The following is a 54,172-nucleotide window of genomic DNA, read 5'->3' as shown; positions in this document are numbered from 1 at the left end:
GGGGGGGATCTCCCCCGGGGGAGGGGGGGATGGCTGCCCCGCCTCGGGGGCCACCCCCGCTCCCACCGAGGGAGTTGCTCCCACTGTGCCGCGCGATTCGGCCGATTCGCCACTTCCCTATAAATCCCCATTGGCTATGCTAGGTGCACAACAACACCAAGGATTGGCCATGCTCCGCCCATTTACCCTGCTCTGCCTGGCGCTGCTCGGCGCAGCTTTCTATATATATGCACTGGCCAGCCAGAATGCACTGCTTGGCCTTGCCGTCAAACCGATCCCGGTACTGGCCCTGATCGCCTGGCTAAAGACCGCCGAACCATCCCCTTACCGACGCTGGATCACCATTGGCCTGGGTTTCTCGGTACTGGGCGATATCCTTTTGGCTGTGCCTGGCGACCTGTTCGTATTTGGCCTGGCAGCGTTTCTTTGCGCCCATCTGGCCTACCTGCGCGGCTACCTGAGCGAGACACGTGAGCGGGCAACCTCGGCGTTGGTGATCTCGGCGCTTGTTGGTACCACACTGCTGGCCATTCTGATCAGCCATGGCCTGGGCGATCTATTGATCCCGGTGACGGTGTACGCCCTGGCCATCAGCGCCATGCTCTGGCGCGCCCTGGCCTGCGGTGGCGTTGCCGCGCTGGGCGCTATCGCCTTCGTGTTTTCCGACAGCCTGATCGGCATTGACCGCTTCGTCGCACACTTCCAGGCGGCCCCGTACCTGATCATCCTCGCCTACTGGCTAGGGCAGTGGGCGATTGCCGCTTCGGTCTACACCAGACGCTCAGCAAAAACCTTGATCCAGACCGCGGCACGGCAAAATAAATTCGGTTAAAACACGGGGTGTGGAAACTTGCAGGTGAAGCCCATGCCGCACAACTTTGTAGTTGACCTGAACAGTAGGACGAATTGCATAGCTTCAAATGATATTAATTATCATTTCGAAGTTTCGACTTCATTACCCTTTGCAAGAAACATAATTAACAAAACCCGAGACAATGCCCGCCCCATGCGGCCTGCAGCGCGTTATGAAAGTTTTTTGTTCTTAATCCTACGAATAAATTTGCTGCAGAAATTTTACTTGCACCGGGTTTACCCATAAAATCAGCACGATAGATTCCGCTGCGACATATCGTCACTGCTTTACTACTTTCCAAGCCGCAGAGACTGGTCTCTGTATAAGGATTTTCAGCATGCCCGATTCGACAGGACTCATCGCCCATAACTGGGGCTTTGCCATTTTCCTTTTGGGTGTCGTTGGCCTGTGTGCCTTCATGCTCGGCCTGTCCGCCCTCCTCGGTAGCAAGGCCTGGGGCCGCAGCAAGAACGAACCCTTCGAGTCCGGCATGCTGCCTACTGGCGGCGCCCGCTTGCGCCTGTCAGCCAAATTCTATCTGGTCGCGATGCTGTTCGTGATCTTCGATATCGAAGCCCTCTTTCTCTTTGCATGGTCTGTGTCCGTCCGCGAAAGCGGCTGGACCGGATTCGTCGAAGCTCTCGTTTTCATAGCAATTCTGTTGGCAGGTCTTGTCTACCTTTATCGAGTGGGGGCGCTTGATTGGGCTCCGGAATCTCGCCGTAAGCGGCAAGCGAAGCTGAAACAATGAGGCTTTGGCAATGCAATACAATCTCACCAGAATCGACCCGGATGCTCCCAACGAGCAATATCCAATCGGAGAGCGGGAAACCGTCTCCGATTCGCTGCTAGAGGACCAGGTCCACAAGAACATCTTCATGGGCAAACTTGAAGATGTGCTCAGTGGCGCGGTCAACTGGGGGCGTAAGAACTCCCTGTGGCCGTACAACTTCGGCCTCTCCTGCTGCTACGTGGAAATGACCACGGCCTTCACGGCGCCCCACGACATCGCCCGCTTCGGCGCCGAAGTCATCCGGGCATCGCCGCGTCAGGCCGACTTCATGGTTATCGCCGGCACCTGCTTCATCAAGATGGCGCCGATCATCCAGCGCCTGTACGAGCAGATGCTTGAACCCAAGTGGGTCATCTCCATGGGTTCGTGCGCCAACTCCGGCGGCATGTACGACATTTACTCGGTCGTTCAGGGGGTCGACAAGTTCCTCCCCGTGGATGTCTATGTACCCGGCTGCCCGCCTCGCCCTGAAGCCTTCCTGCAAGGCTTGATGCTGTTGCAGGAGTCGATTGGCCAGGAGCGTCGTCCTCTTTCCTGGGTTGTCGGTGATCAAGGCATTTACCGTGCCGAGATGCCGTCGCAGAAAGAGCAACGCCGTGAACAGCGCATCCAGGTCACCAACCTGCGCAGCCCCGACGAAGTCTGATCCAGCTATCTGTTGCCTGCGCGTGCGCGACAGGCAGCCTGGCTTCATTCTCTACGTTGACCGAAAGCGACCGAGACCATGACAGCGGACACCGCTATTTATATCCCGCCTTACAAGGCTGACGACCAGGATGTGGTTGTCGAACTGAACAACAAATTTGGCCCCGAGGCGTTCGTCGCCCAGGAAACCCGCACCGGCATGCCGGTGCTTTGGGTTACCCGCGCCAAACTCAAGGAAGTCCTGAGCTTCCTGCGCAATGTCGCCAAGCCGTACAGCATGCTCTACGACCTGCACGGTGTGGACGAGCGTCTGCGCACCCAGCGCCGTGGCCTGCCAAGTGCCGACTTCAGCGTGTTCTACCACCTGCTCTCGGTGGAACGGAACAGTGACGTGATGATCAAGGTGGCCTTGACCGAAGGCGACCTGAACCTGCCGACCGTGACCGGTATCTGGCCCAACGCCAACTGGTACGAGCGCGAAGTCTGGGACATGTTCGGCATCGACTTTGCCGGCCACCCGCACCTGACCCGGATCATGATGCCTCCCACCTGGGAAGGTCACCCGCTGCGCAAGGACTACCCGGCGCGCGCCACCGAGTTCGATCCGTACAGCCTGACCCTGGCCAAGCAACAGCTCGAGGAAGAAGCCGCGCGCTTCAACCCTGAGGCCTGGGGCATGAAACGCCAAGGCGCCAACGAGGACTACATGTTCCTCAACCTCGGCCCGAACCACCCTTCGGCTCACGGTGCCTTCCGTATCGTCCTGCAGCTGGACGGTGAAGAGATCGTCGACTGCGTCCCGGACATCGGTTACCACCACCGTGGCGCCGAGAAAATGGCCGAGCGTCAGTCCTGGCACAGCTTCATTCCTTACACCGACCGTATCGACTACCTCGGCGGGGTGATGAACAACCTGCCGTACGTGCTCGCGGTCGAGAAACTGGCCGGCATCCAGGTGCCACAGAAGGTCGACGTAATCCGCATCATGCTGGCCGAGTTCTTCCGGATCACCAGTCACCTGCTGTTCCTGGGTACCTATATCCAGGACGTCGGTGCCATGACCCCGGTATTCTTCACCTTTACCGACCGTCAGCGTGCCTACACCGTGATCGAAGCCATCACCGGCTTCCGTCTGCACCCGGCCTGGTACCGCATCGGTGGCGTCGCCCACGACCTGCCGCGCGGCTGGGACAAACTGGTGAAAGACTTCGTCGAATGGCTGCCAAAGCGCCTCGACGAGTACACCAAGGCCGCCCTGCAGAACAGCATCCTCAAGGGCCGGACCATCGGCGTTGCCCAGTACAACACCAAAGAGGCCCTGGAATGGGGCGTCACCGGTGCCGGCCTGCGTTCCACCGGCCTGGACTTCGACCTGCGCAAAGCCCGCCCTTACTCCGGCTACGAGAACTTCGAGTTCGAAGTACCGCTGGCCCACAACGGCGATGCCTACGATCGCTGCATGGTCCGCGTCGAAGAGATGCGCCAGAGTATCCGCATCATCGACCAGTGCCTGCGCAACATGCCGGAAGGCCCGTACAAAGCGGATCACCCGCTGACCACGCCGCCGCCGAAAGAGCGCACCCTGCAGCACATCGAAACCCTGATCACTCACTTCCTGCAAGTGTCGTGGGGCCCGGTCATGCCGGCCAACGAGTCCTTCCAGATGATCGAGGCGACCAAGGGCATCAACAGTTACTACCTGACGAGCGACGGCGGCACCATGAGCTACCGCACCCGGATTCGCACCCCGAGCTACCCGCACCTGCAGCAGATCCCTTCGGTGATCCGCGGCAGCATGGTCGCGGACCTCATTGCGTACCTGGGCAGTATCGACTTCGTTATGGCTGACGTGGACCGCTAAGCATGAACAGCACGCTTATCCAAACCGACCGTTTCGCCCTGAGCGAAACCGAGCGCTCGGCCATCGAGCACGAGATGCATCACTACGAGGACCCGCGCGCGGCGTCCATCGAAGCCCTGAAGATCGTTCAGAAGGAACGCGGCTGGGTGCCTGACGGCGCCATCTATGCCATCGGCGAAGTGCTCGGCATTCCTGCCAGCGATGTCGAAGGCGTGGCCACCTTCTATAGTCAGATCTTCCGTCAGCCGGTTGGCCGGCACATCATCCGCGTTTGCGACAGCATGGTCTGCTACATCGGCGGCCACGAGTCCGTGGTCAGCCAGATCCAGAGCGAGCTGGGTATTGGCCTGGGCCAGACCACCGCCGACGGCCGCTTCACCCTGCTGCCGGTGTGCTGCCTGGGTAACTGCGACAAGGCCCCGGCACTGATGATCGACGACGACACCTTTGGCGATGTCCAGCCTGCTGGCGTCTCCAAGTTGCTGGAGGGTTACGTATGACCATCACTTCCTTCGGTCCGGCCAACCGCATTGCTCGCAACGCCGAAACGCACCCGCTGACCTGGCGCCTGCGCGACGACGGCGAGCCGGTCTGGCTGGACGAGTACCAGGCCAAGGACGGCTACACCGCCGCCCGCAAGGCGCTGGCACAGATGTCCCAGGACGATATCGTCCAGACCGTGAAAGATTCCGGCCTCAAGGGCCGTGGCGGCGCGGGCTTCCCGACGGGCGTCAAATGGGGCCTGATGCCCAAAGACGAATCCATGAACATCCGCTACCTGCTGTGCAACGCGGATGAAATGGAGCCCAACACCTGGAAAGACCGCATGCTGATGGAGCAACAGCCCCATCTGCTGATCGAAGGCATGCTGATCAGCGCTCGTGCGCTGAAAGCCTACCGCGGCTACATCTTCCTGCGTGGCGAATACACCACCGCAGCACGCAACCTCAACCGTGCCGTTGAGGAAGCCAAGGCTGCAGGCCTGCTGGGCAAGAACATCCTCGGCAGCGGCTTCGACTTCGAGCTGTTCGTCCACACAGGTGCCGGTCGCTACATCTGCGGTGAAGAAACCGCCCTGATCAACTCCCTCGAAGGCCGTCGTGCCAACCCGCGCTCCAAGCCGCCCTTCCCTGCCGCCGTTGGCGTCTGGGGCAAGCCGACCTGCGTGAACAACGTCGAGACCCTGTGCAACGTACCGGCCATCGTCGGCAACGGCATCGACTGGTACAAGTCGCTGGCCCGCGAAGGTTCTGAAGACCACGGCACCAAGCTGATGGGCTTCTCCGGCAAGGTCAAGAACCCTGGCCTGTGGGAACTGCCGTTCGGCGTCAGCGCCCGCGAGCTGTTCGAAGACTACGCCGGCGGCATGCGCGACGGCTTCAAGCTCAAGTGCTGGCAGCCCGGTGGCGCCGGTACCGGCTTCCTGCTGCCCGAGCACCTGGACGCACAAATGTACGCCGGTGGCATCGCCAAGGTTGGCACCCGTATGGGTACCGGCCTGGCCATGGCCGTGGACGACAGCGTCAACATGGTGTCGCTGCTGCGCAACATGGAAGAGTTCTTTGCCCGCGAATCCTGTGGCTTCTGCACCCCGTGCCGCGACGGCCTGCCATGGAGCGTCAAGCTCCTGCGCGCCCTCGAGAAAGGCCAGGGCCAGCAGGGCGACATCGAGACGTTGCTGGGTCTGGTCGGTTTCCTCGGCCCAGGCAAGACCTTCTGTGCACACGCACCGGGCGCTGTTGAACCGCTGGGTAGCGCGATCAAGTACTTCCGTCCTGAGTTCGAGGCTGGCATCGCCAGCCAGGCACCGGCTAGCGCCGCTGCCGGCCTGCGCCCGGACCTGGCGAAGCCGATCGTAGTCGGCGCCTAACGAATAGAAATGCGGACGGTCCGTGCCGTCCGCTGCTTGCACAGCTCGCCCGGGGACACCTGTAGCGGGCTGCAGGCACACAGTTTTCCATTAGCCACGCCCGCAGACGCGGGCCAACGAAGAACTTTGAACCATGGCCACTATCCACGTAGACGGCAAAGAGCTCGAAGTCAACGGCGCAGACAACCTGTTACAGGCGTGTCTGTCGCTAGGCCTCGACATCCCCTATTTCTGCTGGCACCCGGCGCTCGGTAGCGTCGGTGCCTGCCGCCAGTGTGCGGTCAAGCAGTACACCGACGAAAACGACACCCGTGGTCGCATCGTCATGTCCTGCATGACCCCTGCCACCGATGGCAGCTGGATTTCCATCGAAGACGAAGAAGCCAAGGTATTCCGTGCCAGCGTCGTCGAATGGCTGATGACCAACCACCCGCACGACTGCCCGGTCTGTGAGGAAGGCGGTCACTGCCACCTGCAAGACATGACAGTGATGACCGGCCACAACGAGCGCCGCTATCGCTTCACCAAGCGTACCCACCAGAACCAGGAGCTCGGCCCGTTCATCGCCCACGAGATGAACCGCTGCATCGCCTGCTACCGTTGCGTGCGTTACTACAAAGATTACGCTGGCGGTACCGACCTGGGCGTCTTCGGTGCCCACGACAACGTGTACTTCGGTCGCGTTGAAGACGGCACCCTCGAAAGCGAGTTCTCCGGCAACCTCACCGAGGTCTGCCCGACTGGCGTATTCACCGACAAGACCCACTCCGAGCGCTACAACCGTAAATGGGACATGCAGTTTGCCCCGAGCATCTGCCATGGCTGCTCCAGCGGCTGCAACATCAGCCCGGGTGAGCGTTACGGCGAACTGCGCCGCATCGAAAACCGCTATAACGGTTCGGTCAACCAGTACTTCCTGTGTGACCGTGGCCGCTTCGGCTATGGCTACGTCAACCGCGAAGACCGTCCACGTCAGCCGCTGCTGGCCGATGGCAGCAAGCTGAGCCTGGACGCGGCGCTGGATAAAGCCGCCGACATGCTGCGCGGTCGCAACATCGTCGGTATCGGTTCGCCACGCGCCAGCCTGGAAAGCAACTACGGCCTGCGCGAGCTGGTCGGTGCCGAGCACTTCTACTCGGGTATGGAAGCCGGTGAACTGGCTCGCGTGCGTCTGGCTCTGCAGGTACTGAACGACAGCCCGCTGCCAGTGCCGACCCTGCGCGACATGGAAGACCATGACGCAGTGTTCGTGCTCGGCGAAGACCTGACCCAGACCGCTGCCCGTGTGGCCCTGGCCCTGCGCCAGTCGGTCAAGGGCAAGGCCGAAGCCATGGCCGATGCCATGCGCGTTCAACCATGGCTCGATGCCGCAGTGAAGAACATCGGCCAACACGCCATGTATCCGCTGTTCATCGCCAGCCTGGCTGAAACCAAGCTCGATGACGTCGCTGAAGAATGCGTACACGCAGCGCCGGACGACCTGGCCCGCATCGGTTTCGCCGTGGCCCACGCCATCGATCCGAGCGCCCCTGCCGTCGAAGGCCTGGACGCCGAAGCCCTGGCCCTGGCCAAGCGCATCGCCGACGCCCTGGTTGCCGCCAACCGTCCGTTGGTGGTTGCCGGTACCTCGCTGGCCTCAAGCGCGCTGATCGAAGCCGCTGCCAACATCGCCAAAGCCCTGAAGCTGCGCGAGAAGAACGGCTCGCTGAGCCTGGTGGTGCCTGAGGCCAACAGCCTGGGTATGGCCATGCTCGGTGGCGAGTCCATCGACGCCGCGCTGGACGCAGTGATTGCCGGCAAGGCCGACGCCATCGTCGTCCTCGAGAACGACCTGTACAGTCGCGTAGCAGCAGCCAAGGTCGACGCCGCCCTGGCCGCCGCCAAGGTAGTGATCGTCGCCGACCACCAGAAAACCCCGACCGTCGAGCGCGCTCACCTGGTCCTGCCAGCGGCAACCTTCGCCGAAGGCGACGGCACCCTGGTCAGCCAGGAAGGCCGTGCCCAGCGCTTCTTCCAGGTGTTCGATCCGACCTACCTGGACAGCAGCATCCTGGTTCACGAAGGCTGGCGCTGGATGCACGCACTGCGTGCAACCCTGCTCAACAAACCGGTGGACTGGACCCAGCTCGACCACGTCACCAGCGCCTGCGCCTCGGTCGCTCCGCAACTGAGCGGCATCGTCAACGCCGCGCCATCCGCTTCGTTCCGCATCAAGGGCATGAAGCTTGCGCGTGAGCCGCTGCGCTACTCCGGCCGTACCGCCATGCGCGCCAACATCAGCGTGCACGAGCCACGTACCCCGCAGGACAAAGACAGCGCCTTCGCCTTCTCCATGGAAGGCTACTCGGGCTCGGCCGAACCGCGTTCGCAAGTGCCGTTCGCCTGGTCCCCGGGCTGGAACTCGCCACAAGCCTGGAACAAGTTCCAGGACGAGGTCGGTGGTCACCTGCGCGCAGGCGACCCAGGCACCCGCCTGATCGAAACCCAGGGCGACAAGCTGAACTGGTTCGCCAGCGTACCGGCGGCCTTCTCCCCGGCGCGTGGCACCTGGCAGGTCGTGCCGTTCTACCACCTGTTCGGCAGCGAAGAGAACTCCTCGCGCGCCGCTCCGGTACAGGAACGCATCCCGCAGGCCTATGTTGGCCTGGCCAAGTCCGAAGCCGACCGCCTGGGCGTCAACGACGGTGCGATGCTCAGCCTGAACGTTGCAGGTCAGACCCTGCGTCTGCCTTTGCGTATCAATGAAGAACTGGGCGCAGGCCTGGTTGCCCTGCCCAAAGGCCTGGCCGGCATTCCGCCTGTCATCTTCGGTGCATCCGTCGAAGGCTTGCAGGAGGCAGCACAATGACCTGGTTCACCCCTGAAGTGATCGATGTGATCATTACCGTCGTCAAGGCCATTGTCATCCTGCTGGCCGTGGTGGTTTGCGGTGCGCTGCTCAGCTTTGTCGAGCGGCGCCTGCTGGGCTGGTGGCAGGACCGTTACGGTCCGAACCGCGTCGGTCCGTTCGGCATGTTCCAGATCGCAGCCGACATGCTGAAGATGTTCTTCAAGGAAGACTGGAACCCGCCCTTCGTCGACAAGATGATCTTCACCCTGGCGCCGGTCGTGGCCATGAGTGCCTTGCTGATCGCCTTCGCCATCATCCCGATCACCCCGACCTGGGGTGTCGCGGACCTGAACATCGGCCTGCTGTTCTTCTTCGCCATGGCCGGTCTGTCGGTGTACGCCGTACTGTTCGCCGGCTGGTCGTCGAACAACAAGTACGCCCTGCTCGGCAGCCTGCGGGCCTCGGCCCAGACCGTGTCGTACGAAGTGTTCATGGGCTTGGCGCTGATGGGTATCGTTGCCCAGGTCGGCTCGTTCAACATGCGCGACATCGTTGACTACCAGGCCCAGAACCTGTGGTTCATCATTCCGCAGTTCTTCGGTTTCTGCACCTTCTTCATCGCTGGCGTCGCCGTGACTCACCGTCACCCGTTCGACCAGCCAGAAGCAGAACAGGAACTGGCCGACGGCTACCACATTGAATATGCCGGCATGAAATGGGGCATGTTCTTCGTCGGTGAGTACATCGGCATCATTCTGGTCTCGGCGCTGCTGGTAACCCTGTTCTTCGGTGGCTGGCACGGTCCGTTCGGCATTCTGCCGCAAGTGCCGTTCCTGTGGTTCGCCCTGAAAACCGCGTTCTTCATCATGCTGTTCATCCTGCTGCGCGCTTCGATCCCGCGCCCGCGCTATGACCAGGTGATGGACTTCGGCTGGAAGTTCTGCCTGCCGCTGACCCTGATCAATTTGCTGGTGACCGCTGCGCTTGTGTTGCTCAACACGCCAGCTGTTGCGGCCCAGTGAGGATTTGACCCATGTTCAAGTATATTGGCGACATCGTTAAGGGCACAGGCACTCAGCTGCGCAGCCTGGTGATGGTGTTCTCTCACGGTTTTCGCAAACGTGACACCCTGCAGTACCCCGAAGAGCCGGTCTACCTGCCGCCACGCTACCGTGGCCGCATCGTCCTGACCCGCGACCCGGATGGCGAAGAGCGCTGTGTAGCGTGCAACCTGTGTGCCGTGGCATGCCCGGTCGGTTGCATCTCACTGCAGAAAGCCGAGACAGAAGACGGTCGTTGGTACCCGGAGTTCTTCCGCATCAACTTCTCCCGTTGCATTTTCTGCGGCCTCTGCGAGGAAGCCTGCCCGACCACCGCGATCCAGCTGACACCGGATTTCGAAATGGCCGAGTTCAAACGTCAGGATCTGGTGTACGAGAAAGAAGATCTGCTGATCTCCGGTCCCGGCAAGAACCCTGACTACAACTTCTACCGTGTTGCAGGTATGGCTGTTGCCGGCAAGCCGAAAGGCGCCGCGCAGAACGAAGCCGAGCCGATCAACGTGAAGAGCTTGCTCCCTTAAGGAAGAAAGATGGAATTCGCTTTCTATTTCGCATCCGGTGTCGCTGTGGTGTCCACCCTTCGGGTGATCACCAACACCAACCCCGTGCACGCCCTGCTCTACCTGATCATTTCGCTGATCTCCGTGGCGATGACTTTCTTCGCCCTCGGCGCCCCGTTCGCCGGTGTTCTGGAAGTGATTGCCTACGCTGGCGCCATCATGGTGCTGTTCGTCTTCGTGGTGATGATGCTCAACCTGGGGCCGGCTTCGGTCGCCCAGGAACGTGGTTGGCTCAAGCCGGGTATCTGGCTGGGGCCTGTGGTCCTGGCCGCGCTGCTGCTGCTCGAACTGCTGTATGTGCTGTTCAGCAGTGATAGCGGCGCCGGCATCGGCCACACTACGGTCGACGCCAAAGCGGTCGGCATCAGCCTGTATGGTCCTTACCTGCTGGTGGTGGAACTGGCCTCGATGCTGCTGCTCGCTGCAGCGGTGACGGCTTTCCACCTCGGCCGCAACGAGGCGAAGGAGTAATCACATGCCTGCAATTCCTCTCGAGCATGGCCTGGCAGTCGCCGGCATCCTGTTCTGCCTCGGCCTCGTCGGCCTGATGGTGCGCCGCAACATTCTTTTCGTGTTGATGAGCCTGGAAATCATGATGAACGCCGCCGCACTGGCCTTCATCGTCGCCGGCGCCCGCTGGGCGCAGCCGGATGGACAGATCATGTTCATCCTGGTGATCAGCCTGGCAGCCGCCGAGGCCAGTATCGGCCTGGCGATCCTGCTGCAGCTGTATCGCCGCTTCCACACTCTCGACATCGATGCTGCCAGTGAGATGCGCGGATGAACCTTATCTTTCTGACGTTCGTATTCCCCCTGATCGGCTTCCTGCTGCTGTCGTTCTCGCGCGGTCGCTGGTCCGAGAACCTGTCGGCACTGGTCGGCGTCGGTTCGGTGGGCCTCTCGGCCGCCGTGGCCGCCTACGTGATCTGGCAGTTCAACGTCGCGCCGCCTGAAGGCGGTGCGTACAGCCAGCTGCTGTGGCAGTGGATGTCGGTGGACGGCTTTGCGCCGAACTTCACCCTGTACGTGGACGGCCTGTCGGTCACCATGCTCGGCGTGGTCACCGGAGTCGGCTTCCTGATCCACCTGTTCGCGTCCTGGTACATGCGCGGTGAGGCCGGCTACTCGCGCTTCTTCGCCTACACCAACCTGTTCATCGCCAGCATGCTGTTCCTGGTCCTGGGCGACAACCTGCTGTTCATCTACTTCGGTTGGGAAGGCGTGGGCCTGTGCTCTTACCTGTTGATCGGTTTCTACTACAGCAACCGCAACAACGGTAACGCTGCACTCAAAGCCTTCATCGTTACCCGTATCGGCGACGTGTTCATGGCCATCGGCCTGTTCATCCTGTTCGCCCAACTCGGCACCCTCAACGTGCAAGAGCTGCTGGTACTGGCGCCGCAGAAGTTCCAGGCCGGCGATTTCTGGATGGTCCTGGCAACCCTGATGCTGCTCGGTGGTGCGGTCGGTAAGTCCGCCCAGCTGCCGCTGCAGACCTGGCTTGCAGACGCGATGGCCGGCCCTACCCCGGTGTCGGCACTGATCCACGCGGCAACCATGGTTACCGCCGGTGTCTACCTGATCGCCCGTACCCACGGCCTGTTCGCCTTGGCCCCTGACGTACTGCACCTGGTCGGTGTGGTCGGCGGCGTGACCCTGGTCCTGGCCGGCTTTGCTGCTCTGGTTCAAACCGACATCAAGCGTATCCTCGCCTACTCGACCATGAGCCAGATCGGCTACATGTTTCTGGCCCTGGGCGTCGGTGCCTGGGAAGGCGCAATCTTCCACCTGATGACCCACGCCTTCTTCAAGGCCCTGCTGTTCCTTGCTTCCGGTGCGGTGATCGTTGCCTGCCACCACGAGCAGAACATCTTCAAGATGGGCGGCCTGTGGAAGAAACTGCCGCTGGCCTACGCCAGCTTCATCGTCGGTGGTGCCGCCCTGGCTGCCCTGCCGCTGCTGACCGCCGGTTTCTACTCCAAGGACGAGATCCTCTGGGAAGCCTTCGCCAGTGGCAACAACGGCCTGCTGTACGCCGGTCTGGTCGGTGCCTTCATGACCTCGCTGTACACCTTCCGCCTAATCTTCATCGCCTTCCACGGCGAAGCCAAGACCGAAGCGCATGCCGGCCACGGGATCTCCCATTGGCTGCCACTGGGTGTGCTGATCGTGCTGTCGACCTTCGTCGGTGCCTGGATTCATCCACCACTGGCGGGCGTGCTGCCGCAAAGCGTCGGCCATGCCGGCGGCGAAGCCAAGCACAGCCTGGAAATCGCTTCGGGTGCCATCGCCATCGCCGGCATCCTGCTGGCCGCGGTGCTGTTCCTCGGCAAGCGTCGCCTGGTAACTGCGATCGCCAACAGCGGCATCGGTCGTGTGTTGTCGGCCTGGTGGTTCGCCGCCTGGGGCTTCGACTGGATCTACGACAAGCTGTTCGTCAAACCTTACCTGCTGATCGCCCACATCCTGCGCAAGGATCCGGTTGACCGCAGTATTGGCCTGATTCCGCGTATGGCAAAAGGCGGTCATGCCGCCATGAGCAAAACCGAAACCGGTCAGCTGCGCTGGTATACCGCTTCGATCGCCGTAGGTGCCGTGCTTGTACTCGGTGCCGTTGTTATGGCTGCGGTCTGATATGAACCTTGCGACTTTGCGAAAGGAATTGAGCCCGTCATGATTTTGCCTTGGCTGATCCTGATCCCCTTTATCGGCGGCCTGCTGTGCTGGCTGGGTGAGCGCTTCGGCGCCACCCTGCCACGCTGGATTGCGCTGCTGACCATGTCCCTGCTGCTTGGTATCGGCCTCTGGCTGTGGGCCAACGGGGACTACACCCTGGCCCCTGCACCAGGCGCTGCGCCTGAGTGGGCGGTCGAATTCAAAGTGCTGTGGATCGAGCGCTTCGGCATCAGCCTGCACCTGGCCCTCGATGGCCTGTCGCTGCTGATGATCCTGCTTACCGGCCTGCTCGGTGTGCTCTCGGTACTGTGTTCCTGGAAAGAGATCCAGCGCCACGTCGGCTTCTTCCACCTCAACCTGATGTGGATCCTGGGCGGCGTGGTCGGTGTGTTCCTGGCCCTGGACCTGTTCCTGTTCTTCTTCTTCTGGGAAATGATGCTGGTGCCGATGTATTTCCTCATCGCGCTCTGGGGTCACAGCTCCTCCGACGGCAAGAAGACCCGGATCTACGCCGCAACCAAGTTCTTCATCTTCACTCAGGCCAGCGGTCTGATCATGCTGGTGGCGATCCTTGGCCTGGTACTGGTCAACTACAGCAACACCGGTGTGATCACCTTCGATTACACCCAGTTACTCAAGGCTGAACTGCCACCTGCCACTGAATACGTGTTGATGCTCGGCTTCTTCATCGCCTTTGCGGTCAAGCTGCCGGTGGTACCGTTCCACTCCTGGCTGCCTGACGCGCACGCCCAGGCACCGACCGCAGGTTCGGTCGACCTTGCCGGTATCTTGCTGAAAACCGCTGCCTACGGCCTGCTGCGTTTCGCCCTGCCGCTGTTCCCGAACGCTTCGGCCGAGTTCGCGCCGATTGCCATGACCCTGGGTCTGATCGGGATTTTCTACGGTGCCTTCCTGGCGTTCGCACAGACCGACATCAAGCGCCTGGTTGCCTTCTCCAGCGTTTCGCACATGGGCTTCGTGCTGATCGGTATCTACTCCGGCAGCCAGCAAGCGCTGCAAGGCGCGGTGATCCAGATGCTGGCTCACGGTCTCTCGGCTGCTGCACTGTTTATCCTCGCCGGCCAGCTGTACGAGCGCCTGCATACCCGTGACATGCGTGAGATGGGCGGCCTGTGGCATCGCATTGCCTACCTGCCGGCGATCAGCCTGTTCTTCGCCGCCGCGTCGCTGGGCTTGCCGGGTACCGGTAACTTCGTGGGCGAGTTCCTGATCCTGATCGGCAGCTTCGTGGCTTCGCCATGGGTCACCGTCATCGCCACTTCCGGCCTGGTGTTCGGTTCGGTCTACTCGCTGATCATGATTCACCGTGCCTACTTCGGCCCGGCGAAATCGGACGAAGTCCTGGCTGGCATGGATACCCGCGAAATGATCATGGTACTGGGCCTGGCTGGCCTGCTGATCTTGCTGGGCGTCTACCCGCAGCCGTTCCTGGACACCTCCGCTGCCACCATGAGTGGTGTACAGCAGTGGCTCGGTTCCGCTTTCACTCAACTCGCTTCGGCCCGGTAAGAGCGCTATGGACCTGACGATTCAACACTTTATTGCGCTTGCGCCGCTGCTGATTACCACCATCACCGTTGTCGTGGTGATGCTGGCAATCGCCTGGCGCCGCAACCATTCGCAAACCTTCCTGCTGTCGACCGTGGGCCTGAACCTGGCCCTGCTGTCGATCCTGCCGGTACTCAAAGTCGTGCCACTGGCGGTTACACCGCTGCTGACCATCGACAAATTCGCCTGCCTGTACATGGCACTGATCCTGGTCGCCACCCTGGCTTGTGTAACCCTTGCTCACGCCTACCTGGGTGAAGGCGGAAAAGGCTATCCGGGCAACCGCGAAGAACTGTACCTGCTGATCCTGATGGCTGCCCTGGGTGGCCTGGTACTGGTCAGCGCGCAGCACCTGGCTGGCCTGTTCATTGGCCTGGAGCTGCTTTCGGTACCGGTCTACGGCCTGGTCGCTTATGCCTTCTTCAACAAGCGTTCGCTGGAAGCCGGCATCAAGTACATGGTGCTGTCGGCCGCCGGTTCCGCCTTCCTGCTGTTCGGTATGGCCCTGCTGTACGCCGACGCCGGCAGCCTGAGCTTCGACGGTATCGGCAAGGCGCTGGCCGCCACCAACATGCCAAGCCTGCTGGCTCAGCTGGGCCTGGGCATGATGCTGGTCGGTCTGGCGTTCAAACTGTCGCTGGTGCCGTTCCACCTGTGGACCCCGGACGTCTACGAAGGTGCTCCAGCACCAGTCGCCGCCTTCCTGGCCACCGCCAGCAAGGTTGCCGTGTTCGCCGTTGTCGTGCGTCTGTTCATGCTCTCCCCTGCGGCCAGCAGCGGTGTACTGACCACCGTGCTGTCGGTGATTGCAGTCGCTTCGATCCTGATCGGTAACCTGCTGGCGCTGACGCAAAGCAACCTCAAGCGTCTGCTCGGTTACTCGTCGATTGCCCACTTCGGTTACCTGCTGATCGCCCTGGTGGCGAGCAAGGGTCTGGCCGTCGAAGCCATCGGTGTCTACCTGGTCACCTACGTGATCACCAGCCTTGGCGCATTCGGCGTAATCACCCTGATGTCCTCGCCGTACAACGGTCGTGACGCTGACGCCCTGTACGAGTACCGCGGCCTGTTCTGGCGCCGTCCGTACCTGACCGCAGTACTGACCGTGATGATGCTGTCGCTGGCCGGTATTCCGCTGACCGCAGGCTTTATCGGCAAGTTCTACATCATCGCTACCGGCGTCGAGTCGCAGCTGTGGTGGCTGGTCGGTGCCCTGGTGATCGGTAGTGCCATCGGCGTGTTCTACTACCTGCGCGTGATGGTCACCCTGTACCTGATGGAACCCAACCTGCGTCGTCACGATGCCCCACTGAACTGGGAACAGCGTACCGGTGGCGTCATGCTGCTGGCGATCGCGATCCTGGCCTTCGTCCTGGGTGTCTACCCGCAGCCGTTGCTGGACATGGTCCAGCATGCAGGTCTGCAGTTGATCGGTTGATCAACTTCGCAATGACAAACACCCCGCCTCGGCGGGGTGTTTTGTTTTGCAATACTGTCAGCGTCCCGCTGCAGCTATTCCTGATTCGGAACCGAAGCATCCTTTCGACGGTCACGGCACGACTTGACCTGAATGTGTTCTGCAGCAACTGGCTGCAGTGCAGCCTTGCGCAACTCGCCGGCGGCTCGCGGCAAATACACATCAGGGTTGGGCATGCCACTGGGGGAAAGTTCATGGGTCATTTCGAACTCGGCGCGCACCGACCAACCGCATGCTTCGGCGGTGCACTGCAAATAAGCCACCCGCAAGAAGATATGCCGCCCCTCGCTGGTACGAATACGCATGCGGCTTTTGCAATGCGGGCACACCAACTTGTAAGTGCTCACGAGTGCCTCCCGTTGGATTCAGCCAACCACTGAAGTTTTCCTACACCTAAATTACAAAACGCCACGCCTTTTAGGTAAAAATTCATACACTCCGCAAACTGATGTAAGCTCGAGCAAAAATGAGAAGAGATTTTTTTCCTTTTTTTCCTTGGGTTTCTCATCGAGAGTTGGTTTCCTTGAAAATGGTTTTACGTTGCGAACCATAACTACTCAAATTGAGTATTTATTTGCAGGGGATTATACAAGCCCATCACAGGACTACGCACAATGAGTACAAAAGGATTTGATGCCGTCCTGCGCCGAATGAAGCACATCACTGCAACAACAACCGACTCAGAGCTATCTTATGCGCTGGGCGTAAGCCCGCAAACAGTCAGCAGCTGGAAAGGGCGGGACAGCGTGCCGTACTCATTATGCATAGACTTGGCTGAACGTCATGGCGTGGCATTGGATTGGTTAATACTCGGGAACGGCCCTCAACAACGAAGCTTGTCTTACGACTCGCCTCCTACAGCGCCAGCCCTGCAGGAGTGGGAGACGCAACTGCTCACCCGGCTGCGAACGCTTAGCCTGCAGGACCAGCAAGTGATCGCGCAGGCAGTAGAGGAAAAACTACGCATCAGTAACCTGGAGCGTCAGGTCGAGGAAATGACTCGCTTACTGCATCCCGGTCGCTGAGCGGCTCAACCACCATTGCGCAAGCGCTTGAGAATATCCCGCAGCTCGGCGGTATCGAGCCAGATCATGACCTTTATGCTGATCGGAATCACCACCACTGCGGCGATGAAGGCTGCAACTCCGCCCGATAGAAAAGGCGCTATCAGCAGTACCGGCGGCGTGAACAAATAACCCACGCCTGCCGACAGAAACAGCGACCCCAAGCGTTGCCAAGCCTTCAGGAACCCCCGTGTACTGGCGACCAACCAGGCACCCAGCACCGCCCCAAACACGACATCGCCTTCCACCGTCGGCATGGACGATGCTAACCCCAGGCCGACAAACAGACTGGAAAGGCTGGCACTGGTTGGCTCACTCATACCCAAGCTCCCCCTGCCCGCCCGGCAGACACTCGACAACCTGCAGGCATTGTTCCAACGTCCGTCGGGTATGCGCTTGCACCGAAAGCAGGTAACAACGGCTCAGGCGCTCATGGGAGGCCAGGTCAGCGAGCCGTTTATAACCCCTCGCGCGCAGAACCCTGCGCCATTGGGCGAACTCATCCGCAGCTTTGTGAGCAGCGGCCAGGGCGGCCACTTCCAGCCGCGCATCGCTGATTGGCACTGACAACTGCAAATGGTTGCGCAAACCCTCAAGTTCGATAGGTGGCCAGAATGGATCGTGGCAAGCCAACCTGTGGCAGCGAGCCAGGGGGACTGGTGTGTAATCTTCGCTCTGCATGAAGAGCTCCTTTCAGTTCATCGTTGCAAGCGCCGCATCACTGATGCTGCAGCATTCCGTAGCGCAGAGCCTTGATGACCGCAGCTATGCGAGTTTCCACGTCGAACTTGCGCAGAATGTTGCTGACATGAAAGTTCACGGTCGACTCCTTGCACTGAAGTATCTGGCCGATTTCCCAGGAGCTTTTGGCGTAAGCGCACCAGAGCAGTACCTCCTGCTCGCGGGGTGTCAGCTTGATCGGGTTATGGGTGGCGCAGACAGAGCTCTCGGTTGAGCAGTTTGTAACGATACAGGCGGGCATGATGGTTCTCCGCAAATTCATGGCCGAAACGTTTCCGGGTGAGGTTGTGCGGACCTATTTACGAACAGCGAAGGCGTCGTTGCCAGCCGCGCTACCTGTAAGGAACGAGGCTACAAAACCGCCTCGCGATCTCCTGCGCAAAATTGAACAAAATCGCGCGTGCTCTACGCTGCCTTTCCTGCGTCTGACCCAGAATGCCTGCCGCTTTCTATCGTTGGAGTAGTACGATGCGCCCCGCCTTGCCCTTCCCCTCACCCCTTGGCCTGCTGGGGCTTTTCGTAGCAGCGAGCCAGGCACAGGCAACTGAGCCGCTGGAGCTGGGGAAGATCCTCATCGAAGACCGCCAGCAGAGTGAAATGGAAGTCGCCGAAGAGCGTTTGCATCAGGTACCAGGGGCAAGCAACCTGATTGACATGCAGCGTGTGGAGCAAGGCCGGGTTGCCAGTAACCAGGACGTGCTCGCCTACCAACCGGGCGTGTTTGCCCAGTCTGCCGGCAACGATGGCATCAAGCTTTCGATTCGCGGCTCAGGCATCAACCGTGCCCCCGGCAGCCACGGCTCTGGCGTCTACACGATGTTTGACGGCCTGCCCCTGACCGGCCCGGGCGGCACGCCTTATGAGCTGTTCGAACCGTTATGGCTGAGCCGTGCCGAAGTCCTGCGTGGTGCCAACGGCTTCGACCGCGGCGCCCTGGCGCTGGGCGGCGCCATCGATTACATCACCCACACCGGCCATGATGCCGCCCCCTTGCAGGTACGCTATGAGCTGGGCAGCCGCGGCTATGCCAAGCGCCAGATCAGCTCCGGCCAGGTGTTGGCGGATCTGGACTACTATGTGGCTCTGACCGACTCTGAGTACGATGGCTACCAGGAGCACAGCAGCGGCAGCAGCAAGGGCATCGCCGCCAATGTCGGCTATCGCTTCAGCCCGAGCCTGGAAACCCGCTTCTACCTGCGCTACCGGGAAACCGAGAATGACCTGGCCGGGCGCCTGACCAAGGATCAGATCAAGCACCACCCACGTGAGGCCAACCCGGCGTATCTGGCCCGTGATGACAGCCGCCCGCAACCGGGCAGCACCTGGCTGGGCAACAAGACCACGTTCTATCTGGACGACGACTCCCGCCTGGAAACCGGGCTGGTCTACCACGACTACCCGATGGACCTGCGCGAAGGCCCGATGCGCCTCAAAGTCGCCTATACCGACGTCAGCGGGACGCTGAATTATTTCCGTCGAGATACCCTGTTCGGGCACGAAAGCAAGACGACCGTGGGCTGGCGCACCACTAAGCACCTGCCCAACAGCGGTGCTTCACAGTTTGCCCGCAAAGACGACATCACCGGCGCCCGGAGCCGAGACTTCAGCTATCAAGGCTCGGACACTGTGGTCCACCTCGGCAACGATCTCGAGCTGCTGCCAGACCTGTGGCTGACCAGCGGCCTGGCGATGATTTATACCCGCCGCGAAAGCGACGTGAGTTTTCCCGCCGATGGCGGCAAGGTCAGCCAGCACGACTGGGACTACGCTCCGCGCCTGGGTCTGCGCTACGACATCAACCCTCAGTTGCAGGTCTACGGCAACCTGAGCCGCTCGGTGGAGCCACCGCACCCGTGGTCGCTGATCTGGAGTTCGACCAGCGCCACCCAGCCTATCGAAATGCAGAACCAGACCGCCACCACCCTGGAGCTGGGTGCACGCGGCGATTCTTCCGTCGGTCGCTGGGACCTGGCCTGGTACTACTCGGACGTGCGCCATGAGCTGCTGGCCGTGGAAATCGTGCAAGGCCTGCCCGCCAAGGAGTTCAACGCCAGTCCAACCGTGCACCAGGGCATCGAAGCCGGGCTGGACAGCCTGCTCTGGGAGCGCGGCGACGTCGGCAAGCTGTCCCTGCGCCAGGCCTATACCTTCAGTGACTTCCACTACCGCGACGACGATGTCTTCGGTGACAACCGCCTGCCCGGAATCCCTATGCATTACTACCAGGCCGAGCTGCGCTTCGACCTGCCGAGCGGTTTGTATGCCGGGATCAATACGCAGATGGCCTCCAAGGTACAGGTCGATTACGCCAACAGTTACCCGGCAGATGCCTACGCCCTGCTCGGTGCCACCCTGGGCTACAACTCGCCGAAGCAGGACTGGCAGACCTGGATTGACCTGCGCAATCTGACCAACAAGCGTTATGCCGCCACGGTCACGCCGGGTTACAACGACAACGGCAAAGACATTGCCCGTTCGACCCCAGGTGAAGGATTCGGGGTGTACGCGGGCGTTTCCTATAGCTTCCGCTAACTGGGCAATTGCACCTGCGGCTTGGTCGCAACGAAGATCGCCCAGCTGGACATGAACAGTGCGGCGATCAAAGGACCGATGACAAAACCATTGAGGCCGAAAACCGCCAGACCACCCAGAGTGGATACCAGGATCAGGTAATCGGGCATTTTGGTGTCCTTGCCCACCAGGATCGGGCGCAGCACATTGTCCACCAGGCCGATCACGAACACCCCGAAAGCCGCCAGCACCGCACCTTGCCAGAACGCACCGGTGGCAATGAAGTAAATTGCCACCGGTGCCCAGACGATCCCTGCCCCCACGGCTGGCAGCAGCGAAAGAAAGGCCATCAGCACACCCCAGACCAACGCGCTGGGGATATCCAGAATCCAGAAGATGATGCCGCCGAGGGCTCCCTGAGTCACCGCCACCAGCAGGTTGCCCTTGACCGTGGCGCGCACCACCCGGTTGAACTTCAGTTGCAGCCGGCGTTTTTGCTGCTCGGCCAACGGTACTGCCGCGCGAACTTTACGTGCCAGCTCGGCACCATCACGCAAAAAGAAGAACAGCAGGTAAAGCATCACGGCAAAACTGACCAGAAAATCGAAGGTGCCCTGGCCAAAGCTGAACGCCTGAGTGGCGAAGAACTGGCTGCCTTGCAGGGCACCCTTGGTGATTTTGTCACGCAAGCCGGCCAGGTCGCCCATGCCCATTCGCTCCAGGCTGGTCTGCGCAAATGCCGGGAGAATGTCCTTGAAGCGTTCGATGTAACCGGCCAGATCCAGTTCGCCGCTCTCGATACTTTTGTACAGCGCAGCACCTTCCTGCACCAGCAAGGTGCTGATGATGATCACTGGCAGGATTGCAATTACCAGGCAAACCAGCAAGGTCAGACCAGCGGCCAGGTTGCGCCGCCAGTCCAGGCGCAGCAACAAGCGCCGCTGCAGCGGCGCGAAGAGGATGCCAAGGATTACGGCCCAGAACACCGCGCCGTAGAACGGTAGCAGGATCCAGATAAAGGCGATGGTGACCAGGGCCAAAAACAAATGCAGGGCTCTGTTCTGCAGGATTGTTTCGTTCATATGCGCTCCACTACCGCTCACAACGTTAGTGCGCGGCGCATAGGCAAAAGTGCCGTTCACACAGAACAATTACCTTCTGAAGCAGTATCGACAGCATCTACCTTGATCAGAGCATGCCAGTTTTCCATTGCTCGCCCGGCGATCAAGTCGCTTCCCCAGCAGTACCTGGCATTCAATTCGATGTGCATGTAGCCCGCATCGGCCGAGCTGCTTGCCTGTGCCGTGGTAGACCAGGCGTTGTGATCGCGTGAAGTGCTCCAGGCGATTGGCGGCTGTACGCCGACCTTGGCGAAGGAGAAGGTGCACTTGCTGACACCAGCCAGGCTTTGTCCTGCCCAGTCCCAGCGGTAGGTGGTGTCCACTTTCTTGTCCTCACTCAAGGTGTACTGGGTGTGAAAATCCGCACGTGGATCGACAGGTTTGGCGATAGCGATGGACCAGGGTCCATGCGACAAAATCAGAGTCATTGATGTTCCTTAACGCGGACTGAACACTGCCATCGATCCATCGGCCTGGAAAAAAAGCTGGTCGGGGTCGAGAATCCTAACGTCCTTGCCTTCGAGCTCAATCAGACCGTTCTGTTGCAGACGGGTGAACACCCGGGACACGGTTTCTCCGGCCAATCCCAGGTAGTTGCCGATTTCGTTGCGCGAGATGCTCAAGTGCAGCTGATTCGCCGTGTACCCCAGCGTGCGGAAGCGCGCCGCCAGGTTGACCAGAAAGGTAACCACCCGTGCATCAGCGGCCTTTTTCGAAAGTAGCCGCGTCATTTGCTGTGTATCGCGAATCTCGCGACTCATCGCCCGCATCAGGTGTCGGCGGATCTGCGGCAGGCCTATCAACAACTCGTCGAGGGGCCCGAACGGGAGCTCACAGACATGGGTGGTTTCCAGCGCTTGAACTGTAACCGGATAGGCGTCGGCGTCCATGCCAGACAGACCAATCAATTCACCCGGCAGATGAACACCGACGATTTTTTCTTCCCCGGTTTCGCTCAGGCTAATGGACTTCAAGGCGCCGGATCGAATCGAGTAAATAGAACTGAAACTGTCACCCTGGCGATACAGGAAGTCGTCCTTTTGCAGCGGACGACCGTGCCTGACCATGTCATCGAAGGTGTCGATCTCTTCTTCACTCACTGAACCAGGTAGGCACAGCGACGCTAAACTGCAGGTCTTGCAACTGGTCTGGCGGTAAGCGTGCAATCTGACGGGTTCAGACATTTATTAGACCCCAATGAAATAACACAATGTGTGCCCGCCCCCTTTCACTCAGGCGCACTTTACGGGCCAGACAAGTGTCCCGTGAGCCCGCTCGAAATCCTTCTCAATAATCGTTATTTGATATCAAGTTATTGTTTTTACTAGATTTTATTTAAAAGGAATCCCACGTCGCGCCTGACACAATCGCGAGCCTTGATAGATCGCCGTTGACCCAGATCAATGCCCCGAACAGGCATTGCCCGTAGCATCCGCGCCTTTTGCCGCGACCCGATCATGACCCCGCTTGCCAAACCCGAATTGCTCGCCCCTGCCGGCACCCTGAAGAACATGCGTTACGCCTTCGCCTATGGCGCCGACGCGGTGTATGCCGGGCAACCGCGCTACAGCCTGCGCGTACGCAACAACGAGTTCGACCACGCCAACCTGGCACTGGGTATCAAGGAAGCCCAGGCTCAGGGCAAACGCTTCTACGTCGTGGTCAACATTGCTCCGCACAATGCCAAGCTCAAGACCTTCCTCAAGGACCTGGCGCCAGTCATCGAAATGGCCCCGGATGCGCTGATCATGTCTGACCCCGGTCTGATCATGCTGGTCCGTCAGCACTTCCCGCAGATGCCCATTCACCTGTCGGTACAGGCCAACACGGTGAACTGGGCCAGCGTCGAATTCTGGCGTAGCCAAGGACTTACCCGGGTAATCCTGTCGCGCGAGCTGTCGCTGGAAGAAATCGAGGAAATTCGCCAGCAGGTGCCGGCGATGGAGCTGGAAGTTTTTGTCCATGGCGCGCTGTGCATGGCCTATTCCGGGCGCTGCCTGTTGTCCGGTTACCTCAATCGCCGCGATGCCAACCAGGGCAGTTGCACCAATGCATGCCGCTGGAAATACAGCGCCACGGCGGCGACTGAAGATGCCAGCGGCGATATCGTCCGTGAAGTACAACCGACCCTGGGCATCGGCGCGCCCACCGATCAGGTGTTCCTGCTGCAGGAAAGCAATCGCCCGGACGAAGACATGCCGGCCTTCGAGGACGAACACGGCACCTACATCATGAACGCCAAGGACCTGCGTGCCGTACAGCATGTTGAACGGTTGACCCGCATGGGTGTGCATTCGCTGAAGATCGAGGGCCGGACCAAATCGCATTTCTACTGCGCGCGCACCACCCAGGCCTATCGCCAGGCCATTGATGATGCCGTGGCAGGCCGCGAGTTTGATCGCAGCTTGATGCTCAACCTCGAATCTCTAGCCCAACGCGGCTACACCGAGGGCTTCCTGCGCCGTCATGTGCATGACGAGTATCAGAACTATCAGCGCGGCAATTCAGTGTCTGACCGTCAGCAGTTTGTCGGCGAACTGACTGGCAAACGCGTTGATGGCCTGGCTGAAGTGCGGGTCAAGAACCGCTTTGCCCTCAGCGATCATCTGGAGTTGATGACCCCGCGTGGCAACTATCACTTCGATCTGCACCAGTTGCGCGATCGTCACGGTGCAGCGATCGAGGTCGCGCCGGGAGACGGGCATACGGTCTACCTGCCGATTCCCGAGCAGGTCGAACTGGAGTTTGGCTTGTTGTTACGCGAACTGGTGCAATGATCGCGAGGCTAGCGCACCCCCACAGTGGGAGCGGGCTAGCCCCGCGATGAGGCCGACGGATCAAGGCGTGACCTTGGCCACCGCCGCCGAATCCGCCTCCCGAATCACCTGTACGCGATACTGAGGATCAGCCTTGATCTGCGCTTCGGTGAACGGCAGTACATGCCATTGCTTGGCCGAGAAGGCGCGGGTCTGGTCGCTGGCATGTTGCGAATCCGCTTCGCTGGACTCTGAAAAAGCCAGTACGCCCAAGGCCTGAGGCCCTTTGGCATCAAAGGTCACCAGCTGCAAATAGCTGGTACCACTGACCACCAGGCGCTTGCCCGACTCGGTCGGCACGCTCTGGATCGCGTTGTAGACGCCCAGATTGGCAGGCCCGCCATGAATGGGCGTGCCATCAGCGGCTTGTTGGATCTGCCCCCAGCGTACATCTGCCGCCAGACCGGCCTCTTTCACCTTGGCCAGCGATGCCAGAGCAGCTTCATTCAGCGCTTCGGCCACCTCCGCACGCTCCACGGCCAGCCCACGCGGGGTGTGCTGGGGATCGTCCGGATCGAACGCTACTCGCCAGATGTCCGAGCGTTCGAGCAAATGCTGCAGGATATTCTGGAAATGCACCAAGCCGATGCCACTGTCCAGGTCGGCGCGCAGATTCCAGGCTTTCAAGCTGCCGCAAACCACCGTCACGGGGGAGCCCGCCGGTAGCTTGCCACACCACTGCAACATATCCGGCATCAGCAATTCGGCCAGGTAGACCTGGTTGCCCATCACCATCTGCTGCAGATCAGACCCCGTAAGCTTGCCATCGCGACCAAGGCGTTGCAGGGCAAAACGGCTACGTGGCCCCAGCGGTTGGTCTTCGCGACTGATCAACGGCGAATATCCGCGCAATGGCTGCGCCGGGTTGACCATCCAGGCGGAGTCGTTGGAGTGCTGGATAAAATCACTACGGCTCAAGCTCGGCTGTAACTGAGTGGGGAAAATACCGGGTTGCGCGGCACGCGGATCGACCTTCCAATTACAGGTACTGCGCGAACCATCGAGGACGATCATCTCCTGTCCCGCTGCCGGATCGCTGCACTGGGCCAACAAGGCAGCGTCCACATAGGGCACTACCGATTGATTCAAGTACAAGGTTTGCCCTTTGGCGTCCACAGCCAGGGTGTTGACCCAGGGAATGCCCTGCAGGTGCTGCACCGAGTCCTGCAAGGACTTCAGGCTGTCAGCCTGGTTCATGCTGTACCACTGCTGTAGTACACGCGTGTTGTCCAGATTGGCATCGCGCAAGCTGAAGGCGTATTGCCTGTTCCAGTCCAACCGCCCGGGCCACTGGACTACCGGGCCAAACACCGAACTGTAGACATCGCGATTGACGGGCTTGAGCTTGCCGTCCTCGTCTTTGATTGTCACGGTAAGACGCTGTTGGCTCATAGGCACCGACTTGCCATCAAGCAAGTAGCGAGTCGGATCTTTGGGGTCCAGTTCAAGCCGGTACAGGGTGAAGTGCTTGGAGGTATCCACCGTATGGGTCCAGGCCAGGTGACGGTTGAAGCCGATATTGATCAGTGGCAGCCCCGGCAGTGCGGCGCCCATGACGTCCAGCTTGCCGGGCACGGTTAGCTGCATCTGGTAAAAACGCATGCCGCCGGCCCAGGGGAAATGCGGGTTAGCGAGCAACATGCCATGACCGCTGGCCGAGCGCTCGCTGCCCACAGCCACGGCATTACTGCCCCGTTCAAGGGCAAAATGCGCCTGCCGTGCCTGGGCGACACGCATGTCCATGTCCAGACGCGCCACTCCATTGGGCGGTGTAGCGCCGGCCAGGGCTTCGGCAAACTGCCCCACCCCGCCCTCGACCAGCAGGCGCCGGGTCAGTTTGACCAGATCAAGGGTGGTGATCGGCCTCAACCATTGCGCCTGCAGGCATTGCGCCCCCTGCCCCTGGGCTACCCGTTCGGTCAACGCGCGGTTGTAGCCCTTGGCATAGCCTTCGAGCAACGCGCGCACCTCAGCCGGCTGCGCTTGCCAGAAACCGAACACTGCAGCAGGCGTATTGAGCCAGCTGAAGAACAGGTCGCTCGCCAGGTTTTTGCGCTGTTCGAACGTCACCTGATCAGGCCCGAAGTAGCGAGAGCGCTCGGCGTTTACCGTCACCACTTCGTTGGCCAACAGGCACAGGTTGTCCTGGGCATAGGCATAACCGATGCCGTACCCCAGACCGTGTTCATTGTCGGCCAGGATGTGCGGCACACCAAAACTGGTGCGACGGATTTCGGCACTGGCATCACCCGGTGCAATGCGGGCGTGGGTCGTAAAGCTGAGGCCGACAAGCAGCCCGGCCAGACAGACGCTTGCCAAAGGACGGGGATTGATCACGGAGACTCCTGCGCAGATCACAGCACGAATGATCCTGATAGAACGAAGCGCAGCCAGAAAATTTACGGAAACCGCTGGTCCGATACGTCTTTACCTAGGTGGCTCGATAATTTTTTTCGTCAGGTACTGCAGTTTTTCCACGCTCATACGTCTTATAGGTATAGGCATCACAAAGACGGTATCTGGACTGGCCATGAAAAGGGAGCGTTCACATGTATAACCAGCAGCAGGCAGGGATTGCCCTCAGACCCGTGCGAAAGGCTCGGCAACCCTTGACAGGAAAAGTTGAAAGCAGCGACAACGAACGCCCTGGCAACGAGCATATTCGCGAACTGCTCAGGTCATTCGGGCTGCGTACCAGCCTGATCCGCCTCAAGGTCATCGACGCCTTGCATACGGCCGACAAGAACGGGCGCAGTATCGGTGTACGCGGCGTGCACAGCCAGCTGGAACAGCTGGATATTCCGCTGTCGTTCCTCAGCGTTCGTGAAGTGCTCAAGCGCTTGTGCGTAGAAGGCGTCATCAGCATGGGCAACGACAAGTGCTACAGCCTCAACCCCGAGGCCCGCAGCATTCTGGAACACGTCAGCCCACGCTAAGTGAAAGGCCGGCAAATGCCGGCCGCGCAGATCGTGTCAGGGCTTGACCTTGCGGCGCATGATGCCGTTGATCACTACCACCGCAACGGCGACGCCGATTGCGATGTACTGGAACACTTGCTCACTGATTGTCCCCTGTTTCTGCAGGTAGGACAGACCGAGCATGATCCCCAGCACCAGCAGGGAGATCAGAATGGAATATTTCAGGCGTTGACCTTGAGTCATTGATATTTCCTTGCAACATCGGAATAAGAGCCCGGAACGGCCCGTGTGCATCATACATCGCGCCTCTGCCGCGAGCGGATAATTTCCTTCTTCTGCAACCACCCTCTCCCCTGAAACCATGGCGTCCCGGACACTTCCCAGACGAAAGGAATATCGCCATGCACCTCGGTCGATTTCTAAGCGGCATCACGTTGCTGATTGGGTTTGAGGCCCAGGCACTGCCGACCGAAGCACTCTCTTCTGAACAACATCAGGCACTTGGCAAGCAGTTGGCTCAACATGCGGGCAGCAGCCAATGGCAACAGCTCTGGCAGCGCACGCGACAGGCCGGGCATCTGGCCAAGCACGCCAATACCCCCTATTTCAGCCTTGATTCCACCCAGCTCGTCGAGTCGGTCAAGCTGACACTGTCGCAACCCGAACAGACAACCGCGCTCAAACAGACCCAAGTACTTTATCGCCGGGATTTCTTGCCTCAAACCGTGGGCAAGCAGGCACACAGCAGCCTCAGTGCCGTCTGCATCTGGGTTGATTGGCGCACGCTGCCGGAGCATGCACTGAACCGGCCCGGCCCTTATCTCGGACAGATTAGTCTGCTGCTCACTCGCCCCTGCCAATGAACGTGGGTTGCCCGACCATGCCCCCTTTAACTTGGCCATGGAGCACAGAACCAAGGGGTTGCGCCCTATCCATCATGGCTTTCCTATTCATGCGACCCACGTTACCTACAACGCACATATCCGATGCCCACTAACCCTGCTGCGCTTGCGACCTGTTACGACTGGCCCGGATGTTCAAACATGAGTGCGTCAAGTCAACTCCTACAAGGAAGTCACTATGGAACTGCGCGACCTCGACCGTATCGACATTCATCAACTTCCCCATTCGCTGCAGATGCTAATCGAGTGCCTGGGCATCGAAAACGCCTACAACCTGACTTGCGCCTTCGGTGGCCGTCCCAAGTACATTCCCAAGCATCGCGAGCGCACCGCGTTGGCGCAGGTGCTCCCCGCACCCGCTCTGGATGCTTTGATCAAGCGCTTTGCCGGTATGGCCCTGGAGATCCCCAAGGTCGACCACTTCCTGCGCCAGCTACGCAATCAACAAATTCAGCAGGAAAGTGCTGAAGGGCTGTCACGCAGCATGCTGGCCAACAAGTACGGTTTGAGTCTGCGTCAGATTGGCAACATTCGCCGACAGGAGTCGTACCCGCACTAACGCTTCACAACTTGAACCATTCGCCTCGGCACCCAACGCCATACCCGCACAATGATGTGCATTCATCACAAGGAATTACCCCATGGCAACAATAGATAACAGCTTGATCGGCTCGGTAATGAACGCCCTGCCACTGGACCGAATGATCTCCGGCCCCTTGCAGGCGATGATTCAGGCTCAGGTTACGGCAAGTAAATCCTACGCCGACTTTCTTATGGGCGTCTGTATCCAGGACGGCAAGGCCGTCGCTATTCAATTTGACTACGATGAAACCATTACCGATGAACAAGGGGTATACAAGGGTACTGTCTCCAAGAAGATGCAGATCCCGCTGCTGGCAGCGGTTACCCATCCCAACATTGTCATTGAAGAAGGCAACATCGAGTTTGAACTGACCATCAGCCAGCAAGCCGAGAGCATGTCTGAAACCGGCGGCGAGGCAAGCTTCGGTGCCTCTCTGGGTTGGGGACCATTCAAACTCAACGTCAGGGGTCAGGTCAGTCACAAGTCCAGCCAGACCCGTAAAACCGACACCCGCGCACGCTATGCCTTCAACACCAAAATCCGCCGTCAGGATCCACCTGAGGCGTTGATGCGCGTGATCGACTTTCTCACTGACGCAGCGACCAAACCTGTGGTGATGGGCGATGCAACCGTTGAAAACGTTGATGCACTGCCGCCCTCAGCTCTGCAATTGCCCGACTCGCAAGTAGAAAACAAAAACAGTCCCGATTGATTTTGTCTGACGGCTAACGAACTTGGCCTCTTCTACTGGAGAGGCCTCTTGCTAGAGACACAAGGAGTGCGAACGTTTGGATGATCTCTCCTCGAAAAATGCCCCCATTACCGCCAGCGATCTTTGTGACATCACCCGTGGGTTACAAGAAGCTGCTGCCGCCACCAATAATCTGATTGCCCAACAATACATCAAGCTCTTCGATCAATTCTTTGACTATGACGCCGAGGCACTCGGCGCGCCGATGAGGGCCAAGATGGTTGAAGTGGCAATGGATGAACAGCACAAGATACAGGTCCCGCTGATTGCTCTGGTATCGCCCAGGGGGTTGGCGCTGGAGCGTATGCAGGTCGACCTGTCAGTGAGAATCCAGAACACTGAAACCGCTGAGGCCAGTGAGAACCTTAAACGTGAGCGCTTCTATGTGACAGTGGGGGGCCAGAACAAGCGTAACGGCGACGCTCGGGATCCCGATGAAGTACAGATCCGCATGCAGTTCCAGGCTTGCGATCCGCCCGAGGCCCTAAACCGCTTGATCGAGGAGTACACCAATCTGATCAGCCCCCAGCGTCTGCCTGATCCCCCCAAGCACACGGACGACAGCAACGAGTTCATCGAAGCTGCGACCGTACGCTGAGGGCAATCATCAGAAATCACGCTTGTAGAAAATATCCAGGGAGCTTGCCAGGCCACTGGCGGCCTCCAGGTACACCTTCTTGCTCAACTTGTAGCGCAAGGCAACCGTGTTGACCGGTTCGAACACTCCTACCCCGTAGCGCAGGCTCAAGCGCTCGGTGAGATTGCCGCTGGCCACCACACTGGTGGTGGTACCACTGCCTTGGGTGTCTAGCTGGAAGTCGTCGATGCCCAGGCTTGATGCCAAGCTGCCGGTAACCCCGGCACTGGTCGCCAGGCCCAGGCCCAATGCTGCTTGCGCCAGCATATTGTTGTCTTCACCCGTGGTACTCAAAGGCCGCCCCAACACCAGATACGACAGCGCCTGTTCCTGGCTCATCGCGGGTTCCGAAAACACCTGGGTGGTAGGTTGTTCGGCGCTGCCGCTCAAGCGGATGCCGGCGATCACATCATCCGTCTGGCGAATCGCTTCAATGTCCAGATAAGGCTGATCGATCGGCCCGGCGAACAGCAGGCGTGCACGGCGGATGGTCAGGCGCTGGCCGTAGGCGCGGTAGCGGCCATCTGCCAGGCTCAGCTCACCGCGGGTGTCGAGGTTGTCGCCGATGTGCACGTGCCCCAGCAGATTGGCCGTCAGGCCAAAGCCGCTGAACGAGAGCTTGTCACTGCCCACCTCGACATCAATGTCCATGGCCACTGCCATTGGCGCCTTGCCCTCTTCGGTCTGATGGCCGACGATCACCGTGTCATCAGACACCTTGACCGTCGAAGGCGGCAATTCACGTACGGTGATCTTGCCCTTGGGCACCAGCACCTTGCCCGACACTGCAAGCTTGTCTTCAACCACGCTGATCTTGAGGTCGGGTGCCACCTCCAGGTTTGCATAGGGCTCGACAGTGACCGGCAAACGCTGCCCCTGCAACTGCAGATCCACCGCCAGAGCCTGCCCCCAGCCGATCCGTCCACGCAAACTGCCCTGGCCGGCTTCACCACTTTTCCAGGCGCCATTGAGCTGCACCTGTTCGCCAGCGATCAGTGCCTGCAGGTTCAAGTCTTGCAGGCTGACAGGGAGCTCCGCACCGGCGACTTCACCACCGGTCAGGTTCAAACTGCCATTGACCTGAGGCGCCAGCAAGGTGCCAGACAACTGTCCGCTGCCGTTCAATTGCCCGGCCAGACGCTCGACCATCGGCGCAAATGGGCGTGCGATGGCAATATCCAGCCCGGTCAGGCGGAAATCGCCGCTCAGTGGCTTGTTGCGGGCTACCGGGTCGAGCCGGGTAACCAGGGACAATTCGCCCAGACGTTCGCCTTTGAAATCCAGACGGGTATCGATTCGGCGGGGTGCCAGGGTACTTTGCAGGCGAAGGGTCTGGTAAGGGAAATCCAGCCATTGATCCTTCTCGCGCAGGCGCAGGGTGCCTGCGCTGGCGTCAACGACAATGGTGCCTTTGGGACCGCTGGCCGGCACATCCAGATTGATGTCGGCATTGAGCAGGCCCTGCCAGGCGAAGTCTTTGGGCAGCCACTGTGCCAGGCTCTGCAACGGGAACTGTTTCAGGTGATAACGCAGACGCGGTTCCGGGGCCAGGCGCTGGTCGTCACCGCACAGGCTGGCTTGCCCGGAGCGCCAACAATGAGCGCCGAAATCCAGTTGTCCGCTGGCCAGGCGTTGAAGTTTGGCCGGTGCCTGCAGTTGCCAATCCTGGCCGCCGGCCTGGATCTGGCCACTGGCGAGTCGCCCGCGCCAGTTACCCTTGTCCAGTTGGCCATCCAGCGCCAGATCGAGTTTGAGCTGCGGCCCATTCAGTGCCAGTTCCAGCTGTTGCTGGCGAATGTCACCGCGACCCTTGGCGTTGAGCGTCCCCAGGTTGGTATCACCCAAACGAATGCCGCCCGCCTGGAGGTCGATCAGCGCACGCTGGGCCGAGTCCAGCCGTGCGTCCAGCGCCAGGCGTTGCAGGTGATTATCAGCCTGGGCCAGTTGCTGCCCCTGCAGCGTCAAAGTGCCTTGTGGGGCCTGCAAGGTTCCTGCAACTTCCAGCTTGCCCTTGAGCTGGCCCTGCAACTGCGGCCAGAGCTGACCAAGACGTGGCAGGTTGAGATCGAGCTGACCGGCCAGGCGTTGCTGCAGGCTGCCGCTGCCATTGATCCGGTTGTCGCCCAGGCGGATATCCAGCGTGCCGAGGGTCCAGTTTTGCCCTGCGCCCTGGGCGACAGCTTTAAGCACAGCGGTCTGTCCACGCAAGCGCCCGTTGAGGTCAAGCGCTGCATCCAGACTGAGCTCACCGTCTTTAATCTGGCCCTTGCTACGCAGCGGGCCGGCCAAGGTGCCGGGCAGCTCGGCGAGCCAGTAAGCCGGGTTCAGCGCCGAAAGCTCGAGGGCGGCATCCCAGGCCACTGCATCGGCAAACTGCACACTGACACTACCGGCAGCCTTGCCTTGTCCGGCATTGAGTGCCAACTGCGGCAGGGTGATCTGTTTCAAGTCGCCGTTGAACGGACTGCTCAGCTCGAATGCACCTGCCGGCCCGTCAAGGGCGCCCTTGAACTCGCCCTGATAGGTGCCATCACGGTACTGCACCTGGCCGTTGAAACGGCGCAAGGCCACCTGAGGCGCTTGCTCCAGCGGATATAGATGTAGCCAGGGGAAATCCAGCCAGTCGATGGTTGCTTCGGCGCTCAGGCCATGTTGCCAGTCGGCCTTGGCCGTGAGTTTGAGATGCTGGTCGGCGCCGGCAGTGAGATCCAGAGCGCTCAGTTGCGCGCCCTTGGCATCGACCTTGCCCTGCAAATTCAATGCAACAGGGTTCTGTTCGGCTGGCAGGCTGGCTGAACCGAGCAGTTGGTAGCCGCTTTGCAAGTTGCCTTTGGCGCTGAGTTCAAGATTGTTCAGTTGCAGGGTATCAGGCAGCTCGGCACCGGGTTTGAACGCCTGTGCACTGATCTTTAGCGTAGCCGGCAACTGCTCAGCCAGCGCCTGCAGCTCGCCCTTGAGCCGGGCGTTCAGGTAGCCGCTGCTATCGCCAGTGAGTTTCAGGGTTTTCTGCAGCTCACCGTCAATCTGCAAGGCTAGCTGCCAGTCCTGGCCATCAACTTTGGGTAGCTGTAGCTGCCCCTTGAGCTGCAACGGCCAGTCACCCTCTGGTTGAATCAAGCCTTGCAGGTTCAGGTGCAAATCGTCGCGCTGCAGTTGCAGCTTATCGACCTGTAAACCCGCGACAGTCCAGTGCGCCGTCAGTTGCAACTGGCTCAGTTGCTCATTGCCATCCAGACGCAGGTGACCAATGCGCACCTCACCCAGCTCGATCACCAATGGTAGTTTCAGCGCGGGCAACTGTAGCGGCCCGCTCTCTGGCGAAGGCTCGCTCGGGGCGAACGCCAAGTTGACCTGCTCGGCTTGCAACCGCTCGATGCACAGGGTCATGCGCAACAGACAATGAGGTGACCAGGCGAACACCGGGGCGACCAGCTCGACCCGATCTGCGCCCTGCTCCCACAGCACGCGGTCGGCCTGCCACTGACCTGCCAGGCGTCCCTGAAAATTTTCCAGCTGCAAGCCCGGCACCACCCCCAGTGCCCAGCGACTGCCCGCTTGAGTCCCCAGCAACAGGCCCACGGCAAGCAGCACCAACAGCAGCAGTGCAAGCACACCGAGCAGGATATTTCTGAAAACGCGACTCACAGTTCCGGCCCCATGGAGAAGTGCAGACGGAAACCGCCATCGTCATCCAGCGCATGGGCCAGATCCAGACGCAGCGGCCCGACCGGAGAAACCCAGCGCACGCCGATACCGACACCGGTCTTGAGGCTGGGGAACTCCAGATTGTTGAACGAATTACCCTGATCGACAAAGGTCGCCACGCGCCACTTTTCCATCACTTCGTACTGGTATTCGGCGCTGCCGGCCACCAGGTAGCGACCACCGATTCGATCGCCATCGGAGTTTTCCGGCGACAGGCTCTGATAGTCGTAGCCCCGTACGCTCTGGTCGCCACCGGCAAAGAAACGCAGCGATGGCGGTATCGTGCTCTGGTAGTTGTTGGTAGCGCTGCCACCGAACTGCACGCGGCCGAGAAAGCGGTGCTTCTGGCCCAGCGTAGTCAAGCCTTTGAGTACCACGTTGGCATGCAGCAGGTTGGTGTCGGACACCAGCCCTTCCTTGGCCGCCTGTACATCGAACTGCAGGCGATAGCCGTTGTGCGGGTCGATACGGTTGTCACTGCGCAGATAGGAGTAGCTGATGCCCGGCATCAACAGGTTACTCAGGCCTGAGTCATCACCCAGGCGATACTCTTCGCGCTGATACTTGAGCGACAGCACCCGCTGCCAGCCGCTGGGCAGCTTGCTATGCCATTCCGGGCCGACGGTGAGCAGTTTGCTCAAGGTGTCAGTGCCGGCAATTTCTTCATTCTGGTAGCCGCCGGCAAAGCGAAATTTGTCGGTCAACGGCGGATCGAGGGGAATGTCGTACCACAAGCCGACGTTCTGGCGTGGCGCTGACAACTCGGTTTCCCAACCGTAGCTATGACCTTGCGGGTTGACCCAGTGACGGGTCCAGTTGGCCTTGCCACGCGGTCCGACGTCCGTCGAAAAACCCAGGCCCAGGCCCATGGTCCGAGGTTTGCGGGTGCTCAGTTGCACCGCGACGGGAATGCTTTGCGCTACCGCAGCAGTCGGCGCGGCATCGACTCGTACGCCTTCGAAGTAGCCACTCGATTGCAGGGCGTTGTTCAGCTCGGCAATCAACTCGGAATCGTAGGGGGTATCGGCCTTGAACGGCACCATACGCTGCAGCAGGGTCTCGTCGAACGGCGTGTCGCCAGCAAAGCTGACTTTGCCCAGGCGATAGCGCGGGCCACTGTCATAGATCAGCTCGATATCGGCAACGCCCGCCTGGGGATCGACCGCCAGGCGCTGGCGGACGAAACGCCCGCTGAAGAAACCGTAGCGCGCAGCCTGGTTCTGAATCAGCCGCTTGGCGTCGTCATAATGGCCATGGTTGAGCACTTCGCCAGAACGCAGGGCTTTGCTGCTGGGCAGGCGAAACGCCTTGAGCTCGCTCGCCGGACCTTCGATACGGATATTCACGTCTCGCAGGTGCACCGGCTCGCCGGGGTCGATGGTGAGGATCAGTTGCGGGGCTTTGTCGGCATTGGCCGGAGGTTTGACCTCACTGTCGATCTGCGCCTGGTAATAACCCAGAGCCTGTGAGGCTTTGCGCGCCTGCTCGACAGCACCACGGCTGAAGCGCAGCAGCGCCTCTTCATCGCGTTTACCAAGGCTGCCGATATAGCCCTCGACATTGGCCTTGAGTTCGTTATTGGCGGGTTTGATCCGTACAACCAGCTCGCTCTGCGCATACGCGGCAACGCTGGCAATCCATAGAATCAAACCGCAGGTGAATCGTCCTGAATACGTCATAGGCGCGGATGCTACCAGAGCTTGGCGCCAGCATGGAGTCCGAGGCTCTCGCGCCTGTTATGCAGGCACGGCCGATGCACGTTCAGATGACTGGGGATTGGGATGAAAGAACACGTGTTCGCGGACAGGTCCTACAGCAATTTCGCCAATTTCCTGATAACCCTGACGTTGATAAAAAGCCAGGTAGTGTTCATTTCCGGTATCCAGCACCACCCCTTGAGAGTGCTCGTCTTCGGCACACCAGTCATGCACAGCTTGCAACAATTGCTCACCATAATGTTTACCCTGGAACTGCGGATGAATCCCCAGTAACGGCAACACATGCACGGCATCCCCAGGCAGACAGGCCATCAACGCCGCCTGATAGTCCAGGTAGCGCCGGGTGCAGCGGAAACCGGTACTCAGGACCATACGCATGCGCCAGGCCCAGCTTTCAGTGATGCCCAGGCGACGTTGTGGCGGTGCGATCAGGGCGATACCGATCAGACGATCGTCGACCAGCAGCCCCAACGCAGGCAACTCCTGGAGAAAATGCTGCTTGACCAACTCGCGTACCGTGGCACGAATGCGCTGGTCATAACCGGGCCGCTGGGCCTCGAACAGGAAGGCAAAGGTCGGTTCATGACGATAGGCGTGATACAACAGTGAGCGCGCCTCGCGGCTGTACCCCCCGTCCAGCAGGCTGACCTGAGCCGGGACAGCAGTTGATTCGGTCATGCGGACAAACCTCCACAAATGGGCATTCATTGCCTTCGAGGTGTACGTTGCGCCGACGTTCACCCCGAGCACCACGTTAGCAGCCTATGCAGTAGCGCGCCACGCTGGCCGCAGCCGTCGATGTCGGCTAGCATCCTTGGTTTTATCAGGATTGTGTTTCCCATGAAGATCGTCTCGTTCAACATCAATGGCCTGCGCGCCCGGCCCCATCAGTTGGCGGCGTTGATCGAAAAGCACCAACCTGACGTAATCGGCCTGCAGGAAACCAAGGTCAGCGACGAGCAGTTTCCATTGGCCGACGTCCAGGCCCTGGGTTATCACGTACATTTTCATGGCCAAAAAGGTCACTACGGCGTCGCCCTGCTCTCGCGTCAGGCGCCGCTGAGCCTGCACAAAGGTTTTGCCAGCGATGAAGAAGACGCCCAGCGCCGCTTTATCTGGGGCACCTTCGCTGATGCCGATGGCACACCGATCACCATCATGAACGGCTACTTTCCCCAGGGCGAAAGCCGCGACCACCCCACTAAATTTCCGGCCAAGCAGCGCTTTTACAGTGACCTGCAAACCCTGCTGGAAACACAGTTCAAAAATGATCAGCCACTGCTGGTGATGGGCGACGTGAACATCTCCCCCGAGGACTGTGACATTGGCATCGGTGCCGACAATGCCAAACGCTGGCTCAAGACCGGCAAATGCAGTTTCCTGCCCGAAGAGCGCGAGTGGATGGCACGCCTGAAAAACTGGGGCCTGGTCGACAGCTTCCGCCACCTGCACCCGGAAGTCGCCGATCGTTTCAGCTGGTTCGACTACCGCAGCCGCGGTTTCGAAGACGAGCCGAAACGCGGCCTGCGCATCGACCTGATCATGGCCTCGCAGAACTTGCTGCCACGGATCAAGGCAGCGGGTGTCGACTATGACCTGCGCGCCATGGAAAAGCCTTCGGACCATGCCCCGATCTGGCTGGAACTGGAATAACGCCTATTATTCGCGGGGCGTGTAGCGCCCCGCGAATGGATCCTGTCATCTTTCGGTCATTCAACCGTCTTAATCTGCGGCACATCCTTTGCCTGAAGAGTGCCTGCCGGCATGTTCCGCCACCTCGGTCTGCTTCTGCTTTCCCTGCTCCCCTGTCTTGTTCATGCCAGCACTGAAGTGTCGGCACAGTTGCGCATTCAAGGCTCGAACACGATTGGCGCGGTGCTGGCGCCGGCGCTGGTCAAAGGCATGCTCGAAGCTCAGGGTGCCCGTGAGATCCGCTTCGAGACGACTGCAGTCGCCAACGAAATCCAGGTGCATGCCCAGGATGCCCATGGCCAGCCCCTGCGCATCGACATCGCCGCCCATGGTTCCAGCACCGGCTTTGCTGCCCTCAAGGCCGGGCAGGCAGACCTGGCCGCCGCGTCACGGCCAATCAAGGTCAGTGAACTGAGCGAACTACAGGCACTGGGCGACCTCAACAGCGCCGCCGCCGAACAGATCATTGGTCTGGACGGCGTTGCCGTGATCGTTCACCCCGACAACCCGCTGCCCCAACTGAGCACTGCGCAACTGGCGCAAGTCTTTGCCGGCAGAATCACCACCTGGGAAGAACTGGGTCTGGGCAAAGGGCCCATCCATCTGTACGCCCGCGATGACCGCTCAGGGACATTCGAAACCTTCAAGGCCCTGGTACTCGACACCACAGGACAGACCCTGGCCACCAACGCCCGGCGCTTCGAGTCCGGCGAACAGCTGACCCGTGAAGTACTGGCTGACCGCCAGGCCATAGGCTTCAGCAGCCTGGCGTCAGTGCAGGGCGCCAAAGTGCTGGCCATTGCCGATGGTGCGTCCCGACCTATGCGGCCGAGCCCCGCGCTTGTGGCCAGTGAGGACTATCCGTTGTCACGGCGTCTGTACTTTTACCTGCCGCCCAACCGCTCCTCGCCTTGGGCCCGGGCCCTCGCGGAATTCGCCCAAAGCCCCAAGGGCCAGGCCATCGTCACTGGCAACGGCTTTGTCGGACAGCAGATCCATGCCACCAAGGTGCCGCCCGCCGAAGACATGCCGGCGACGTATCGGACCCTGGCCCGCAACGCCCAGCGCCTGTCAGTGAATTTTCGCTTTCAGGAAGGTAACGCCAACCTCGACAACAAGGCGTTGCGGGATGTACAGCGAGTAGTCGACTTCCTGCGCCAGAACAATAAGCTCAATCAAGGTGCCGTGCTGGTAGGGTTTGGCGATGCCAAGGATGATTTCGAGCGCGCTGCCCTGCTGTCACGCCTGCGCGCCATGGCGGTGCGCCGGGAGCTGGTCAAGGCGGGCGTTACCCTGCGCGAAGTGATCGGCCTGGGTGACGAACTGCCTGTGGCAACCAATACTGCCGAAGAAGGCCGGATCCGCAATCGACGGGTTGAAGTCTGGGTCTACTGAGCCGTCGAACACCTTGCGCAATTCCTTGTTACAGCCTCGACTGGGCGAGCACCCTCATCGCGACTAGGCTTTGTTGTGTGACGCCGGGCCCCTCTGACGGCTGCCAAGCCGCCATGTCGGAGTCACTGTTGCTTGTTGGCAACGACGACAATCAAGGAGGGGCGCATGGCGGCTCTACAGGCATTTCTCGAAAACGACGTTCTGGGCACCAGTACCTGGTTCTGGTTGGCATTCATTGGCATTGTCCTCACCTTGCTGGTGCTGGACCTGGGTGTGTTGCACCGCAAAGCGCATGAAATCGAAATGCGCGAAAGCCTGCTGCTGTACGCCAGCTACTTCAGTGTCGGCGTGCTGTTTGGCGGCTGGGTCTGGTGGGAGCTGGGCGCGCAGCGTGCCCTGGAGTTCTACACGGGTTTTCTGGTCGAGCAGTCGTTGTCCATGGACAACGTCTTCGTCATGGCCATGATCTTCAGCTACTTCTCCATCCCTCGCCTCTACCAGCACCGGGTTTTGTTCTGGGGCATCCTCGGCGTGGTGGTGTTACGCGCGATCATGATCGGCGTGGGCAGTGCACTGGTTCAGGAGTTTGCCTGGATCCTCTACGTCTTTGGCGCCTTCCTGCTGATTACCGGAATCAAAATGCTGTTTTCCCGCGAGGAGACGCACCCGGACCTGGCCAATAACCCGGTGCTCAAGTTCGTTCGCAGCCATGTCCGCGTCACCGATGACCTGCATGGCCCGCATTTCTTTGTGCGGCTCAAGGCTGCCGGACAGAGCAAGGCCGTGCTGTATGCCACCCCGCTGTTCCTGGCCCTGGTGCTGATCGAACTGGCCGACCTGGTGTTTGCCGTAGACAGCGTGCCGGCGATCTTCGCCATTACCCAGGACCCGTTCATTGTCTACACCTCGAACATCTTCGCGATCCTTGGCTTGCGCGCCCTGTATTTCGCCCTGGCAGCGTTGATGCATCGCTTTGTCTATCTCAAGTACGCCCTGGCCCTGGTGCTGATCTTCATCGGTGGCAAAATCTTCTATCACGGCCTGATTGGTGCAGTGCCGGCACTGCTGTCACTAAGCGTGACGATGGGCTTGCTCAGTGGCGGCGTGGTGTTGTCACTGCTCAAGACCCGCGATCAGCCTCACCACCCTGCAAACTCCGGCAGCCACAAATGAATCAGGCCCGCATAAGCGGGCCTGATGTCCTTCGTGCGCAGATCAATGTCCGCTGCGCAGCATTTCCTTGGGTACGTATTTGCCGATTTCGTATTTGCCGATGGCTGCGCGGTGCACTTCATCCGGGCCATCGGCCAGGCGCAGGGTGCGTTGCATCGCGTACATGTACGCCAGCGGGAAGTCACCACTGACCCCGGCACCGCCATGGATCTGGATTGCCCGGTCGATGACTTTCAAGGCCACATTCGGCGCAACCACCTTGATCTGGGCAATCTCGCTGCGCGCGACTTTATTACCTACGGTGTCCATCATGTAGGCCGCCTTCAGCGTCAGCAGCCGCGCCATGTCGATCTCCATGCGCGAATCGGCAATCTTGTCGACGTTACCACCCAGGCGCGCCAATGGCCGGCCAAATGCGGTGCGCTCCACCGAGCGCTTGCACATCAGTTCCAGGGCCCGTTCGGCCATGCCGATCGAGCGCATGCAATGGTGAATACGGCCTGGGCCAAGCCGCCCCTGGGCAATCTCGAACCCGCGCCCCTCGCCCAGCAGCACGTTCTCATAAGGCACCCGTACGTTCTCGAACAGCACCTCGGCATGGCCATGAGGAGCGTCGTCGTAACCAAACACCGGCAGCGGACGGACGATTTTCACCCCGGGGGTGTCGGTAGGTACCAGGATCATCGAATGCTGCTGGTGACGCGGGCCGTCCGGGTTGCTCAAGCCCATGAAGATCATGATCTTGCAGCGCGGATCGCAAGCACCGGAGGTCCACCACTTACGGCCATTGATCACCCACTGGTCACCCTCGCGTACGGCACGGGCGGCCATGTTGGTGGCGTCAGAAGAGGCCACGTCCGGCTCGGTCATGGCAAAGGCCGAGCGGATGTCACCGCGCAGCAACGGTTCCAGCCACTGGCGCTTCTGCTCTTCGCTGCCATAGCGCACCAGCACTTCCATGTTGCCGGTGTCCGGCGCCGAGCAGTTGAAAGGTTCCGGCCCCAACAGCGAGCGGCCCATTATCTCGGCCAGCGGCGCATATTCCAGGTTGCTCAGCCCCGCGCCCAGCTCCGATTCTGGCAGGAACAAGTTCCACAAGCCTTCGGCCTTGGCCTTGTTCTTGAGCTCTTCCATGATCGCCGTCGGCTGCCAGCGGTCACCCTCGGCGACCTGGCGCTCGAACACCGCCTCAGCGGGATAGACATAAGCATCCATGAACGCCGTGACACGTTCGCGCAACGCCTGGACCTTGGGTGAATAGGCGAAATCCATGGGCAGTACCTTCAGTGGAAAGGGGATCTGATGAAGAGCCTAGATCAGCAAGCAAAATCCACCTAGTCTATTCTCGGCGTGTATAAACATTCATAACCAATATATGATTGACCCATAACACCAACAAAAGAGCAGCGCCCATGAACCTGAGCAAGGTCGACCTGAATCTGTTCATCGTCTTCGATGCCATCTACACCGAAGCCAACCTGACCCGTGCCGGGCAGATCGTCGGCATTACCCAGCCCGCTGTCTCCAATGCCCTGGCGCGGCTGCGCGAAACCTTCAATGACCCGCTGTTCGTGCGTACCGCCCAAGGCATGGTGCCCACGCCCATGGCGCAGAACATCATTGGCCCGGTGCGCAATGCCCTGTCGCTGTTACGTGTGTCGGTGCAGGAAAGCCGCATCTTCAACCCGCTACAGGCCAACAAAACCTTCCGCATCAGCATGACCGACCTCACCGAGGCGGTAATCCTGCCCCCGCTGTTCCAGCGCCTGCGCCGCCTGGCCCCTGCGGTCATCATTGAAAGTTTCCTGTGCAAGCGCCGCGAAACCACCAAGGAGCTTGCCGCCGGGCGTCTGGATTTTGCCGTCGATGCGCCGCTCAACACCGACCCGCAGGTTCGCCACGTCAAGCTGATGCAGGATCAGTACGTCTGCGCCCTGCGCCAAGGCCACCCGATGGCCAAAGACAAGCTCAGCCTGGACGATTACCTGGGAATGACGCACATCCATATCTCCAGCCGCCGTAACGGCCTGGGCTATGTCGACCTGGCCCTGGGCAAGATGGGTGTACAGCGCAAGATCGCCCTGCGCTCGCAGCATTACCTGATGGCCTCTCAGGTGCTGCAGCAGACCGATATGGTCATGACCGTGCCGGAACGCTTCGCCCGTCGCCACCAACTCAATTACCTGAGTCTCCCGGTCAACGATGTGCCGCCGTTGGAAACGCACCTGTACTGGCATGAAAGTACCGATCAGGATCCGGCCAACCGCTGGATGCGTGAGCAGATCATTGAGCTGTGCCAGGCGGTGGTGGCTCAGGATGAGCGGGGACAGGCTCAAGCTATATAGCAAGACCGCTCAGGAGTGGGCTTGCCCCATGGAGCTTGACGTAAACGTCAACCTGCCATTAGGTTAGCTCATGCCCTTTTCCCGAGCCTGACCATGAGCAGCCAGACCTACAGCATCTCCGACCTGTCCCGCGAGCTGGACATCACCACCCGCGCAATCCGCTTCTATGAAGAACAGGGCTTGCTCAGCCCCGAGCGCCGGGGCCTGGAACGCGTCTATTCAGCGCGCGACAAGGTCAGCCTGAAATTGATCCTGCGCGGCAAGCGCATCGGTTTTTCGCTGGCCGAATGCCGCGAGCTGATCGAGCTCTACGACCCGACCAGCGGCAATCTCAAGCAATTGCACAGCATGCTGGCCAAGATCGCCGAACGCCGTGCCCAGCTCGAACAGCAACTGCTCGATATCCAGCAGATGCAACTGGAGCTCGATACCGCTGAAGAGCGCTGCGAACAAGCGCTGGCCGCCACCTTGAACAACCAGAAAAACAGCCACTGAGCCTTGAGGAACACGCGCCATGTCATTGCCTGAAAAAGTCCGCCTGGTCGAAGTCGGTCCGCGCGACGGCCTGCAGAACGAAGCCCAGCCCATCAGCGTGGCGGACAAGGTCCGGCTGGTCGATGACCTGACCGCCGCGGGTCTCTCCTATATTGAGGTAGGCAGCTTCGTCTCGCCCAAGTGGGTACCGCAGATGGCCGGCTCTGCCGAGGTGTTTGCCAACATCCGCCAGCAGACCGGCGTCACCTACGCGGCCCTGGCACCCAACCTGCGCGGGTTCGAAGATGCCCTGGCGGCAGGGGTGAAGGAAGTGGCCGTGTTCGCCGCAGCCTCTGAGGCGTTCTCGCAACGCAACATCAACTGCTCGATCAGCGAAAGCCTGCAGCGTTTCGTGCCGATCATGGACGCCGCCCGAGAGCACGGCGTGCGGGTGCGCGGTTATGTGTCTTGCGTGCTCGGCTGCCCGTATGAAGGCGCAGTCAGCGCCGAGCAGGTGGCGCCGGTGGCGCGCGAGCTGTTCGAGATGGGCTGCTATGAAGTGTCCCTGGGCGACACCATTGGCACTGGCACTCCAGGCAGCACCCGCCGCCTGTTCGACGTGGTCGCCGCGCACGTGCCACGCGCCCAGTTGGCCGGCCACTTCCATGACACCTATGGCCAGGCCTTGGCCAACATCTATGCCAGCCTGCTCGAAGGTGTCAGTGTTTTCGACAGCTCGGTTGCAGGCCTTGGCGGCTGCCCCTATGCCAAGGGCGCCAGCGGTAACGTGGCCAGCGAAGACGTGCTGTACATGCTCCAGGGACTGGGCATCGAGACCGGTATCAACCTCGACCAGTTGATCGACGCCGGCCTGCGTATCAGCCAGGTATTGGGCCGTGCCAGCGGTTCACGGGTCGCCCGTGCCCGTAACGCACAGTGATCAGCGGCGGTAACAGCCCGGTTGCGGCCGGGGTGTTACCGCTCCCGCACTTTTCAGCGAAAAACCGGGTAACACGGAAACAAATCGACAAATCCTCTCGTCCCCTCTCTCCACGAAAAAACTTAAGTCATTGATTTTATTGGATTTTAAAAAGTTGGCACGGCACCTGCTATATCTTTGGTACAAGAACAATAAAAAGTGCGACACACCCAATAAAAATAAGACGTAACGACTCTGACATAACAAGAACAACACGGCAGAGACGCAGCTAACAGATTTTTTTGGAGAGGATGTGCTTTCCCGGGGCGTGCCCCGCAACCTGACAGAAAACAATAAAACTACCCCAAGGTAGCGAAGGTCACGGTTGGATCAGTAATGATGAGAGTAGATCAGCGCTCAAAAAAATACGTTTGCTCTTGATCCCGGATGGGGATCGCCAGTGACAAGAGGCAACGGTCGCCAAAAACAACAACAGGCCGCCCTCCAATAACAAAAAAAGAGCACGCAACAATCTTTGAGGGGAGCTTAGGCTCCCCTCAGTGCTTCCTGCCCTCCTCGTTTTTATCCTCCTGGTTTACTTCCTCATCATCTTTCTCGAAGCGGTTCACCACCCAAGGCATCATGCCCAGCACCAGCAGGGCCAGCAGGGTGCTGATCACTGCCGTGGCCTCACGCCCCATGCCGGCCGCGACACCGATGGCCGCGGTCATCCACAGCCCCGCTGCGGTGGTCAGGCCTTTGACGTGATCAAGTTGCTGATGATGACCTTTGAGAATGGTGCCAGCACCCAGAAAGCCGATACCGGCGACAATGCCCTGCACCACCCGGCTCAAGGCCGCATCGTCGACCCCGGCCATGCGCGGTACCAGCACGAACAGCGCAGCGCCCATCGCCACCAGCATATGCGTTCGCACCCCGGCCGCCTTGCCCTTCATTTCACGCTCGAAGCCGAGGATGCCACCGAGTAACGCGGCCATCAGCAGACGAACTGTCACCTGGGTCAGTTGCTTGGCGTCATTGAGGTCGGCGAACTCAGCCACCAGGGTCAACCAGACTTGATGCCACCAGGCGTCCATTGGCGTGCTCCACACAGGGACTGTTTCTCGATGGACCACCCGCAACGCCACAAGTGCAGCAGCGAGCGCTGATCGGTCAGGGCCGGCATCAGCAGTCGGAACCCTCACTGTAGCGGGTGCGGTGGATGGTCGCAGGCATCTCAAGACAAGCGTCGAGGCCTCGATAATCTAAGGCTTCGGGGAATCTTGCGAAAAATCTGATACGGTTTTTATCGAAATATCTGAGCCTGTTATGCAAACAGATGGGGCGCCATAGTGTTCTGGCCTGATCGAGGCCTGATGAGCGACGAACCATGAGCGATAGAATTCCCGTCCAGATCGTTGAAATTGCCGAGCCTTCCACTTTCAAGAAGAAGACCGCCAGCAGCGACAGACAAATCCACACCCGCAGCTTCACCGGCTTGTTTCGAAACCTGCGCCTTGGCGGTGCGGGTTTTCTCTTTCTGCTGTTCTTTGGCACGGTCTGGTTGAACTGGAACGGCCGCCAGGCCGTGCTTTGGGACCTGGCCGACAGCAAGTTCCACATTTTCGGTGCGACCTTCTGGCCACAGGACTTCATTCTGTTGTCAGCGCTGCTGATCATCTGCGCCTTCGGCCTGTTCGCCATCACCGTGTTTGCCGGGCGCGTCTGGTGCGGTTACACCTGTCCGCAAAGTTCCTGGACCTGGATCTTCATGTGGTGCGAGAAGGTCACCGAGGGCGATCGCAACCAGCGTATCAAACTCGCTGCCGCGCCCTGGGGCCTGAACAAGATGATCCGGCGCTCGGCCAAGCACACGCTGTGGCTGGCGATCAGCCTGCTCACCGGCCTGACATTCGTCGGTTACTTCACACCGATCCGGCCACTGGCCGAAGAGCTGTTCACCCTGCAACTGGGCGGTGTCAGCCTGTTCTGGATCCTGTTCTTCACCGGCGCTACCTACATCAACGCCGGCTGGCTGCGTGAAGCGGTGTGCATGCACATGTGCCCCTATGCGCGCTTCCAAAGCGTGATGTTCGACAAGGACACCCTGGCCATCGCCTACGATCCGGCCCGCGGTGAATCCCGTGGCCCCCGCAAGAAAGACAGCGACTACAAAGCCAAAGGCCTGGGTGATTGCATCGACTGCCAGATGTGCGTGCAGGTCTGCCCGACCGGCATCGATATCCGCGACGGTCTGCAGATGGAATGCATTGGTTGCGCGGCCTGTATCGACGCCTGCGATTCGATCATGGACAAAATGGGCTATGCCCGTGGCCTGGTCGGCTACAAGTCCGAACACAACCTGCAAGGCGGCAAAACCAACTGGCTACGCCCACGCCTGCTCGGTTACGTCACCGTACTGGTGGTGATGATCGGCGCCCTGGTCATCGCCCTGCAGCAACGGCCGATGGTGTCGATGGACGTGATCAAGGACCGCGGTCTGTTCCGTGAGAACAATCTGGGCCAGATCGAGAATATTTACACCCTCAAGGTCATCAACAAGACCCAGCAAGCGCAGCACTACCGCTTGCGTCTGGTGAATGCCGAGGGCTTCGAGTTGCACGGCAAGACTGAGTTTGCGCTGGCCGCAGGTGAAATGAGTGAGTTGCCGGTGTCGGTGGCGATGCTTGCCGATCGGCCGCAAAGCAGCTCCCAGGAGATCGCCTTCGAAATCAGCGACACCGACGAGCCGGGTATATCCAGTGTTGCCCACAGCCGTTTTGTCGCGCCTTTGAACCGCTGATCACATACACTTCGCAGCAGTCGAAACGTCCAGAGCCATGATGAAACGCTACGAAAAATTCGCCGACGACATTGCCGAACTGATTCGCTCCGGGGTCCTCGGCCCCGGCCAGCGAGTACCCTCGGTGCGCTACGCCAGCCAGACCCACGGGGTCAGCCCTTCCACGGTGTTCCAGGCCTATTACCTGCTGGAGCGCCGCGGGCTGATCCGGGCGCGGCCGCGCTCGGGCTACTTCGTCAATGCCCATGCGCCGCGGCAATTCAACGAACCGCAGATCATCGAACAAGCCAGCGAGTCCACCGAGGTGGATGTCAGCGAGCTGGTGTTCTCGATCCTCGACTCGATCAAGGACCCGCAGACCGTCGCTTTCGGCTCGGCCTTCCCCAGCCCCCACCTGTTTCCGCTACCGCGCCTGGCCCGCTCCATGGCCAGCGCCAGCCGCGAGATGGACCCACGCATGGTGGTCACCGACCTGTCGCCGGGTAACCCGCAACTGCGTCGGCAGATTGCCCTGCGCTACATGGTCGGTGGCTTGATGCTGCCGATGGAGGAGCTGCTGATCACCAACGGGGCACTGGAGGCGCTTAACCTGTGCCTGCAAGCCGTAACCGAACCGGGTGACCTGGTCGCCATCGAGGCCCCCGCCTTCTACGCCTGCCTGCAAGTGCTCGAACGTCTCAAGCTCAAAGCCGTGGAGATTCCCGTGCACCCGCGCGAAGGCATCGACCTGGGAGTACTGGCGCAGACCCTGGCCAAACACCCGGTCAAGGCCGTGTGGTGCATGACCAACTTCCAGAATCCGGTGGGCGCGAGCATGCCGGAGGAGAAAAAGCAGCAACTGGTTGAACTGCTGCGCGAGCATCAGGTGCCGCTGATCGAAGACGACGTCTATGCCGAGCTCTATTACGCTCAACAAGCACCGAAACCGGCCAAGGCCTTCGATACCGACGGGTTGGTGATGCATTGCGGCTCGTTTTCCAAGAGCCTGGCACCGGGTTACCGGATCGGCTGGGTGGCTGCCGGGCGCTACGCACAGAAGATCGAACGCTTGAAGCTGATGACCTCGCTGTGCGCCTCTATGCCGGCCCAGGCGGCCATTGCCGACTACCTGCAGCACGGCGGCTACGATCGACATTTGCGCCGGCTGCGCTACGCCCTGGAAGAACAGCAGAGCGCCATGCTTGCCGCCATTGCCCGGCATTTTCCGGCGCAGACGCGAGTCAGCCATCCGTCCGGCGGTTATTTTCTGTGGCTGGAGCTGCCGGAGCAGATGGATTCGCTCAAGCTGTTCCAGATGGCCCTGGCCCAGGGCATCAGCATTGCGCCCGGGCCGATCTTTTCGCCGACCCAGCGCTTTCGCAACTGCATCCGTCTGAACTACGGCAGCCCCTGGACCGAACAATCCGAGAAGGCCATGGAAACCCTGGGCAGAATCGTGCGTTCGTTCTGAACCTTCCCCAGCGCAGGGCCTGCGTTACCCAGCAGGCTCAGCGTCCGCCGCCCAGGTCGATGAAGCTGCCCGTGGAGTACGAGGCCTTGTCGGACAGCAGCCAGATAATCGCCTCCGCCACTTCTTCAGCCCGCCCGCCACGGCCCATGGGAATATTCGGCTCAAGCTTGCTGACGCGCTCTGGGTCGCCACTGAGGGCATGGAAGTCGGTAAAGATGTAGCCAGGACGCACGGCGTTGACCCGAATGCCATCATCGGCAACTTCCTTGGCCAGCCCCAGGGTGAAGGTATCCAACGCGCCCTTCGAAGCCGCGTAGTCGACATACTCATTGGGCGAGCCGAGACGCGCAGCCACCGAGGACACATTGACGATGCTGCCGCCCTGCCCGCCATTGCGTTTCGACATACGCTGCACGGCATGTTTGCTGCAGAGCATCGGTCCGACCACGTTGGTCTTCATCAGCTTGAGCAGGCGGAACTCCGACATCTGTTCAAGCGGGCTTTTCTGGCCGATGGTCCCGGCATTGTTGACCAAAGCGGTTACCGGCCCCAACTCGGCATCAACGCGCTGAAACAAGTGGATGATCTCGTCTTCGACGCTGACATCGGCTTTGACCGTAATGGCCTCGGCACCCAGTTCGCGCACCTCGGCCAGCACCCGTTGAGCGGCTTCGTCGTCACTCACGTAGTTGATGCAGATGCGATATCCCTCACGGGCCGCCAGACGTGCGGTGGCAGCGCCAATGCCGCGACTGGCGCCGGTGATCACAATGACTTTGTCCATGGATACTCCTTGCCCCCAATGGCATTAACCTGCCAAGGCTAACGCAGGACGCGTCGAGCGAAAAGCGGCGTCGTACCCTTCAACCGGCTAGTGGCGCACGAACCAGGCTGACAAATCTGTAATCTGCAGCTCAGTTTGCTGACAGTCGTCGCTGGCTAATGTCGTGTCACCCTAGCTCCTGGATTGGCTACGACATGCTTGTGAATCCCAACCGCCGTACCTTCGTCAAAGGCTTCGCCGCCGCTAGTGCCCTGGCAGGCCTCGGCCTCTGGCGTCTGCCCGCCTTCGCTGCAGGCGCGCCCCTGGGCAATGAGCTCAGCGGCGAAAACTTCGAACTGTTCATTGGCCAGACGCCGGTCAACATCACCGGTCGTCCGCGCACCGCGCTTACCATCAACAACAGCCTGCCTGGCCCGGTGCTGCGCTGGCGCGAAGGCGACACGGTAACACTGCGCGTACGCAACCGCCTGGACGAGCCGACCTCGCTGCACTGGCACGGCATCATCCTGCCCGCCAACATGGACGGTGTCCCGGGCCTGAGCTTTGCCGGTATCGAGCCCGGTGGCGATTACCTCTATCAGTTCACCCTGCAGCAGAGCGGCACCTACTGGTACCACAGCCATTCCGGCTTGCAGGAGCAGGCCGGGGTCTACGGGGCAATCGTCATCGAGCCGAAACAACCCGAGCCCCATCGCTATCAGCGCGACTATGTGCTGTTGCTCAGCGACTGGAGTGACCAGGCCCCCGAGCAGTTGATGGCGACGCTGAAAAAGCAGTCCGACGCCTTCAACTACCACAAGCGCACCGTCGGTGACTTCATCGATGACGTCGCCCTGCACGGCTGGCCGAAGACCGTGGCTGAGCGCAAGAACTGGGCCGAGATGCGCATGAGCCCGACCGACCTGGCCGACATCAGCGCCGCCACCTACACCTACCTGCTCAACGGCCAGCCCCCGGATGGCAACTTCACCTGCCTGTTCCAGCCCGGTGAAACCGTGCGCCTGCGCCTGATCAACGGCTCGGCCATGAGTTATTTCGACTTCCGCATTCCGGGCCTGAAACTGACGGTGATCGCTGCCGATGGTTTGCCGGTGCAGCCGGTCAGCGTCGACGAGCTGCGCATTGCCGTGGCCGAAACCTACGACGTCCTGGTGGAAGTGGGCGACCTGCCCGCCTATACCCTCTATGCCCAGAGCATGGACCGCACCGGTTACGCCCGCGGCACCCTGGCGCGCAGTACCGGGCTCAGCGCACCGGTACCGGCTCCCGACCCACGGCCGATCCTGACCATGGCCGACATGGGCCATGGTGGCATGGACGCCATGGCCGGAATGACCGGAATGGACCACAGCCAGATGGGCGGCATGGACCATGGGGCCATGACCGGCATGCAGACTCATCCGGCCAGTGAAACCGGCAACCCGCTGGTGGATATGCAGACCATGAGTCCCAAGCCCAACCTCGCCGACCCGGGCATTGGCTTGCGCAATAACGGTCGCCGGGTGCTGACCTACGCCGACCTGAAAAGCACCTTTGCCGACCCGGACGGTCGTGAACCGTCCCGCGAGATCGAACTGCACCTGACCGGCCACATGGAGCGCTTCGCCTGGTCGTTCAACGGCATCAAGTTCTCCGACGCCGAACCACTGCGCCTGCGCTACGGCGAGCGCCTGCGCATCACCCTGGTCAACGACACGATGATGGCCCACCCGATTCACCTGCACGGTCTGTGGAGCGACCTGGAGGACGAGCACGGACGCTTCCAGGTGCGCAAGCACACCCTCGACATTCCACCCGGCAGCCGTCGCAGCTACCGGGTCAGCGCGGATGCGCTGGGGCGCTGGGCCTACCACTGCCACCTGCTTTACCACATGGAGATGGGCATGTTCCGCGAGGTACGCGTCGATGAATGAAGCACTCAACCGTCCCCTGCTGGGCAGCCTGGCGCTGCTCGCCTTGCTCGCCAGTGAAGAAGTCCGGGCCCAGGGCATGGATCATGGCGCGATGAACCATGGCGCCATGGACCACAGCGGCATGGCTCACGGCCAGGCGCTGGACGCCCCGCGCACGCCCTTGCGGCCGATCACCGATGCCGACCGCCGCGCCGCCTTCCCGCCGCTGCCCGGTCATCAGGTGCACGATCAGCAAGTCAACTGGGCAGTGATTGTCGAGCAGCTGGAGCACCAGAACTTCGAGAGCAGCAGTGCCCTGAACTGGAACGCCAGTGCCTGGATCGGCGGTGACATCGACCGCCTCTGGCTGCGTACCGAAGGTGAACGTGAACAAGGCGCCACCCACAAGGCCGAGCTGCAAGCGCTATGGGGCCATGCCATCAGTCCCTGGTGGGAGCTGGTCGGTGGCCTGCGCCAGGATTTCAAGCCGGCCACAGGCCAGACCTGGGCAGCCTTCGGTATCCAGGGCATGCCGTTGTACGGCCTGGAGCTGGAGGCCACCGCCTATGTCGGTGAGCGGCAACAAACCGCGCTGCGCCTGGAGAGCAGTTACGCTATCCTGCTGACCAACCGCTGGATACTTGAACCGTCCCTGGAAGCGAACTTCTATGGCCGCAACGATGCCAGCCGCGATCAGGGCAGCGGCCTTGCCGACAGTGAGATCGGTCTGCGCCTGCGCTATGAGATCACCCGTGGTTTCGCCCCTTACCTGGGCGTCAGTTTCAACCGGAGCTACGGCAATGCCGCCGAGCAGATCCGTGATGACCAGGGCGATATCGGCCAGACCCGCCTGGTCGCCGGTGTCCGCCTGCGTTTCTAGTCTTGGAGAATCACCATGTTGAGCAAAAAAATCGTCGCCTTCGGCTTGCTGGCCCTGAGCACCCTGGCTCAGGCCGGGCAGACTATCGACGTCTACCGCGACCCCAACTGTGGCTGCTGCAAAGAGTGGATCAGCCACCTGCGTGACAACGGTTTCACCGTCAACGACCATGTCGAGCCGAACATGAGCGCAGTCAAACAGCGTCTGGGCGTGGCCCCACGCCTGGCTTCGTGCCACACCGGAGTAATCGACGGCAAGTTCGTCGAAGGCCATGTGCCAGCCGAGCAGGTCAAGCTCCTGGCCAAGCGTTCCGACTTGCGCGGCCTGGCGGTACCGGGCATGCCGATGGGTTCACCCGGTATGGAAATGGGCGACCACAAGGATGCCTACCAGGTCGTCGGCCTGACCCAGGACGGTCGTGACGAAGTAGTCGCCAACTACTGATCAGCCCGGCATGTTGAGTGAATGGGCGCTGTTTTTCAGCGCCTTTGGCGCAGCGACGCTGTTGCCGCTGCAATCGGAAGCCGTGCTGGTGGGTTTGCTGCTGCGTGATCCGCAGGCCGTGTTCAGTCTGCTGCTGATCGCCACAGCCGGTAACGTTCTGGGCTCTATCGTCAACTGGCTGCTGGGCCGCGGCATCGAACACCTGCGTGACCGGCGCTGGTTTCCGTTCAAACAGGCGCAACTGGACAGGGCCCAGCAACGCTACCAGCGCTACGGCCAGTGGTCGCTGTTACTGAGCTGGATGCCAGTGATCGGCGACCCGCTGACCCTGATCGCCGGGATCATGCGCGAACCCTTCTGGCGTTTCGTCGTCCTGGTCACCATCGCCAAGGCCGGGCGTTACGCGGTGCTGGCTCTGCTGACCTTGGGCTGGCTGGGGCGTTAACGTCCCCAGATCTGCGCTTCGGTCCAGCCCAGTTCGGCAAAGTCCTGGGCGCGTAGGTGCGCTTCGTCTTCGCAGAAAAACTCGTCCAGCTGGGGTGGTTTGACCGAGGTATCGCTGAGCATGGCATGCACCTGCCCGCGGTGATGGATCTGGTGCTCGAACAGGTGGGACAACAGGCGCAAGCGTTGCTCACGCTGGACCCAGTCAGGGCGCACGATGCTCACGTAGCGCTGTAACTGGTCGTCGCGCAACTGGCTGCAGTAGGCAATCAGCCGATGGTCGGCCTGTGCTTGTTCTTCTCTTAGCGCCTCGCAGCTGGAAAATGGCTCTTCAGGCTCGAAGAAACGCTCGCTGTCCGGCTCTGGCGCCTCACCCCGCTGCTCTGACTCCAGGGCGTTAAGGTAAAACCAGTCCACTGTAAGGATATGGTTGAGGGTGGCCTTGATCGAGCCGAAGAAGCTGCAACGCGGTGCCACGAACTCGTCCTGGCTCAGTTGCAGACAGGCTTTGTACAGCCTGTGGTTGGCCCAACCGTTCTGGTAGGCCATGGTCAGTAAATGATGCGACAGCGGCTGCATGATCGACTCCTTCAACAGAAGCGTTGCAGTTGCATCTCCCGCAAGCGGCTAAGGGTGCGCCGGAACGGGAACTCCAGATACCCTTGAGTGTAGAGCGCATCCAGCGCTACCTCTGCTTCCAGGTACAACGCTATCCGACGGTCGTAGCATTCATCGACCAATGCGATGAAGCGGCGCACGCTGTCATCATGCACCGACAACTGCGGTAACTCGCGGTCGCCCGCCACTACACGGCTGGCAGCATCCTCGGTGCCCCGGGCAATTTTCGCGGGTCGCTGGCGTGCGCCAAGGGCTGGCACCTCTCCCACCAGGATCGCCGTGAAGCTGTCGCACAGTGCCATGAAATCCATGGCCGCCAGAGGTTGCTCGCACAAATCCGTGTAGCGGCACCAGATAACCGTATCGCAGCGTTGCACCACCTGTATCTGACGGGACCCCACCTGCAAGGGCTGATCGCTGCAAGGCTGCTCACCACAGAGTTGGCTGAAGACCTCGCTCAGTGCTTGCGCCTGACCAGGCTCGCGCACCCAGTAACGCTGTTGCGCAGCGCCCGGGTGCAATCGATGATCCTGCTCACCCGCAACTGGCAGCACCTGCATATGCTGCTTGATGGCGGCGATGGCCGGCAGGAAGCGCTCCCGATTGAAGCCGTCAGCGTACAGCTGGTCGGGCGGCTGGTTGGAGGTGGCGACAATCACTACCCCGGCCTCGAACATCACCTGGAACAGCCGCCCCAGAATGATCGCGTCACCGATATCGTTGACGAACAACTCGTCGAAGCACAGCACGCGAATCTCTTCGGCCAGGGACAAAGCCAGGGCCTGCAAGGGATCGGCGGTGCCGTTGAGCTGGAACAGACGCTGGTGGACCCAACGCATGAAGTGATGAAAATGCTGACGCCGGGCCGGTACCTGCAAGCACTGGTGGAACTGGTCCATCAGCCAGGTTTTACCGCGTCCTACCGGACCCCACAGGTAAACGCCCTGTGGCGCTTCACCGCCTTGCAGTGCTTCGAAACAGCTTTGCAAGGCACTGGCAGCCTGCAACTGTGCCGGGTCGCTGACAAAGCCATCGCGTTCGATAGCCTGCTGGTAAAGCTGCAGGGGGGACTGCTTGGTGAAGCAGGTCATGAAACGAGCCTGAGAGTCAAAAAGTAACATTCTGGCGATTAACAGCATCGGGGGGGGGGGAGGAAGCCCACCCAAACCCCCCCACCCCCTCGATGGGGGAGTGTGT

At 60.5% G+C, this 54,172-nt stretch carries 51 protein-coding genes; 34 read left to right on the top strand and 17 right to left on the bottom strand.

Annotated features, from left to right (window positions below):
• Positions 1-169: 169 nt before the first annotated feature.
• From ACO6VD_RS20855 to nuoN, 14 genes are all read left to right on the top strand, one after another.
• On the top strand, positions 170-832 hold the full coding sequence (locus tag ACO6VD_RS20855) for a lysoplasmalogenase (protein WP_422421777.1): 663 nt from the start codon (positions 170-172) through the stop codon (positions 830-832).
• A gap of 358 nt (positions 833-1,190) precedes the next feature.
• Positions 1,191-1,604, top strand: a complete 414-nt coding sequence (locus ACO6VD_RS20850; protein ID WP_400169983.1) for an NADH-quinone oxidoreductase subunit A — start codon at positions 1,191-1,193, stop codon at positions 1,602-1,604.
• Between the two features lie 10 nt (positions 1,605-1,614).
• Positions 1,615-2,292 (top strand): NADH-quinone oxidoreductase subunit B, encoded by a 678-nt coding sequence (locus tag ACO6VD_RS20845; RefSeq protein WP_010220398.1) that lies wholly within the window; start codon positions 1,615-1,617, stop codon positions 2,290-2,292.
• A 78-nt stretch (positions 2,293-2,370) separates the two neighbouring features.
• Positions 2,371-4,152: an NADH-quinone oxidoreductase subunit C/D gene (gene nuoC, locus ACO6VD_RS20840; RefSeq protein WP_422421775.1), complete on the top strand. Its 1,782-nt coding sequence runs from the start codon at positions 2,371-2,373 to the stop codon at positions 4,150-4,152.
• A 2-nt stretch (positions 4,153-4,154) separates the two neighbouring features.
• Positions 4,155-4,652 (top strand): NADH-quinone oxidoreductase subunit NuoE, encoded by a 498-nt coding sequence (gene nuoE / locus ACO6VD_RS20835; RefSeq protein ID WP_012313767.1) that lies wholly within the window; start codon positions 4,155-4,157, stop codon positions 4,650-4,652.
• Positions 4,649-6,022, top strand: coding sequence for an NADH-quinone oxidoreductase subunit NuoF (gene nuoF, locus ACO6VD_RS20830; RefSeq protein WP_422421773.1), 1,374 nt, complete (start codon positions 4,649-4,651; stop codon positions 6,020-6,022). The genes nuoE and nuoF overlap by 4 nt, the downstream gene beginning before the upstream one ends.
• Positions 6,023-6,155: 133 nt before the next feature.
• The gene (gene nuoG, locus ACO6VD_RS20825; RefSeq protein WP_422421771.1) at positions 6,156-8,870 is read left to right on the top strand and encodes an NADH-quinone oxidoreductase subunit NuoG; all 2,715 of its coding nucleotides are present in this window, start codon (positions 6,156-6,158) and stop codon (positions 8,868-8,870) included.
• Entirely contained in the window at positions 8,867-9,874 is a 1,008-nt protein-coding gene (gene nuoH / locus ACO6VD_RS20820) for an NADH-quinone oxidoreductase subunit NuoH (RefSeq protein WP_400169987.1), read from the top strand. Before nuoG ends, nuoH begins: the two co-directional genes overlap by 4 nt.
• An 11-nt stretch (positions 9,875-9,885) precedes the next feature.
• Complete coding sequence (nuoI, locus tag ACO6VD_RS20815) at positions 9,886-10,434, top strand: NADH-quinone oxidoreductase subunit NuoI (RefSeq protein WP_009400993.1); 549 nt, start codon at positions 9,886-9,888, stop codon at positions 10,432-10,434.
• A gap of 9 nt (positions 10,435-10,443) precedes the next feature.
• On the top strand, positions 10,444-10,944 hold the full coding sequence (gene nuoJ / locus ACO6VD_RS20810; protein ID WP_038612821.1) for an NADH-quinone oxidoreductase subunit J: 501 nt from the start codon (positions 10,444-10,446) through the stop codon (positions 10,942-10,944).
• A gap of 4 nt (positions 10,945-10,948) precedes the next feature.
• Positions 10,949-11,257 carry an NADH-quinone oxidoreductase subunit NuoK gene (gene nuoK / locus ACO6VD_RS20805; RefSeq protein WP_038612823.1) on the top strand — a complete coding sequence of 103 codons (309 nt, stop codon included), beginning with the start codon at positions 10,949-10,951 and terminating at the stop codon, positions 11,255-11,257.
• On the top strand, positions 11,254-13,107 hold the full coding sequence (gene nuoL, locus ACO6VD_RS20800; protein ID WP_422421768.1) for an NADH-quinone oxidoreductase subunit L: 1,854 nt from the start codon (positions 11,254-11,256) through the stop codon (positions 13,105-13,107). The genes nuoK and nuoL overlap by 4 nt, the downstream gene beginning before the upstream one ends.
• Positions 13,108-13,146: 39 nt before the next feature.
• Positions 13,147-14,679 carry an NADH-quinone oxidoreductase subunit M gene (gene nuoM / locus ACO6VD_RS20795; RefSeq protein WP_400169989.1) on the top strand — a complete coding sequence of 511 codons (1,533 nt, stop codon included), beginning with the start codon at positions 13,147-13,149 and terminating at the stop codon, positions 14,677-14,679.
• Between the two features lie 7 nt (positions 14,680-14,686).
• Positions 14,687-16,156 (top strand): NADH-quinone oxidoreductase subunit NuoN, encoded by a 1,470-nt coding sequence (gene nuoN, locus ACO6VD_RS20790; RefSeq protein WP_400169990.1) that lies wholly within the window; start codon positions 14,687-14,689, stop codon positions 16,154-16,156.
• Positions 16,157-16,230: 74 nt separating this feature from the next.
• Here nuoN and ACO6VD_RS20785 read toward each other — a convergent pair whose 3' ends face one another.
• On the bottom strand, positions 16,231-16,542 hold the full coding sequence (locus tag ACO6VD_RS20785) for an ogr/Delta-like zinc finger family protein (protein ID WP_422421766.1): 312 nt from the start codon (positions 16,540-16,542) through the stop codon (positions 16,231-16,233).
• Between the two features lie 267 nt (positions 16,543-16,809).
• Here ACO6VD_RS20785 and ACO6VD_RS20780 point away from each other — a divergent pair, with 267 nt between their 5' ends.
• Entirely contained in the window at positions 16,810-17,220 is a 411-nt protein-coding gene (locus ACO6VD_RS20780; RefSeq protein WP_422421764.1) for a helix-turn-helix domain-containing protein, read from the top strand.
• Positions 17,221-17,225: 5 nt separating this feature from the next.
• Here ACO6VD_RS20780 and ACO6VD_RS20775 read toward each other — a convergent pair whose 3' ends face one another.
• From ACO6VD_RS20775 to ACO6VD_RS20765, 3 genes are read right to left on the bottom strand one after another with little or no spacing between them, the layout of a single operon-like run.
• Positions 17,226-17,579, bottom strand: coding sequence for a putative holin (locus tag ACO6VD_RS20775; protein ID WP_422421763.1), 354 nt, complete (start codon positions 17,577-17,579; stop codon positions 17,226-17,228).
• Positions 17,572-17,940: a head completion/stabilization protein gene (locus tag ACO6VD_RS20770; protein WP_422421761.1), complete on the bottom strand. Its 369-nt coding sequence runs from the start codon at positions 17,938-17,940 to the stop codon at positions 17,572-17,574. The genes ACO6VD_RS20775 and ACO6VD_RS20770 overlap by 8 nt, the downstream gene beginning before the upstream one ends.
• A gap of 37 nt (positions 17,941-17,977) precedes the next feature.
• Positions 17,978-18,241: a helix-turn-helix domain-containing protein gene (locus ACO6VD_RS20765; protein WP_422421760.1), complete on the bottom strand. Its 264-nt coding sequence runs from the start codon at positions 18,239-18,241 to the stop codon at positions 17,978-17,980.
• Positions 18,242-18,468: 227 nt separating this feature from the next.
• Between ACO6VD_RS20765 and ACO6VD_RS20760 the strand changes: the two genes are divergently transcribed.
• The gene (locus ACO6VD_RS20760; RefSeq protein WP_422421757.1) at positions 18,469-20,532 is read left to right on the top strand and encodes a TonB-dependent receptor family protein; all 2,064 of its coding nucleotides are present in this window, start codon (positions 18,469-18,471) and stop codon (positions 20,530-20,532) included.
• Here the strand turns inward: ACO6VD_RS20760 and ACO6VD_RS20755 are convergent.
• Genes ACO6VD_RS20755 through fnr form a run of 3 tightly spaced genes read right to left on the bottom strand, consistent with a single transcriptional unit; the run spans position 20,529 to position 22,816 of the window.
• Complete coding sequence (locus ACO6VD_RS20755; protein WP_422421755.1) at positions 20,529-21,593, bottom strand: AI-2E family transporter; 1,065 nt, start codon at positions 21,591-21,593, stop codon at positions 20,529-20,531. The two genes, ACO6VD_RS20760 and ACO6VD_RS20755, sit on opposite strands and share 4 nt — an antisense overlap.
• Positions 21,594-21,649: 56 nt before the next feature.
• The gene (locus tag ACO6VD_RS20750) at positions 21,650-22,060 is read right to left on the bottom strand and encodes a hypothetical protein (protein ID WP_422421753.1); all 411 of its coding nucleotides are present in this window, start codon (positions 22,058-22,060) and stop codon (positions 21,650-21,652) included.
• 9 nt (positions 22,061-22,069) lie between these two features.
• Positions 22,070-22,816, bottom strand: a complete 747-nt coding sequence (fnr, locus tag ACO6VD_RS20745; protein WP_422421751.1) for a fumarate/nitrate reduction transcriptional regulator Fnr — start codon at positions 22,814-22,816, stop codon at positions 22,070-22,072.
• Positions 22,817-23,089: 273 nt separating this feature from the next.
• Between fnr and yegQ the strand changes: the two genes are divergently transcribed.
• Positions 23,090-24,409, top strand: a complete 1,320-nt coding sequence (gene yegQ, locus ACO6VD_RS20740) for a tRNA 5-hydroxyuridine modification protein YegQ (protein WP_422421781.1) — start codon at positions 23,090-23,092, stop codon at positions 24,407-24,409.
• Positions 24,410-24,469: 60 nt separating this feature from the next.
• Here yegQ and ACO6VD_RS20735 read toward each other — a convergent pair whose 3' ends face one another.
• The gene (locus tag ACO6VD_RS20735) at positions 24,470-26,785 is read right to left on the bottom strand and encodes an acylase (protein ID WP_422421750.1); all 2,316 of its coding nucleotides are present in this window, start codon (positions 26,783-26,785) and stop codon (positions 24,470-24,472) included.
• Positions 26,786-26,997: 212 nt separating this feature from the next.
• On the opposite strand from ACO6VD_RS20735, the gene ACO6VD_RS20730 reads away from it, so the two are divergent.
• Positions 26,998-27,384 (top strand): fe2+ zn2+ uptake regulation protein, encoded by a 387-nt coding sequence (locus ACO6VD_RS20730; protein ID WP_422421748.1) that lies wholly within the window; start codon positions 26,998-27,000, stop codon positions 27,382-27,384.
• A 36-nt stretch (positions 27,385-27,420) separates the two neighbouring features.
• Here ACO6VD_RS20730 and ACO6VD_RS20725 read toward each other — a convergent pair whose 3' ends face one another.
• A complete protein-coding gene (locus ACO6VD_RS20725) occupies positions 27,421-27,609 on the bottom strand; it encodes a hypothetical protein (RefSeq protein ID WP_422421746.1) in 189 nt (62 codons plus the stop codon).
• A gap of 158 nt (positions 27,610-27,767) precedes the next feature.
• Between ACO6VD_RS20725 and ACO6VD_RS20720 the strand changes: the two genes are divergently transcribed.
• The 4 genes from ACO6VD_RS20720 to ACO6VD_RS20705 all read left to right on the top strand — a co-directional run bounded on the left by ACO6VD_RS20720 (position 27,768) and on the right by ACO6VD_RS20705 (position 30,200).
• Complete coding sequence (locus tag ACO6VD_RS20720; protein ID WP_422421745.1) at positions 27,768-28,229, top strand: hypothetical protein; 462 nt, start codon at positions 27,768-27,770, stop codon at positions 28,227-28,229.
• Positions 28,230-28,446: 217 nt separating this feature from the next.
• Positions 28,447-28,827: a Mor transcription activator family protein gene (locus ACO6VD_RS20715; protein ID WP_400170005.1), complete on the top strand. Its 381-nt coding sequence runs from the start codon at positions 28,447-28,449 to the stop codon at positions 28,825-28,827.
• Positions 28,828-28,909: 82 nt separating this feature from the next.
• Positions 28,910-29,563, top strand: a complete 654-nt coding sequence (locus ACO6VD_RS20710; protein WP_422421743.1) for a DUF2589 domain-containing protein — start codon at positions 28,910-28,912, stop codon at positions 29,561-29,563.
• A 106-nt stretch (positions 29,564-29,669) separates the two neighbouring features.
• Positions 29,670-30,200, top strand: a complete 531-nt coding sequence (locus ACO6VD_RS20705) for a DUF2589 domain-containing protein (RefSeq protein ID WP_422421779.1) — start codon at positions 29,670-29,672, stop codon at positions 30,198-30,200.
• 9 nt (positions 30,201-30,209) lie between these two features.
• Here the strand turns inward: ACO6VD_RS20705 and ACO6VD_RS20700 are convergent, their stop codons facing one another.
• The 3 genes from ACO6VD_RS20700 to ACO6VD_RS20690 are packed head-to-tail and all read right to left on the bottom strand — an operon-like array spanning position 30,210 to position 36,340.
• Positions 30,210-33,884, bottom strand: coding sequence for a translocation/assembly module TamB domain-containing protein (locus tag ACO6VD_RS20700; protein WP_422421741.1), 3,675 nt, complete (start codon positions 33,882-33,884; stop codon positions 30,210-30,212).
• Positions 33,881-35,623, bottom strand: coding sequence for an autotransporter assembly complex protein TamA (locus tag ACO6VD_RS20695; protein WP_422421740.1), 1,743 nt, complete (start codon positions 35,621-35,623; stop codon positions 33,881-33,883). The genes ACO6VD_RS20700 and ACO6VD_RS20695 overlap by 4 nt, the downstream gene beginning before the upstream one ends.
• Before the next feature lie 57 nt (positions 35,624-35,680).
• Positions 35,681-36,340, bottom strand: coding sequence for a GNAT family N-acetyltransferase (locus ACO6VD_RS20690; protein WP_422421738.1), 660 nt, complete (start codon positions 36,338-36,340; stop codon positions 35,681-35,683).
• Between the two features lie 162 nt (positions 36,341-36,502).
• Between ACO6VD_RS20690 and xthA the strand changes: the two genes are divergently transcribed.
• From xthA to ACO6VD_RS20675, 3 genes are all read left to right on the top strand, one after another.
• Positions 36,503-37,315 (top strand): exodeoxyribonuclease III, encoded by an 813-nt coding sequence (xthA, locus tag ACO6VD_RS20685; protein ID WP_422421736.1) that lies wholly within the window; start codon positions 36,503-36,505, stop codon positions 37,313-37,315.
• A gap of 111 nt (positions 37,316-37,426) precedes the next feature.
• Positions 37,427-38,749 carry a substrate-binding domain-containing protein gene (locus ACO6VD_RS20680; RefSeq protein WP_422421734.1) on the top strand — a complete coding sequence of 441 codons (1,323 nt, stop codon included), beginning with the start codon at positions 37,427-37,429 and terminating at the stop codon, positions 38,747-38,749.
• A 165-nt stretch (positions 38,750-38,914) separates the two neighbouring features.
• Positions 38,915-39,922 carry a TerC family protein gene (locus ACO6VD_RS20675; RefSeq protein ID WP_422421732.1) on the top strand — a complete coding sequence of 336 codons (1,008 nt, stop codon included), beginning with the start codon at positions 38,915-38,917 and terminating at the stop codon, positions 39,920-39,922.
• Positions 39,923-39,964: 42 nt separating this feature from the next.
• Here the strand turns inward: ACO6VD_RS20675 and ACO6VD_RS20670 are convergent, their stop codons facing one another.
• Entirely contained in the window at positions 39,965-41,194 is a 1,230-nt protein-coding gene (locus ACO6VD_RS20670; protein ID WP_422421730.1) for an acyl-CoA dehydrogenase, read from the bottom strand.
• Positions 41,195-41,334: 140 nt separating this feature from the next.
• Between ACO6VD_RS20670 and ACO6VD_RS20665 the strand changes: the two genes are divergently transcribed.
• The 3 genes from ACO6VD_RS20665 to ACO6VD_RS20655 all read left to right on the top strand — a co-directional run bounded on the left by ACO6VD_RS20665 (position 41,335) and on the right by ACO6VD_RS20655 (position 43,681).
• On the top strand, positions 41,335-42,267 hold the full coding sequence (locus tag ACO6VD_RS20665; RefSeq protein WP_422421728.1) for a LysR family transcriptional regulator: 933 nt from the start codon (positions 41,335-41,337) through the stop codon (positions 42,265-42,267).
• Between the two features lie 93 nt (positions 42,268-42,360).
• The gene (locus tag ACO6VD_RS20660; protein WP_028944211.1) at positions 42,361-42,762 is read left to right on the top strand and encodes a MerR family transcriptional regulator; all 402 of its coding nucleotides are present in this window, start codon (positions 42,361-42,363) and stop codon (positions 42,760-42,762) included.
• 19 nt (positions 42,763-42,781) lie between these two features.
• Entirely contained in the window at positions 42,782-43,681 is a 900-nt protein-coding gene (locus tag ACO6VD_RS20655; RefSeq protein WP_422421726.1) for a hydroxymethylglutaryl-CoA lyase, read from the top strand.
• 536 nt (positions 43,682-44,217) lie between these two features.
• Here ACO6VD_RS20655 and ACO6VD_RS20650 read toward each other — a convergent pair.
• Positions 44,218-44,757 carry an MgtC/SapB family protein gene (locus tag ACO6VD_RS20650; protein WP_422421724.1) on the bottom strand — a complete coding sequence of 180 codons (540 nt, stop codon included), beginning with the start codon at positions 44,755-44,757 and terminating at the stop codon, positions 44,218-44,220.
• Positions 44,758-45,050: 293 nt separating this feature from the next.
• Here ACO6VD_RS20650 and ccoG point away from each other — a divergent pair, with 293 nt between their 5' ends.
• Together ccoG and mapR are read left to right on the top strand one after the other, a co-directional pair.
• Entirely contained in the window at positions 45,051-46,463 is a 1,413-nt protein-coding gene (gene ccoG, locus ACO6VD_RS20645; protein WP_422421722.1) for a cytochrome c oxidase accessory protein CcoG, read from the top strand.
• Positions 46,464-46,503: 40 nt separating this feature from the next.
• Positions 46,504-47,913, top strand: coding sequence for a GntR family transcriptional regulator MpaR (mapR, locus tag ACO6VD_RS20640; RefSeq protein WP_400170020.1), 1,410 nt, complete (start codon positions 46,504-46,506; stop codon positions 47,911-47,913).
• A gap of 37 nt (positions 47,914-47,950) precedes the next feature.
• Here mapR and ACO6VD_RS20635 read toward each other — a convergent pair whose 3' ends face one another.
• Positions 47,951-48,697, bottom strand: a complete 747-nt coding sequence (locus ACO6VD_RS20635) for an SDR family oxidoreductase (protein ID WP_422421721.1) — start codon at positions 48,695-48,697, stop codon at positions 47,951-47,953.
• A gap of 194 nt (positions 48,698-48,891) precedes the next feature.
• Here ACO6VD_RS20635 and ACO6VD_RS20630 point away from each other — a divergent pair, with 194 nt between their 5' ends.
• The 4 genes from ACO6VD_RS20630 to ACO6VD_RS20615 are packed head-to-tail and all read left to right on the top strand — an operon-like array spanning position 48,892 to position 52,358.
• Complete coding sequence (locus ACO6VD_RS20630) at positions 48,892-50,610, top strand: copper resistance system multicopper oxidase (RefSeq protein WP_422421719.1); 1,719 nt, start codon at positions 48,892-48,894, stop codon at positions 50,608-50,610.
• Complete coding sequence (locus tag ACO6VD_RS20625; RefSeq protein ID WP_422421718.1) at positions 50,603-51,469, top strand: copper resistance protein B; 867 nt, start codon at positions 50,603-50,605, stop codon at positions 51,467-51,469. The genes ACO6VD_RS20630 and ACO6VD_RS20625 overlap by 8 nt, the downstream gene beginning before the upstream one ends.
• A gap of 15 nt (positions 51,470-51,484) precedes the next feature.
• A complete protein-coding gene (locus tag ACO6VD_RS20620; protein WP_422421717.1) occupies positions 51,485-51,913 on the top strand; it encodes a DUF411 domain-containing protein in 429 nt (142 codons plus the stop codon).
• Between the two features lie 10 nt (positions 51,914-51,923).
• Positions 51,924-52,358: a YqaA family protein gene (locus tag ACO6VD_RS20615; protein WP_422421715.1), complete on the top strand. Its 435-nt coding sequence runs from the start codon at positions 51,924-51,926 to the stop codon at positions 52,356-52,358.
• Here the strand turns inward: ACO6VD_RS20615 and ACO6VD_RS20610 are convergent.
• Positions 52,355-52,936, bottom strand: a complete 582-nt coding sequence (locus tag ACO6VD_RS20610; RefSeq protein ID WP_422421713.1) for a DinB family protein — start codon at positions 52,934-52,936, stop codon at positions 52,355-52,357. The genes ACO6VD_RS20615 and ACO6VD_RS20610 overlap by 4 nt on opposite strands.
• Positions 52,937-52,947: 11 nt before the next feature.
• Positions 52,948-54,066 carry a cell division protein ZapE gene (zapE, locus tag ACO6VD_RS20605; RefSeq protein WP_422421711.1) on the bottom strand — a complete coding sequence of 373 codons (1,119 nt, stop codon included), beginning with the start codon at positions 54,064-54,066 and terminating at the stop codon, positions 52,948-52,950.
• Positions 54,067-54,172 lie beyond the last annotated feature (106 nt).

It is taken from the genome of Pseudomonas sp. GZD-222, assembly GCF_049310525.1.
Classification (GTDB): domain Bacteria; phylum Pseudomonadota; class Gammaproteobacteria; order Pseudomonadales; family Pseudomonadaceae; genus Aquipseudomonas.
The sequence above is the reverse complement of the archived record's forward strand: the minus strand, read 5'-3'. Positions and strand labels throughout refer to the sequence as shown.

What these genes read in the sequence shown, in the direction of transcription:
- ACO6VD_RS20855 (WP_422421777.1), top strand. Translation starts at nt 170, where the DNA reads ATGCTCCGCCCATTTACCCTGCTCTGCCTGGCGCTGCTCGGCGCAGCT.
- ACO6VD_RS20850 (WP_400169983.1), top strand. Translation starts at nt 1,191, where the DNA reads ATGCCCGATTCGACAGGACTCATCGCCCATAACTGGGGCTTTGCCATT.
- ACO6VD_RS20845 (WP_010220398.1), top strand. Translation starts at nt 1,615, where the DNA reads ATGCAATACAATCTCACCAGAATCGACCCGGATGCTCCCAACGAGCAA.
- nuoC (WP_422421775.1), top strand. Translation starts at nt 2,371, where the DNA reads ATGACAGCGGACACCGCTATTTATATCCCGCCTTACAAGGCTGACGAC.
- nuoE (WP_012313767.1), top strand. Translation starts at nt 4,155, where the DNA reads ATGAACAGCACGCTTATCCAAACCGACCGTTTCGCCCTGAGCGAAACC.
- nuoF (WP_422421773.1), top strand. Translation starts at nt 4,649, where the DNA reads ATGACCATCACTTCCTTCGGTCCGGCCAACCGCATTGCTCGCAACGCC.
- nuoG (WP_422421771.1), top strand. Translation starts at nt 6,156, where the DNA reads ATGGCCACTATCCACGTAGACGGCAAAGAGCTCGAAGTCAACGGCGCA.
- nuoH (WP_400169987.1), top strand. Translation starts at nt 8,867, where the DNA reads ATGACCTGGTTCACCCCTGAAGTGATCGATGTGATCATTACCGTCGTC.
- nuoI (WP_009400993.1), top strand. Translation starts at nt 9,886, where the DNA reads ATGTTCAAGTATATTGGCGACATCGTTAAGGGCACAGGCACTCAGCTG.
- nuoJ (WP_038612821.1), top strand. Translation starts at nt 10,444, where the DNA reads ATGGAATTCGCTTTCTATTTCGCATCCGGTGTCGCTGTGGTGTCCACC.
- nuoK (WP_038612823.1), top strand. Translation starts at nt 10,949, where the DNA reads ATGCCTGCAATTCCTCTCGAGCATGGCCTGGCAGTCGCCGGCATCCTG.
- nuoL (WP_422421768.1), top strand. Translation starts at nt 11,254, where the DNA reads ATGAACCTTATCTTTCTGACGTTCGTATTCCCCCTGATCGGCTTCCTG.
- nuoM (WP_400169989.1), top strand. Translation starts at nt 13,147, where the DNA reads ATGATTTTGCCTTGGCTGATCCTGATCCCCTTTATCGGCGGCCTGCTG.
- nuoN (WP_400169990.1), top strand. Translation starts at nt 14,687, where the DNA reads ATGGACCTGACGATTCAACACTTTATTGCGCTTGCGCCGCTGCTGATT.
- ACO6VD_RS20780 (WP_422421764.1), top strand. Translation starts at nt 16,810, where the DNA reads ATGAGTACAAAAGGATTTGATGCCGTCCTGCGCCGAATGAAGCACATC.
- ACO6VD_RS20775 (WP_422421763.1), bottom strand. Translation starts at nt 17,579, where the DNA reads ATGAGTGAGCCAACCAGTGCCAGCCTTTCCAGTCTGTTTGTCGGCCTG.
- ACO6VD_RS20770 (WP_422421761.1), bottom strand. Translation starts at nt 17,940, where the DNA reads ATGCAGAGCGAAGATTACACACCAGTCCCCCTGGCTCGCTGCCACAGG.
- ACO6VD_RS20765 (WP_422421760.1), bottom strand. Translation starts at nt 18,241, where the DNA reads ATGCCCGCCTGTATCGTTACAAACTGCTCAACCGAGAGCTCTGTCTGC.
- ACO6VD_RS20760 (WP_422421757.1), top strand. Translation starts at nt 18,469, where the DNA reads ATGCGCCCCGCCTTGCCCTTCCCCTCACCCCTTGGCCTGCTGGGGCTT.
- ACO6VD_RS20755 (WP_422421755.1), bottom strand. Translation starts at nt 21,593, where the DNA reads ATGAACGAAACAATCCTGCAGAACAGAGCCCTGCATTTGTTTTTGGCC.
- ACO6VD_RS20750 (WP_422421753.1), bottom strand. Translation starts at nt 22,060, where the DNA reads ATGACTCTGATTTTGTCGCATGGACCCTGGTCCATCGCTATCGCCAAA.
- fnr (WP_422421751.1), bottom strand. Translation starts at nt 22,816, where the DNA reads ATGTCTGAACCCGTCAGATTGCACGCTTACCGCCAGACCAGTTGCAAG.
- yegQ (WP_422421781.1), top strand. Translation starts at nt 23,090, where the DNA reads ATGACCCCGCTTGCCAAACCCGAATTGCTCGCCCCTGCCGGCACCCTG.
- ACO6VD_RS20730 (WP_422421748.1), top strand. Translation starts at nt 26,998, where the DNA reads ATGTATAACCAGCAGCAGGCAGGGATTGCCCTCAGACCCGTGCGAAAG.
- ACO6VD_RS20725 (WP_422421746.1), bottom strand. Translation starts at nt 27,609, where the DNA reads ATGACTCAAGGTCAACGCCTGAAATATTCCATTCTGATCTCCCTGCTG.
- ACO6VD_RS20720 (WP_422421745.1), top strand. Translation starts at nt 27,768, where the DNA reads ATGCACCTCGGTCGATTTCTAAGCGGCATCACGTTGCTGATTGGGTTT.
- ACO6VD_RS20715 (WP_400170005.1), top strand. Translation starts at nt 28,447, where the DNA reads ATGGAACTGCGCGACCTCGACCGTATCGACATTCATCAACTTCCCCAT.
- ACO6VD_RS20710 (WP_422421743.1), top strand. Translation starts at nt 28,910, where the DNA reads ATGGCAACAATAGATAACAGCTTGATCGGCTCGGTAATGAACGCCCTG.
- ACO6VD_RS20695 (WP_422421740.1), bottom strand. Translation starts at nt 35,623, where the DNA reads ATGACGTATTCAGGACGATTCACCTGCGGTTTGATTCTATGGATTGCC.
- ACO6VD_RS20690 (WP_422421738.1), bottom strand. Translation starts at nt 36,340, where the DNA reads ATGACCGAATCAACTGCTGTCCCGGCTCAGGTCAGCCTGCTGGACGGG.
- xthA (WP_422421736.1), top strand. Translation starts at nt 36,503, where the DNA reads ATGAAGATCGTCTCGTTCAACATCAATGGCCTGCGCGCCCGGCCCCAT.
- ACO6VD_RS20680 (WP_422421734.1), top strand. Translation starts at nt 37,427, where the DNA reads ATGTTCCGCCACCTCGGTCTGCTTCTGCTTTCCCTGCTCCCCTGTCTT.
- ACO6VD_RS20675 (WP_422421732.1), top strand. Translation starts at nt 38,915, where the DNA reads ATGGCGGCTCTACAGGCATTTCTCGAAAACGACGTTCTGGGCACCAGT.
- ACO6VD_RS20670 (WP_422421730.1), bottom strand. Translation starts at nt 41,194, where the DNA reads ATGGATTTCGCCTATTCACCCAAGGTCCAGGCGTTGCGCGAACGTGTC.
- ACO6VD_RS20665 (WP_422421728.1), top strand. Translation starts at nt 41,335, where the DNA reads ATGAACCTGAGCAAGGTCGACCTGAATCTGTTCATCGTCTTCGATGCC.
- ACO6VD_RS20660 (WP_028944211.1), top strand. Translation starts at nt 42,361, where the DNA reads ATGAGCAGCCAGACCTACAGCATCTCCGACCTGTCCCGCGAGCTGGAC.
- ACO6VD_RS20655 (WP_422421726.1), top strand. Translation starts at nt 42,782, where the DNA reads ATGTCATTGCCTGAAAAAGTCCGCCTGGTCGAAGTCGGTCCGCGCGAC.
- ACO6VD_RS20650 (WP_422421724.1), bottom strand. Translation starts at nt 44,757, where the DNA reads ATGGACGCCTGGTGGCATCAAGTCTGGTTGACCCTGGTGGCTGAGTTC.
- ccoG (WP_422421722.1), top strand. Translation starts at nt 45,051, where the DNA reads ATGAGCGATAGAATTCCCGTCCAGATCGTTGAAATTGCCGAGCCTTCC.
- mapR (WP_400170020.1), top strand. Translation starts at nt 46,504, where the DNA reads ATGAAACGCTACGAAAAATTCGCCGACGACATTGCCGAACTGATTCGC.
- ACO6VD_RS20635 (WP_422421721.1), bottom strand. Translation starts at nt 48,697, where the DNA reads ATGGACAAAGTCATTGTGATCACCGGCGCCAGTCGCGGCATTGGCGCT.
- ACO6VD_RS20630 (WP_422421719.1), top strand. Translation starts at nt 48,892, where the DNA reads ATGCTTGTGAATCCCAACCGCCGTACCTTCGTCAAAGGCTTCGCCGCC.
- ACO6VD_RS20625 (WP_422421718.1), top strand. Translation starts at nt 50,603, where the DNA reads ATGAATGAAGCACTCAACCGTCCCCTGCTGGGCAGCCTGGCGCTGCTC.
- ACO6VD_RS20620 (WP_422421717.1), top strand. Translation starts at nt 51,485, where the DNA reads ATGTTGAGCAAAAAAATCGTCGCCTTCGGCTTGCTGGCCCTGAGCACC.
- ACO6VD_RS20615 (WP_422421715.1), top strand. Translation starts at nt 51,924, where the DNA reads ATGTTGAGTGAATGGGCGCTGTTTTTCAGCGCCTTTGGCGCAGCGACG.
- ACO6VD_RS20610 (WP_422421713.1), bottom strand. Translation starts at nt 52,936, where the DNA reads ATGCAGCCGCTGTCGCATCATTTACTGACCATGGCCTACCAGAACGGT.
- zapE (WP_422421711.1), bottom strand. Translation starts at nt 54,066, where the DNA reads ATGACCTGCTTCACCAAGCAGTCCCCCCTGCAGCTTTACCAGCAGGCT.